The organism is Streptomyces millisiae (assembly GCF_031845425.1).
Classification (GTDB): Bacteria; Actinomycetota; Actinomycetes; order Streptomycetales; family Streptomycetaceae; genus Streptomyces; species Streptomyces millisiae.
The window spans coordinates 1-56,336 of the sequence record NZ_JAVREM010000003.1 but is presented as its reverse complement, the minus strand read 5'-3'; the positions used below and the strand labels follow the sequence as shown (position 1 = coordinate 56,336).

Annotated in this window: 50 protein-coding genes (1 of these 50 running past the window's edge); 27 read left to right on the top strand and 23 right to left on the bottom strand. The window is 74.3% G+C overall.

All coding sequences use genetic code 11. The annotated features are described in order from the left end of the window. Positions 1-918, top strand: the 3' portion of a protein-coding gene (locus tag RNC47_RS04425) for an aldo/keto reductase (RefSeq protein WP_311595688.1). The gene continues 99 nt to the left of window position 1, outside the view; only the last 918 of its 1,017 coding nucleotides appear in the window; its start codon lies beyond the left edge, outside the window; it ends in the stop codon at positions 916-918. Positions 919-988: 70 nt separating this feature from the next. On the opposite strand, the gene RNC47_RS04420 is transcribed toward RNC47_RS04425, so the two are convergent. Next, complete coding sequence (locus RNC47_RS04420) at positions 989-1,993, bottom strand: aldo/keto reductase family protein (protein ID WP_311595687.1); 1,005 nt, start codon at positions 1,991-1,993, stop codon at positions 989-991. Between the two features lie 113 nt (positions 1,994-2,106). Here RNC47_RS04420 and RNC47_RS04415 point away from each other — a divergent pair, with 113 nt between their 5' ends. Both RNC47_RS04415 and RNC47_RS04410 read left to right on the top strand, forming a co-directional pair. Further along, complete coding sequence (locus RNC47_RS04415; RefSeq protein ID WP_311595686.1) at positions 2,107-3,042, top strand: NADP-dependent oxidoreductase; 936 nt, start codon at positions 2,107-2,109, stop codon at positions 3,040-3,042. Positions 3,043-3,129: 87 nt separating this feature from the next. Further along, positions 3,130-3,705 (top strand): hypothetical protein, encoded by a 576-nt coding sequence (locus tag RNC47_RS04410; protein ID WP_311595685.1) that lies wholly within the window; start codon positions 3,130-3,132, stop codon positions 3,703-3,705. Here the strand turns inward: RNC47_RS04410 and RNC47_RS04405 are convergent. Further along, a complete protein-coding gene (locus RNC47_RS04405) occupies positions 3,702-4,328 on the bottom strand; it encodes a TetR/AcrR family transcriptional regulator (RefSeq protein WP_311595684.1) in 627 nt (208 codons plus the stop codon). The genes RNC47_RS04410 and RNC47_RS04405 overlap by 4 nt on opposite strands. Before the next feature lie 120 nt (positions 4,329-4,448). On the opposite strand from RNC47_RS04405, the gene RNC47_RS04400 reads away from it, so the two are divergent. The 3 genes from RNC47_RS04400 (at position 4,449) to RNC47_RS04390 (ending at position 6,481) form a co-directional block, all read left to right on the top strand. Next, positions 4,449-4,841, top strand: coding sequence for an ester cyclase (locus tag RNC47_RS04400; RefSeq protein ID WP_311595683.1), 393 nt, complete (start codon positions 4,449-4,451; stop codon positions 4,839-4,841). A 29-nt stretch (positions 4,842-4,870) separates the two neighbouring features. After that, positions 4,871-5,557 carry an SDR family NAD(P)-dependent oxidoreductase gene (locus RNC47_RS04395; RefSeq protein WP_311595681.1) on the top strand — a complete coding sequence of 229 codons (687 nt, stop codon included), beginning with the start codon at positions 4,871-4,873 and terminating at the stop codon, positions 5,555-5,557. A gap of 348 nt (positions 5,558-5,905) precedes the next feature. After that, complete coding sequence (locus RNC47_RS04390) at positions 5,906-6,481, top strand: phosphotransferase-like protein (RefSeq protein ID WP_311595679.1); 576 nt, start codon at positions 5,906-5,908, stop codon at positions 6,479-6,481. Here the strand turns inward: RNC47_RS04390 and RNC47_RS04385 are convergent. The 14 genes from RNC47_RS04385 to RNC47_RS04320 form a co-directional block, all read right to left on the bottom strand. Then, positions 6,459-7,550, bottom strand: a complete 1,092-nt coding sequence (locus tag RNC47_RS04385; RefSeq protein ID WP_311595677.1) for an NAD(P)-dependent alcohol dehydrogenase — start codon at positions 7,548-7,550, stop codon at positions 6,459-6,461. The genes RNC47_RS04390 and RNC47_RS04385 overlap by 23 nt on opposite strands. A 22-nt stretch (positions 7,551-7,572) precedes the next feature. Continuing rightward, positions 7,573-8,010 carry a DUF4334 domain-containing protein gene (locus tag RNC47_RS04380; RefSeq protein WP_387095021.1) on the bottom strand — a complete coding sequence of 146 codons (438 nt, stop codon included), beginning with the start codon at positions 8,008-8,010 and terminating at the stop codon, positions 7,573-7,575. Between the two features lie 159 nt (positions 8,011-8,169). Then, the gene (locus tag RNC47_RS04375) at positions 8,170-10,194 is read right to left on the bottom strand and encodes an enoyl-CoA hydratase-related protein (RefSeq protein ID WP_311595675.1); all 2,025 of its coding nucleotides are present in this window, start codon (positions 10,192-10,194) and stop codon (positions 8,170-8,172) included. Between the two features lie 32 nt (positions 10,195-10,226). After that, positions 10,227-11,441, bottom strand: coding sequence for an acetyl-CoA C-acetyltransferase (locus tag RNC47_RS04370; protein WP_311595674.1), 1,215 nt, complete (start codon positions 11,439-11,441; stop codon positions 10,227-10,229). 83 nt (positions 11,442-11,524) lie between these two features. Next, complete coding sequence (locus RNC47_RS04365) at positions 11,525-12,010, bottom strand: VOC family protein (RefSeq protein WP_311595673.1); 486 nt, start codon at positions 12,008-12,010, stop codon at positions 11,525-11,527. 86 nt (positions 12,011-12,096) lie between these two features. Next, positions 12,097-14,376 (bottom strand): molybdopterin-dependent oxidoreductase, encoded by a 2,280-nt coding sequence (locus RNC47_RS04360; RefSeq protein ID WP_311595672.1) that lies wholly within the window; start codon positions 14,374-14,376, stop codon positions 12,097-12,099. Then, complete coding sequence (locus tag RNC47_RS04355) at positions 14,373-15,386, bottom strand: peroxidase-related enzyme (RefSeq protein ID WP_311595670.1); 1,014 nt, start codon at positions 15,384-15,386, stop codon at positions 14,373-14,375. The genes RNC47_RS04360 and RNC47_RS04355 overlap by 4 nt, the downstream gene beginning before the upstream one ends. Before the next feature lie 12 nt (positions 15,387-15,398). Next, on the bottom strand, positions 15,399-17,354 hold the full coding sequence (locus RNC47_RS04350) for an ABC transporter ATP-binding protein (protein ID WP_311595669.1): 1,956 nt from the start codon (positions 17,352-17,354) through the stop codon (positions 15,399-15,401). A 21-nt stretch (positions 17,355-17,375) separates the two neighbouring features. Next, complete coding sequence (locus tag RNC47_RS04345) at positions 17,376-18,560, bottom strand: M24 family metallopeptidase (RefSeq protein WP_311595668.1); 1,185 nt, start codon at positions 18,558-18,560, stop codon at positions 17,376-17,378. Next, a complete protein-coding gene (locus RNC47_RS04340; RefSeq protein ID WP_311595666.1) occupies positions 18,560-19,414 on the bottom strand; it encodes an ABC transporter permease in 855 nt (284 codons plus the stop codon). Before RNC47_RS04340 ends, RNC47_RS04345 begins: the two co-directional genes overlap by 1 nt. A 3-nt stretch (positions 19,415-19,417) precedes the next feature. After that, entirely contained in the window at positions 19,418-20,347 is a 930-nt protein-coding gene (locus RNC47_RS04335) for an ABC transporter permease (protein ID WP_311595665.1), read from the bottom strand. Continuing rightward, a complete protein-coding gene (locus RNC47_RS04330; protein WP_311595664.1) occupies positions 20,347-21,924 on the bottom strand; it encodes an ABC transporter substrate-binding protein in 1,578 nt (525 codons plus the stop codon). The genes RNC47_RS04335 and RNC47_RS04330 overlap by 1 nt, the downstream gene beginning before the upstream one ends. Further along, positions 21,921-23,087: a C45 family peptidase gene (locus RNC47_RS04325; protein ID WP_311595662.1), complete on the bottom strand. Its 1,167-nt coding sequence runs from the start codon at positions 23,085-23,087 to the stop codon at positions 21,921-21,923. The genes RNC47_RS04330 and RNC47_RS04325 overlap by 4 nt, the downstream gene beginning before the upstream one ends. After that, positions 23,084-24,901 carry an FAD/NAD(P)-binding protein gene (locus tag RNC47_RS04320; RefSeq protein ID WP_311595660.1) on the bottom strand — a complete coding sequence of 606 codons (1,818 nt, stop codon included), beginning with the start codon at positions 24,899-24,901 and terminating at the stop codon, positions 23,084-23,086. Before RNC47_RS04320 ends, RNC47_RS04325 begins: the two co-directional genes overlap by 4 nt. Positions 24,902-25,238: 337 nt before the next feature. Between RNC47_RS04320 and RNC47_RS04315 the strand changes: the two genes are divergently transcribed. Then, entirely contained in the window at positions 25,239-25,994 is a 756-nt protein-coding gene (locus tag RNC47_RS04315; RefSeq protein WP_311595658.1) for a GntR family transcriptional regulator, read from the top strand. On the opposite strand, the gene RNC47_RS04310 is transcribed toward RNC47_RS04315, so the two are convergent. Next, positions 25,970-26,818 carry an alpha/beta fold hydrolase gene (locus RNC47_RS04310; RefSeq protein ID WP_311595656.1) on the bottom strand — a complete coding sequence of 283 codons (849 nt, stop codon included), beginning with the start codon at positions 26,816-26,818 and terminating at the stop codon, positions 25,970-25,972. The two genes, RNC47_RS04315 and RNC47_RS04310, sit on opposite strands and share 25 nt — an antisense overlap. A gap of 127 nt (positions 26,819-26,945) precedes the next feature. Between RNC47_RS04310 and RNC47_RS04305 the strand changes: the two genes are divergently transcribed. The 4 genes from RNC47_RS04305 to RNC47_RS04290 are packed head-to-tail and all read left to right on the top strand — an operon-like array spanning position 26,946 to position 30,175. Next, entirely contained in the window at positions 26,946-28,274 is a 1,329-nt protein-coding gene (locus tag RNC47_RS04305) for an aminotransferase-like domain-containing protein (protein WP_311595655.1), read from the top strand. A 44-nt stretch (positions 28,275-28,318) separates the two neighbouring features. Further along, positions 28,319-28,801 (top strand): NUDIX hydrolase, encoded by a 483-nt coding sequence (locus RNC47_RS04300; RefSeq protein ID WP_311595653.1) that lies wholly within the window; start codon positions 28,319-28,321, stop codon positions 28,799-28,801. A gap of 46 nt (positions 28,802-28,847) precedes the next feature. Beyond that, the gene (locus RNC47_RS04295; protein ID WP_311595652.1) at positions 28,848-29,129 is read left to right on the top strand and encodes a hypothetical protein; all 282 of its coding nucleotides are present in this window, start codon (positions 28,848-28,850) and stop codon (positions 29,127-29,129) included. Further along, a complete protein-coding gene (locus RNC47_RS04290; protein ID WP_311595650.1) occupies positions 29,126-30,175 on the top strand; it encodes a GNAT family N-acetyltransferase in 1,050 nt (349 codons plus the stop codon). Before RNC47_RS04295 ends, RNC47_RS04290 begins: the two co-directional genes overlap by 4 nt. A 21-nt stretch (positions 30,176-30,196) precedes the next feature. On the opposite strand, the gene RNC47_RS04285 is transcribed toward RNC47_RS04290, so the two are convergent. After that, positions 30,197-31,174 (bottom strand): Gfo/Idh/MocA family protein, encoded by a 978-nt coding sequence (locus RNC47_RS04285; protein ID WP_311595648.1) that lies wholly within the window; start codon positions 31,172-31,174, stop codon positions 30,197-30,199. Between the two features lie 214 nt (positions 31,175-31,388). Further along, complete coding sequence (gene mgrA, locus RNC47_RS04280; protein WP_311595646.1) at positions 31,389-32,384, bottom strand: L-glyceraldehyde 3-phosphate reductase; 996 nt, start codon at positions 32,382-32,384, stop codon at positions 31,389-31,391. 203 nt (positions 32,385-32,587) lie between these two features. On the opposite strand from mgrA, the gene fdh reads away from it, so the two are divergent. The 10 genes from fdh to RNC47_RS04230 all read left to right on the top strand — a co-directional run bounded on the left by fdh (position 32,588) and on the right by RNC47_RS04230 (position 46,314). Beyond that, positions 32,588-35,842 (top strand): formate dehydrogenase, encoded by a 3,255-nt coding sequence (fdh, locus tag RNC47_RS04275; protein WP_311595645.1) that lies wholly within the window; start codon positions 32,588-32,590, stop codon positions 35,840-35,842. Positions 35,843-35,845: 3 nt separating this feature from the next. Next, positions 35,846-36,802: a 4Fe-4S dicluster domain-containing protein gene (locus tag RNC47_RS04270; protein ID WP_311595644.1), complete on the top strand. Its 957-nt coding sequence runs from the start codon at positions 35,846-35,848 to the stop codon at positions 36,800-36,802. After that, a complete protein-coding gene (gene nrfD / locus RNC47_RS04265) occupies positions 36,799-37,887 on the top strand; it encodes an NrfD/PsrC family molybdoenzyme membrane anchor subunit (protein WP_311595642.1) in 1,089 nt (362 codons plus the stop codon). Before RNC47_RS04270 ends, nrfD begins: the two co-directional genes overlap by 4 nt. 47 nt (positions 37,888-37,934) lie before the next feature. After that, complete coding sequence (locus RNC47_RS04260) at positions 37,935-39,077, top strand: glutathione-independent formaldehyde dehydrogenase (protein WP_311595641.1); 1,143 nt, start codon at positions 37,935-37,937, stop codon at positions 39,075-39,077. A 22-nt stretch (positions 39,078-39,099) separates the two neighbouring features. After that, positions 39,100-39,600 carry a DUF5709 domain-containing protein gene (locus tag RNC47_RS04255; RefSeq protein ID WP_311595640.1) on the top strand — a complete coding sequence of 167 codons (501 nt, stop codon included), beginning with the start codon at positions 39,100-39,102 and terminating at the stop codon, positions 39,598-39,600. A 133-nt stretch (positions 39,601-39,733) separates the two neighbouring features. Continuing rightward, on the top strand, positions 39,734-40,864 hold the full coding sequence (locus RNC47_RS04250) for a cation diffusion facilitator family transporter (protein ID WP_394814701.1): 1,131 nt from the start codon (positions 39,734-39,736) through the stop codon (positions 40,862-40,864). A gap of 128 nt (positions 40,865-40,992) precedes the next feature. Further along, a complete protein-coding gene (locus tag RNC47_RS04245; protein ID WP_311595638.1) occupies positions 40,993-42,435 on the top strand; it encodes an amino acid permease in 1,443 nt (480 codons plus the stop codon). Between the two features lie 184 nt (positions 42,436-42,619). Further along, entirely contained in the window at positions 42,620-44,221 is a 1,602-nt protein-coding gene (locus RNC47_RS04240) for an amino acid adenylation domain-containing protein (RefSeq protein ID WP_311595636.1), read from the top strand. Next, a complete protein-coding gene (locus RNC47_RS04235) occupies positions 44,218-45,513 on the top strand; it encodes a ferredoxin reductase domain-containing protein (RefSeq protein WP_311595635.1) in 1,296 nt (431 codons plus the stop codon). Before RNC47_RS04240 ends, RNC47_RS04235 begins: the two co-directional genes overlap by 4 nt. Positions 45,514-45,540: 27 nt before the next feature. Then, positions 45,541-46,314, top strand: coding sequence for an enoyl-CoA hydratase (locus tag RNC47_RS04230; protein WP_311595633.1), 774 nt, complete (start codon positions 45,541-45,543; stop codon positions 46,312-46,314). Positions 46,315-46,364: 50 nt separating this feature from the next. Here the strand turns inward: RNC47_RS04230 and RNC47_RS04225 are convergent, their stop codons facing one another. Continuing rightward, positions 46,365-48,386: a glycoside hydrolase family 127 protein gene (locus RNC47_RS04225; RefSeq protein WP_311595631.1), complete on the bottom strand. Its 2,022-nt coding sequence runs from the start codon at positions 48,384-48,386 to the stop codon at positions 46,365-46,367. 262 nt (positions 48,387-48,648) lie between these two features. Here RNC47_RS04225 and RNC47_RS04220 point away from each other — a divergent pair, with 262 nt between their 5' ends. After that, on the top strand, positions 48,649-49,701 hold the full coding sequence (locus RNC47_RS04220) for a LacI family DNA-binding transcriptional regulator (RefSeq protein WP_311595629.1): 1,053 nt from the start codon (positions 48,649-48,651) through the stop codon (positions 49,699-49,701). A 124-nt stretch (positions 49,702-49,825) separates the two neighbouring features. Continuing rightward, on the top strand, positions 49,826-49,969 hold the full coding sequence (locus RNC47_RS04215; RefSeq protein ID WP_311595627.1) for a hypothetical protein: 144 nt from the start codon (positions 49,826-49,828) through the stop codon (positions 49,967-49,969). Positions 49,970-49,984: 15 nt separating this feature from the next. Here the strand turns inward: RNC47_RS04215 and RNC47_RS04210 are convergent, their stop codons facing one another. Continuing rightward, a complete protein-coding gene (locus RNC47_RS04210) occupies positions 49,985-50,227 on the bottom strand; it encodes a 4-oxalocrotonate tautomerase family protein (protein ID WP_311595626.1) in 243 nt (80 codons plus the stop codon). A 41-nt stretch (positions 50,228-50,268) separates the two neighbouring features. Continuing rightward, positions 50,269-51,036, bottom strand: a complete 768-nt coding sequence (locus tag RNC47_RS04205) for an SDR family oxidoreductase (RefSeq protein ID WP_311595625.1) — start codon at positions 51,034-51,036, stop codon at positions 50,269-50,271. A 162-nt stretch (positions 51,037-51,198) separates the two neighbouring features. Here RNC47_RS04205 and RNC47_RS04200 point away from each other — a divergent pair, with 162 nt between their 5' ends. Next, entirely contained in the window at positions 51,199-52,074 is an 876-nt protein-coding gene (locus tag RNC47_RS04200) for a helix-turn-helix transcriptional regulator (protein ID WP_311595624.1), read from the top strand. Between the two features lie 3 nt (positions 52,075-52,077). Here the strand turns inward: RNC47_RS04200 and RNC47_RS04195 are convergent, their stop codons facing one another. Beyond that, positions 52,078-52,521: an Lrp/AsnC family transcriptional regulator gene (locus RNC47_RS04195; protein WP_311595623.1), complete on the bottom strand. Its 444-nt coding sequence runs from the start codon at positions 52,519-52,521 to the stop codon at positions 52,078-52,080. A gap of 103 nt (positions 52,522-52,624) precedes the next feature. Between RNC47_RS04195 and RNC47_RS04190 the strand changes: the two genes are divergently transcribed. The 3 genes from RNC47_RS04190 to RNC47_RS04180 all read left to right on the top strand — a co-directional run bounded on the left by RNC47_RS04190 (position 52,625) and on the right by RNC47_RS04180 (position 56,315). Further along, the gene (locus RNC47_RS04190; RefSeq protein WP_311595621.1) at positions 52,625-53,167 is read left to right on the top strand and encodes an RBBP9/YdeN family alpha/beta hydrolase; all 543 of its coding nucleotides are present in this window, start codon (positions 52,625-52,627) and stop codon (positions 53,165-53,167) included. Between the two features lie 82 nt (positions 53,168-53,249). After that, a complete protein-coding gene (locus RNC47_RS04185) occupies positions 53,250-55,448 on the top strand; it encodes a protein kinase domain-containing protein (protein WP_311595620.1) in 2,199 nt (732 codons plus the stop codon). 66 nt (positions 55,449-55,514) lie between these two features. After that, on the top strand, positions 55,515-56,315 hold the full coding sequence (locus RNC47_RS04180; RefSeq protein WP_311595618.1) for a pentapeptide repeat-containing protein: 801 nt from the start codon (positions 55,515-55,517) through the stop codon (positions 56,313-56,315). Positions 56,316-56,336: the final 21 nt, after the last annotated feature.

Below are 56,336 nucleotides of genomic sequence, written 5' to 3'. Positions count from 1 at the left end.
GCGATGCTCGACGACTACGTCGAGGCCGGTGGCACCTTCCTGGACACCGCCAACTGCTACGCCTGGTGGAACGACCGGGGCAGCCACGGCGGGCACAGCGAGGAACTGCTGGGCCGCTGGTTCGCGCGCGGCGGCGGGCGGCGCGAGAAGGTGTTCCTGGCCACCAAGGGCGCCGCGCGGGTGCCCGACCTGTCACGGGTCTGGGGCGAGGGGGACGAGCCGATCTGGGAGGCCGCGCACGACGGCGGCTTCGAGGGCGCCGGGGCCGACACGCTGCGCCGGGCCGTGGACGACAGTCTGCGCCGCCTCGGCACCGACCACATCGACCTGTACTACGTGCACGTCGACGACCTGTCGACGCCGCTGGAGGAGACGCTGGAGGCGCTGGCCGGCATCGTGCGGGCCGGCAAGGTCCGGTACCTCGGCTGGTCCAACGTGCGGACCTGGCGCCTGGAGCGGATCAGGCAGCTGTGCGAGCGCCACGGCTGGCCGGCGCCGGTCGCCCTCCAGCAGCAGCACTCGTACCTGCGCCCCAAGGCCGGCCTGGACGCCGTCTCGATCACCGGCGGGGAGCAGCTGGACTACCTGCGCGCCCACCCCGACCTGGGGCTCGTCGCCTACTCCCCCATCCTCAAGGGGATCTACGGCGACCCGGCCAGGCGCCGCGACCACTGGCTGATGGCGTCCTACGCGGGTCCCGACGCGGACGCCAGGCTGGCGGTGCTGGACGAGGTGGCGGCGGAGGCCGGGGTGACGGGCAACCAGCTGGCGCTCGCCTGGCTGCTACACCAGACCGACCCGACGGTGATCCCGCTCGTCGGGCCCCGCACCACCGAGCACTACCGGGCCGCGCTGCCCGCCCTGGAGGTGAAGCTGAGCCAGGAGCAGCTGGCCAGGCTGGACGCGGCCGGAGCCTGAGCGCTCCGCCGGGCGGGCGGCACCCGGAACCACGTCCGGCGGGGGCGTCACCCCCGCCGGACGGCGGACGTCACGGCCGCTGAGCCGGCACGTTCTGGTAGGCCTTGATCCGGTCGGTCTCGGCGACCGGCAGGATCACCTCGTCGATCCGCTTCAGCAGGTCCGCGTCCAGCTTCACGCCGGCCGCCTTGGCGTTCTCGCCGACCTGCTCGGGACGCGAGGCGCCCACGATCGCCGCCGAGACGTTCGGGTTCTGCAGCACCCAGGCCACCGCGAGCTGCGCCAGCGAGAGGCCGGCCTCGTCCGCCAGCGGACGCAGCCGCTGCACGGCCTCCAGCACCTCGTCCCGCATGAAGCGGCTGATCATGTTGGCGCCGCCCTTGGTGTCGGTGGCGCGCGAGCCCTCCGGCGGCTGCTGGCCCGGCAGGTACTTGCCGGTCAGCACGCCCTGGGCGATCGGCGACCAGACGATCTGCCCGAGGCCCAGCTCCTCCGAGGTGGGGATGACGTCGCCCTCGATGACCCGCCACAGCATCGAGTACTGGGGCTGGCTGGACACCAGGGGGATGCGCAGCTCGGTGGCCAGCGCGTGGGCCCGACGGATCTGCTCGGCCGGCCACTCCGAGACGCCGATGTAGTGCGCCTTGCCGGAGTGGACGACGTCGGCGAACGCCGACATGGTCTCCTCCAGCGGGGTGAACCGGTCGTAGCGGTGCGCCTGGTACAGGTCGACGTAGTCCGTCTGCAGGCGGCGCAGCGAGTTGTCGATGGACTCCATGATGTGCTTGCGCGACAGGCCCCGGTCGTTCCGGCCGGGCCCGGTCGGCCAGTAGACCTTGGTGAAGATCTCCAGGCCCTCACGGCGCTCGCCCTTCAGCGCCCGGCCGAGCACCGACTCGGCACGGGTCTCGGCGTAGACGTCGGCGGTGTCGAAAGTGGTGATCCCGGCGTCGAGGGCCGCGCGGACACAGGCGGTGGCCGCCTCCTCCTCGACCTGGGAACCGTGGGTGAGCCAGTTGCCGTAGGCGATCTCGCTGATCAGCAGACCGCTGCGGCCAAGGTGTCGGTATTCCATGATTCCCAGACCCTATCTGCCCCGTCGGTTAATAGCTCGAATGGCTGGTCATCGTGGACGTGAACTGTGTGGTGCGGTGATGTCGCGGCGCCCTTCCCTTAGCCTCCACGACGATGCGCGCGCTGACGATGTACGAGATCCCCGGCGACCCGGTGGTGGCCGAACTGCCCGACCCGTCCCCGGCCGCCGGCGAACTGCTGGTACGGGTGGCCTCCTCCTCGGTCAACGGCTACGACGCCGCGGTGGCCGGCGGCCTGATCCCCCACCCGGACCCGGAGCTCCCCTTCGTGCTCGGCAAGGACTTCGCCGGCACGGTGGACGCCGTCGGCGAGCGGGTGGGCCGCTTCTCGGTGGGCGAGGCCGTCTTCGGGGTGGTGACCGGGGCGTTTCCCGGCACCGGCGCGCTGGCCGAGTACGTCACGGTCGCCGAGGAGTTCGGGGTGAGCCGGATCCCGGCCGGGGTCACCCCCACCGACGCCGGCGCGCTCGGCCTCGCCGGCACGGCCGCGCTCGACGCGATCTCCGCCATCGCCCCGGCACCAGGGGACGTCGTCCTGATCTCCGGCGCCACCGGCGGCGTGGGCGCGTTCGCGCTCCAGTACGCGCTGGCGGCCGGGGCCGACGTGATCGCCACGGCCCGCCCAGGACCACCGACCGAGTTCGTCCAGGGCCTCTCGGGCGACCGGGCCCGCATCGTCGACCACGCCGGCGACCTGCTGGCGCAGGTGCGCGCCATCGCCCCCGAGGGCGTCTCGGCGGCGCTGCACTTCGCCGGCAACGGCATGGAGCTGGCGGAGCTGGTCACGGCCGGCGGCCGGATGGCCTCCACGCTCGGCTTCGGACCGGAACAGGCCGCCGGCCGCGGCTTCGGCGTCACGGCGGTGACGGCCTCGCCCGACATCGCCACCCTCAACCGCCTCGCCGCCGACGTCGCCTCCGGCGCGATCCGCGTCCCCATCACCCGCACCTACTCGCTGGCCGACGCCACCGAGGCCCTGGCCGACTTCAACCGCGGCGCGGTGGGCAAACTGGCCGTGGCGCTCCCCTGACGGGCCGGCCTCGGCCAACTAGCATGAAGGGCAGGCGAGTTCGGCAGACGGTCAGGTTGCCGAACCAGCGTCTTCCGGGGGAGGCCGATGCTCGACGGCGACAGCACGGAGCCGCCGGCCCCCCTGCCCGGCCCGGGTGAGAGCGCGCAGCTCCGGCACCTGCGCTCGGAGGTCGAGAAGCTCATCGAGGAGGCCAGGATCGGCGCCCGCCGCGCCCAGCGCCGCGCCAAGCTGTGGAACGCCACCTACCTCGTCCTGGGCTTTCCCGCCGCCGTCCTGGCCGGCGTCTCCGGCGCGGCCGGGCTCGCCTCCCCCGACGCCCGCGTGCCCGCCGCGATCCTGGCCCTGCTCGCCGCCGGCTTCAGCGCCGGCTCCCAGTTCCTGCGCAGCTTCGAGCGGCAACGGGTGAACCTGATGCGCCGGTACGCCTGGCAGAACCTGGAGACCGACGCCCGGCTGGTGCTCGCCCGTGAGGCCTACCAGGGCGAGGAGCAGCTGTACCGGGCACTGGCCGCGCTCACCCGCCAGCGCAGGGCCGTGCCGTCCAGCGCCCTGGTCCTCGCCGACATGCAACCACCCCCGGTCGTCCCCGAGCCGCGCCTGCCCGCGGATCCGCTCCCCTCCCGGGAGCCACTGCCCCCCGCGCAACCACCGCTGGTCTAGCCGGGCGACGGGTTCTGCGGGAGCGGCCAGGTACGCAGGGCGGCGTCGACCATCCCCTGGAGTTCGTCGCGGCCGACACCGCTCGCGGCCTGCACAGCGATACCGAAGGCCAGGGTGGTGACGTAGCGGGCCAACAGCCCGGGATCGGTCTCCGGGGGCAGGTCGCCGTCGTCGACGGCGCGCTGGAACCGCTCTCGGACGCGGGAGTGGCTGTCGTTGCGCCAGGCGACGAGATGGTCGCGGACCTCCCGCCCCGAATCACTGGTGGTCAGGGCGCTCTGGACGCCCATGCACCCGTGCGGACGGGTCGGCCGGGTGGTGCTTCGGACGGCGCCGGCCAGGATCGCGGTGGCGACGTCGAGGGCGGTCGGCTCCTCAAGGGCCCGGGCCAGGTATCCGCCGGGGCCTTCGGTGTACCGCTCCAGGGCCTTGCGGAACAGCTCCTCCTTGTTGCCGAAGGCGGCGTACATGCTGGTGGTGGAGATGCCCATCGCCTTCGTCAGGCAGGCCAGGCTGGCCCCCTCGTAGCCGTGCTCCCAGAAGACCAGCACGGCGCGCTCGAGAGCCTCGTCGGCGTCGAATCCCCGTGGTCGCCCGATCGGGCCGCTCTGTTTCGTCTCCACTCCCGCAGCCTACCTCTTCCGCATCGATCGCTACAGAACTGCTATCGTTCGAGTTCTGCAGCGATCGATGCGGAAGTCGAAGCGGGCCGAGCCGGGCCCGCCCCACGGAAGGGCCATCAGATGTCCGACGGTGATCTGCGCGCGTTCTACCTGCGCTACATCGACCAGCTCAACGCCCACGAGTTCGACGCCATGGACGAGTTCATCGCCGACCGGCCCACGTTGAACGGCGAGCCGGCCACCCGGGACGACGTCATCGCGGTCCAGAAGGCCGACGTGGACGCGGTTCCCGACCTCCACTGGGAGCTCGAGGAACTGCTCTTCGACGGCGACCGGCTGGCCGCGCGACTGGTCAACACGGGCACTCCGGCGAAGGAGTGGCTCGGCGTAGCTCCCACCGGAGCGTCGTTCGAGATCGTCGAGTACGCCATCTACCAGGTGCGCGACGGGCGGTTCGTGCACATGACGGCCCTGCACGACGCCGGCGAACTGCTCCGGCAGTTGACCCGGTGACCGGAACACACACCTCGAAGGGGAACCGCATGACCATCACCCTGATCACCGGGGCCAACAAGGGCATCGGCTTCGAGACGGCGAGACAGCTCCTGGAGTTGGGCCACGTCGTCTACCTCGGCGCGCGGGACGTCGAGCGGGGCGAGAAGGCCGCGGCCGCACTCGGCGCGCGCTTCGTACAACTCGACGTCACCGACGACGCGTCGGTGAACAGCGCGCTGGCGAGGATCGACTCGGCCGAGGGCCGGCTCGACGTGCTGGTACACAACGCGGGCATCCTGACGACCGGCGCCGTCGACGGTCCCACGGCGCTCCGGGTCTTCGACACCAACGCGGTGGGCATCGTGCGCGTCACCGAGGCGGCACTCCCCCTGCTGCGCAGATCATCGAACCCCAACGTGGTCACCGTCTCGAGCAGCGCCGGCTCGTTCTGGGCCGTGAACAACCCCGACCGACCGGAGTTCCACCTGACGGCCACGCTCTACTCCGCGTCCAAGTCGGCGGCCACCATGCTCACCGTCCAGTACGCCAAGGCCCACCCGGGCATCAGGTTCAACGCACTCGAACCCGGCTTCACGGCCACCGACATGACCGCGGCCATGGAGGGCGGAAGGTCACCGGAGGAGAGCGCCAGGACCGTCGTGCGTCTGGCGACCCTCGACGCGGACGGCCCGACGGGCACGTTCCAGGACGAGACCGGGGAGTTGCCCTGGTAGGCGCGTAGCAGGAGGCTCCGCGAACGATGACGACACAGGGCGCCTGGCAGCCGCCGGTCCCCGCGTGTAGCGTCGCGCCATGACCGACGAGATCACGGCCAGGGCAGGCAGGGAGGCGGACCGTCGAGCTCGTCGCCGGTCCGCCCCAAGCCCCGGCGGCGCGACACACATGGCGCCACTCGGCCGGGGAATGGCAGCGGGCGCAGGGCCTGGAAGCCCTGCCGGAAGCGGTACGGGCGGGCATCGCGTCGGCCCGGGAGCACGGAGCCTGAGGGCCACGTGTTCCCCTGACAGCCTGGAAACCGCCGCCGACGGAACTTCCAACACATCGGGATGGTTTCCCCGATCATGAGCGCTCGCCAGAATCCGACCGACGCCCTCGCGTCCTCCGTCGTGCTTGTCACCGGCGTCATGGCGGCCGGGAAGTCGACCGTCGCGCAGGCGCTCGCCGAGCGGTTGCCGAGGGCGGCGCATGTGCGGGGGGACGTGTTCCGGCGGTGGATGGTGTCGGGGCGGGAGGAGCTGACGCCCGACGCCTCGCCCGAGGCGGAGGCCCAACTGCGCTTGCGCTACCGGCTGGCGGCGGCCGCCGCCGACGGGTACGCGGCGGCGGGCTGGACGGCGGTCGTGCAGGACGTGGTGCTGGGCGAGGACCTGGTCCACTACGTGGGGCTCGTCAGGACCCGGCCGCTGTACGTCGTGGTGCTGGCGCCGGGTCAGGAGGCCGTGGCACGGCGCGAGGCGGGGCGGGGGAAGAAGGGGTACGGCGCCTGGTCCGTGGCCGAGTTGGACCGGTCGCTGCGTGAGGAGACGCCGCGGCTCGGGCTGTGGCTCGACACCTCGGCGCAGACGCCGGAGGAGACCGTCGACGCGGTCCTCCGTCGGCTGGCCGAGGCGCGCGTCACCACACCAGGACCGGTTTGACCGTGCGGCCTGAACGCTGGTCGTCGACCGCCCGGTTGATCTCCGCGAAGGAGTAGGTGGTGATCAGCTCGTCGACCGGGAAGCGGCCCGCGGCGTGCAGGTCGAGCAGTTCGGGGATGAAGCGCTGCGGCACCGCGTCGCCCTCTATGCAGCCGCGCACCGTCTTGCCGTTGAGCATCAGGTCCTGGAGGTCCAGGGTGAGTTGGGCGTCGCCGAGGCCGACGACCACCAGGGTGCCGGTGGGGGCCAGGGCGCGGGCCGCGTCGGCGACGACGGACGGGATGCCGGTGGTGTCGAGCGCGTGGGTGGGGCCGCCGTCGGTGGCCTCGCGGACGGCGGCGACCACGTCGCCGGCCGCCGGGTCGACCACGGCCGTGGCGCCCAGGCGCGTGGCCAACGCCCGCCGCTCGGCGACGGGTTCGACCACCACCAGGCTCGCGGCGCCGGCGACCTTCGCGGCGAGCAGCGCGGAGAGGCCGACGCCGCCCGCGCCGTAGACCGCGAAGCCGGCGTCGGGGCCGGGGCGCAGCACGTTGAGGACCGCGCCGGCGCCGGTCTGGAAGCCGCAGCCGAGCGGCGCCACGGTGGTCAGGTCGGCGTCCGGGGCGACGACCACCACGTTGTCGGTCGACGCCAGGGCGTGCGTGGCGAAGCTCGACTGGCCGAAGAAGGAGCCGGCCACCGGCGCGCCGCCCTGCCGCATGGTGGCCGAACCGTCCACGCGGCGGCCCGAGTTGTTCAGCCGCATGCTGTCCTCGCAGTAGGCCGGGCGGCCGGCCAGGCACCGGCCGCACCGGCGGCAGCTGCGGTAGCTGAGGATGACCCGGTCCCCCGGGCTGACGCCGGCGACCGCGTCGCCGACCTCCTCGACCACGCCGGCGCCCTCGTGGCCGAGCACCACCGGGCCGTGTTCCGCGGTGATGGCCGATCTGATGGCGAGGTCGGTGTGGCAGAGTCCGCCGGCCGCGATCCGCACCAGGATCTCGTCCTCGCGCGGCGGATCGAGCTCCACCGTCTCGAGGGTGAAACCGGATTCCGTGGCCCTCGACACCGCGGCCGTTATCCGCATCGCGGACTCTCCTCAGGCAGCCTCAGACTCGTTCGAGCAGGAAGTAGAAGTGCTGGCCATTGTGCAGGACCAGCTCCGATTTGCCGTTCATGATGCCCATCAGGGTCGTGTCGTCGACCCGCTTGAAGTGGTCGAGATCGGGCCGGCCGTCGTACACCATGGTGGCCGTCACCTCGCCGCGGAACTCGATGTTCCACAGGCTGGCCTCGCCCCCGCCGAGCGCGACGTTGGAGAACAGCTCGCCGTTCTCGCCGTAGCAGATGAGGGGCTTCGCGTCGGTGACCGAGTTGAACGTCTTGCCGAACCAGCGGATGGCCGACAGCCGCTGGTAGAGGCCGTGTCCGGTGGCGAAGCCCTGCCCCTTCCAACGGCCCAGGATGTCCTTGGCCGGCACCGTGTCGAGACAGGACCAGATCCGGTCGAGCTCCACGCTCGACACCCCGTCGTTCCGCTTCCTCAAGTGGTGGAATCTCAGCCGGGCTTCCTCGATGTTCATCAGCGTCCCTTCCCCATGGGGGCCGGTAGCGGCGCCTTACGAACTCAACTGTTCTCGATCGCGACCGACCGTACGCCGGAGCCCGGGACCGAACAAGGTCGCCCGGGGAAGGGGCGGCGCGCTTCAGCCATCGGTGAAGACCGCGCCGCGTCCCGCCTTCGCCGCCAACAGCGGCGGCGGGGCGAACCGTTCGCCGTGGGCGGCGCTGAGCGCCGCGGCGCGGGCGGCGACGGCGGGCGGTCCGCCGGGGTGGCCGGTCGCGAACTGGAGGGCGCCGCCGGTCCAGCCGGGGAAGCCGACGCCGAGCAGTGAGGCGACGTTGGCCTCGGCCACCGAGGCGACCACCCCCTCCTCCAGGCAGCGCAACGCTTCGATCGCGGCGGCGAACAGCAACCGCTCGCCGAGCTCGGCCGGGTCGGCGGGGGCGGCCCCCGCGCTGGCGAAGTGTTCGCGCAGGCCCGGCCACAGGCGGGTGCGGCGGCCCTCCGCGTCGTAGTCGTGGAAGCCGGCGCCGGCGGCGCGGCCCGGGCGGTCGAAGGTGTCGAGCATCCGGTCGACCACGGCGTCCCCCGGGTGCGGGGCCGCGCCGCCGCGGGTGCGGCGGAACAGCGGCAGCGACACCTCGTCGAGCAGCGCCAGCGGCCCTGTCCCGAAGCCGGCCTGGGCGGCGGCCTGTTCGACGCTGGCGGGCGCGATCCCCTCGCCGACCATGGCGGCGCCCTCGGCGAGGTAGCGGCCGAGGACCCGGGAGACGAACGAGCCACCTGGTCCTTCGTGGACGACGATCGGGGTCCTGCCGAGCACCCTGGCCAGGTCGAGGGCGCGGGCGAGCGCGGCGTCGCCGGTGGCCGGTCCCCGCACGATCTCCACCAGCCGCGCCCGGTCGGCGGGGCCCGCGAAGCGCAGTCCGACGAGCTCGGCGCGCCCCGTCTGCTCGGCGAGCCGGGCGACGGGCACGGCCGGGCTCGTCGCGCACAGCAGGGTGTCGGGATCGAGCGCCGCCGCGACGTGCTCGAACGCCTTGTGGTCCGGGTCGGCCTCGTCGGGGGCGGCGACGACGACCACGTCGCGGCCGGCCAGCTCCTCGGTGGCCTCCGTGACCGCCGTGTCGAGGCCGGCGGCCGCGCAGGCGCGGGCGATCGCGCCGGCCTGCTCGCCGGCGCCCAGCACGGCGACGCGGCGGGTGGGCCGGGCGGGCCGGGCGGCGGCGTCGCGGCGGGCGGTGACCGCGCGCAGGTCGAAGAAGAGGCCCTGGATCATGTTCTTGGCGGTCTGGCCGGTGACCAGCTCGGTGAGGTAGCGGCCCTCGACGAGCAGCGCGGTCTCCAGGTCGACCTGGGCGCCCTCGACCGCGGTGGCCAGCAGCAGGCGCGGCGCCGGGAACGGGGCGCCGCGCAGCCGCTTCTCCAACTGGGCGGGGAGGGCGATGAGTCGGGGGGCGAGGGCGCGGTCGCCCGGGGTGCCGCCGGGGATCCGGTATCCCTCGGTGTCCCAGGGCTGCCCGGCATCCGGGTTCGCGCGGACGAAGGCGCGCGCCTTGGTCAGCAACTCCTCCGGGTCGGCGGCCAGTTCGTCGACGAGGCCGGCGGCCAGCGCCTCGCGCGGGGTGTGTCGGCGGCCTTCGAGCAGCACCGTGGGCAGCGCGCCGAGCAGGCCGAGCAGCCGGACGGTGCGGGTGACCCCGCCGCCGCCCGGGAGGAGGCCGAGGGTGACCTCGGGCAGCCCGATCTCCGATCCGGGCGCGTCCAGGGCGATCCGGTGGTGGCAGGCCAGGGCCAGCTCGTATCCGCCGCCGAGCGCGCTGCCGCCCAGGGCGGCGACCACCGGCCGGCCCAGGGTCTCCAGGCGGCGCAGGGTGCGCTTGACCGCCAGGTTGGCGGCGAGGAAGTCAGCGGCGCGCTCGCGGGGGACGGCGATCAGCTCGCGCAGGTCGGCGCCGGCGAGGAAGGACTTCTTGGCGGAGGTGACGACGACGCCGGTGAGGTCGTCGCGCTCCCGCTCCAGGCGGTCGACGGCCCGGTCGAGGGCGGCGGTGAAGGCGGCGTCGACGGTGTTGGCCGAGCGTCCCGGGGCGTCGAGGACGAGGGTGACGATCCCGTCGGCGTCCCGCTCCCAGCGGATGACGTCGTGGGCGGTGCTGCTGGTCATGGCGACGGCTCCTGCTCTCTCCCGGCGGGTGGTCAGACGCGTTCGACGACGGTGGCGATGCCCATGCCGCCGCCGACGCACAGGGTGACCAGGCCGCGCCGCAGGTCCCGCCGCTCCAGCTCGTCGAGGAGGGTGCCGAGGATCATGGCGCCGGTGGCGCCCAGCGGGTGGCCCAGGGCGATGGCGCCGCCGTTGACGTTGACCCGGTCGGGGGCGAGGCCGAACTCGCGCATGAAGCGGAGCACCACGGCGGCGAACGCCTCGTTGATCTCGACCAGGTCGATGTCGTCGATGGTGAGCCCGGCCCGCGCCAGCGCCTTGCGGGTGGCGGGGGCGGGGCCGGTGAGCATGATGGTGGGCTCGGAGCCGGAGACGGCGGCCGAGAGGACGCGGGCGCGGGGCGTGAGGCCGAAGCGCTCGCCGGCCGCCCGGCTGCCGATCAGGGTGAGGGCGGCGCCGTCCACGATGCCCGAGGAGTTGCCCGCGTGGTGGACGTGATCGATCCGCTCCAGCCAGTGGTACCTGCGCAGCGCCACGGCGTCGAAGCCGCCGGCCTCGCCGAGGGCGGCGAACGACGGCCTGAGGCCGGCCAGGCTGTCGGCCGTGGTGCCGGGGCGCAGGTGTTCGTCGCGCTCCAGGACGGGGACGCCGGCCCGGTCGAGTACGGGCACCACGGAGCGGTCGAAGCGGCCGTCCTTCCAGGCCGCGGCGGCCCTGGCCTGGGACTCGGCGGCGTACTCGTCGACGTCCCGGCGGGTGAAGCCCTCGACGGTGGCGATCAGGTCGGCGCCGACGCCCTGTGGGACGTAGCCGATGGTCATGCTGGTCATCGGGTCCTCGAACCAGGCGCCGCCGTCCGAGCCGATCGGCACCCGGGACATCGACTCGACGCCGCCGGCGATCACCAGCTCCTCCCAGCCGGCGCGGACCTTGGCGGCCGCCAGGTTGACCGCTTCGAGGCCCGAGGCGCAGAAGCGGTTCTCCTGGACGCCGGCCACGCTGTGCGGCAGCCCGGCGGCCAACGCGGCGACCCTGGCGATGTCCGAGCCCTGGTCGCCGACGGGGCTGACCACGCCGAGCACGATGTCGTCGACGGCCGCCGGGTCGAGCCCGGGGAGGCGGCGCAGCAGCTCGCCGATCAGCCCGGTGACCAGGTCGACCGGCTTGGTGCCGTGCAGCGCGCCGGTGGCCTTGCCGCGGCCACGCGGCGTGCGGATGGCCTCGTAGACATAGGCTTCGGTGGTCACGCTCCGGCCCTTCCCTCCACCCAAGTGACTGAACGGTAGTTAACTACCGACGGGAGGAACGCTAGAAGCCCCTCCCGGGGTGGTCAAGACGCGGACCGGCCCTCGTAGGCCGCCTCCAGGGCCGCGATGTCCAGCTTCTTCATGCCCATCATGGCCCGCATAGCGGCGGCGGCCCCGGCCCCGTCGGGCGAGGAGAACAGCTCCGTCGCCCGCCGGGGCACGATCTGCCAGGACAGCCCGTACTTGTCCTTGAGCCAGCCGCAGGGCCCCTCCTCCCCGCCGTCGGCCGTGAGCGTGGCCCACAGCTCGTCCACCTCGGCCTGGTCGGCGCAGTCGACCTGGAGCGAGATCGCCTCGTTGAAGGTGAACTGCGGGCCGCCGTTGAGGCCGACGAAGCTCCGGCCGGCGAGTTCGAAGGCCACGGTCAGCACCGAGCCGGGCTCGCCGGGGCCGGCGTCGGTGTAGCGGGTGATGTCCACCACCCGCGAGTCGGGGAAGACGGACGTGTAGAACGTGGCGGCCTCCTCGGCCTGGCCGTCGAACCACAGGCAGGTGGTGATCTTGTCCATCGTGAGCTCCTTCGCCGGTAGCTGTCCTGTCGTCGGGTAGACCGGCGGGCACGGCGGGACTCATCGGTGCCGGCGAGGGAGGTCTCTCACCGGCTCGCTATGGGCGGCGGCTGGTGGGCCCGCACCGGCGGTGGCGGCGCGGTCAGCCGCTCGACGGCCACCCGGGTGTGCTGTCCCGTGCAGCCCTGGGCCAGCCGTGAGGTGCCCACGTCGGCGGTGAGCGCGTTGGGGTTGCCGTGCACGCAGGTGGCCACCTCGGGGGCGGAGGGGTCGAACCAGGCGCCGGTGGCCAGTTGCAGCACGCCGGGCCGCAGCGCGTCGCTGAGCACCACGGCCGCCAGGCAGGAGCCGACGGCGCTGCGCAGCCTGACGACCTCGCCCTCGGTCAGGCCGAGGGCGGCGGCGTCCTCGGGGTGGACGCGCACCGGTTCGCGGCCGGCGACCTTGGCGGCGGCGCTGTGCGGGCCGTGGTCGAGCTGGCTGTGCAGCCGGGTGGCCGGGTTGTTGGCGACGAGCCACAGGGGGAACTCGGGGTCCGGCGCGGGCGGCGGCAGCCAGGCGGGGTGTCCCGGGCAGTCGTCGTAGCCGAAGGAGGCGACGGTCGCCGAGTACAGCTCGATCCGGCCCGAGGGGGTGGCCAGCGGGTGCCGCTTCGGGTCGGCGCGGAAGCGTTCGTAGAGGGTGTGCCGGGTGCGCCGGCCGGTCAGCGTGACGCGACCGGCGCGCCAGAACGCGTCGAAGTCCTCGGTGGGCCTGTGCTCGGGTGGCAGGTCGGCGCGCCAGCCCTCGTAGAGGTGGGCCAGCCACTGCCGGGCGGTCCTGCCCTCGGTGAACGCCTCGCCGACGCCGAGCTCGTGGGCCAGGTCGGCGAAGATGGCGTAGTCGTCGCGGGCCTGGCCGCGCGGTTCGGCGACGCGGTGCATGGCGATCAGCACCGGGTCCTGCCGGGCGGCGCCGAGGTCCTCGCGCTCCAGGGTGGTGGTGGCGGGCAGCACGAGGTCGGCGTGCCGGGCGGTCGCGGTCCAGAACGGCTCGTGGACGACCACGGTGTCGGGGCGGGTGAAGGCGCGGCGCAGCCGGGCGAGGTCCTGGTGGTGGTGGAACGGGTTGCCGCCGGTCCAGTAGACGAGCCGGGTGTCCGGGTAGGTGAGCCGCTGCCCGTCGTACTCGTAGCTCTCGCCGGGGCGCAGCAGCAGGTCGGCGATGCGGGCGACCGGGATGAAGTCGGGGACGGGGTTGGTGCCCTGCGGGAGGGTGGGCAGGCCGTACGGCAGCAGCCCGGCGCCGGTGCCGGCGGTGGCGCCGTAGCCGTGGCCGAAGCCACCGCCCGGCAGGCCGATCTGGCCGAGCAGGGCGGCCAGCGCGATGCCGGCCCAGATCGGCTGCTCGCCGCGGTGGGCGCGCTGCAGGGACCAGCTGAGCGAGACCAGGGTGCGGTGGGCGGCCATCTCGCGGGCCAGCGGGGCGATGCGGTCGGCGGGGACGCCGCAGACGGCGGCGGCCCAGGCGGGGGTCTTGGGCACGCCGTCCGCGCCGCCGAGGACGTAGTCGCGGAACACGTCGAAGCCTGTGACGTGCGTCGCGCAGAACGCGGCGTCATAGCGGCGCTCGACCAGCAGGACGTACGCGAGGGCCAGCAGCAGCGCGGTGTCGGTGCCGGGCAGCGGGGCGATCCACTCGGCGTCGAGATCGTCGGCCAAGTCGTCGCGCAACGGGCTGACCAGTACGAAGCGGGCGCCGCGGGCGCGGGCGGCGCGCAACTGGCCCGCGGCGGTGTGGCGGCTGACGCCGCCGGCGTTGACCTGGGAGTTCTTGGCGGGCATGCCGCCGAAGCAGACGAAGAGCTCGGTGTGCTCGGCCAGCACCAGGTAGGAGGTGGGCTCGACGATCGACCGGTCGTCGCCGACGACGTGGCTCAGCAGGTTCCGGGAGGCGCCCAGGCTGTAGGTGTTGACCGAGCGGGTGTAGCCGCCCAGGTGGTTGAGGAAGCGGTGCACCTGGCTCTGGGCGTGGTGGAAGCGGCCGGCGCTGCCCCAGCCGTAGGAGCCGCCGAAGATGGCGGAGTTGCCGTGGGTGGTGCGGACCCGGTCGAGTTCGCGGGCGAGCAGCGGGACGACCTCGTCCCACTCGACCGGCACGAACGCGTCCCGGCCGCGCTCGGGGTCGGGCCCGGGGCCCCGGGTCAGCCAGCCGCGCCTGACGTACGGCCGGTCGACCCTGGCCCTGCTGAACGCCGGCAGGTTGCGCAGCAGCGGCGAGGGTTCGGGGTCGCCGGGGTCGGGGCGGAGGCTGAGGCGGTCCTCGCCCGGGTGGTGGGCGGCGTGGAAGGCGCCGTAGTGCGAGCTGTGCGGGCGGTGCTCGGTCATGGCGTGGCCGGCTCGTGGTGGGTGCCGAGGCTGAGCATGAGCCGGTTGGCCCAGGCGAAGAAGGCGGCGCAGTGCACCAGGTCGACCAGTTCGAGGTCGGTCAGGCCGGCGTCCCTGAGGTCGGCCACGTCGGCGCCGGTGGCGGTGGTCGGCACCGGGGCGAGGCCGGCGGCCAGCCGCACCACCAGGCTGGCGCGGCGGCCGATGACGGCGTCCGAGCCGTGGGCGAGGAGCCGGGCCACGGCGGCCCGGTCGAGACCGTGGCGGGCGGCGAGCCTGGCGTGCACGGAGACACAGTAGACGCAGCCGTTGTGCAACGAGACGGCGGTCGCGGCGAGTTCGCGCTCGGCGCGGGGCAGACCGCCCTCGGAGGCGAAGGCCGCCAGGTCGATGGCGGTGCGTTCGGTGAGGATCGCGAGATCGTGGCCGAGGGTGCGGAAGTAGGGGGTGTCGGGCCGCTTTCCGGCCAGCGCCCGGTGGTGCTCCGCGCTCAGCTCCGCGACCGGGATGGGCCGCACGGTGGGGTGCCAGGTGAGCACCTCGGTGGTGAAGCGCGGGCCGCCGGCCACGGTGGGTGTCGGTCCTTCGGCGGGGCGCCCGGTGGCCAGCAGCCGCAGCCCGGCGGCGAGTTGCAGCTGCTGGTTGACGAAGGCGATCGCCTGGGAGAGCGTGACGATCTCCGCGTCGGCGAAGCCGGCCGCGTACAGGGCCTCGATGTCGGCGGCCGACGCGGTGCCCGGGGCGTGGGTCAGCAGCCTGGCGTGGGCGGCGGCCGCGGCCGCGCGCGGTCCCTCCTCCGGGCCGGCGGCGTAGTGCGCGAGCGCGGCGGGGTGCCGGTGGGCGGCGGCCACCGCCCGGGCGGCGACCCGCAGTTCGGGCAGCACCGCGGGACCGCCGCCGAACAGGACGTCATGCGCGCGCTGTTGGAGCCCCACCAGGCGCGGGCGCAGGGCCCGCAGCCGGGTGACCTCCGGCAGGTCCCCGGCGAGCCGGTCGATGACGTCGTACACGGCGCTACCTCCTCAGGCCGCTCGGCGGGCGGCGGGGTGGCCGGCGTCCAGCAGCGCCCGGGTGTAGTCGGACTCCGGGTGCTCCATGATCTGGTCGCGGTCGCCGGACTCGACGATCTCGCCGGCGCGGAGCACGGCGATCCGGCTGCTCATGTGGCGCACGACGGTGAGGTCGTGGGAGATGAACAGCATCGCCAGGCCGCGGCGGCGCTGGAGCTCGGTGAGGAGGTTGAGCACCTGCGCCTGAACGGAGACGTCGAGCGCCGAGACGGGCTCGTCGGCGACCAGCAGCCGCGGTTCGAGGGCCAGGGCCCTGGCGATGCCGACGCGCTGCCGCATGCCGCCGGAGAGCGCGTCCGGGTAGGCGGTGGCGAGATCCGGGTCCAGGCCGACCTCGGCCAGCAGGCCGGCGACCCGCGCACGCCGCTCGGCGCGGCCGAGGTCGGTGTGGAACGCGAGCCCCGCGCCCACGGTGTCGCCGATCCGGCGGTCGGGGTTGAGGGAGCCGTAGGGGTCCTGGAACACCATCTGCACCCGCGGCGCGAGGCGCCGCCGCGCGCGGCGGGAGGCGTGCGTGACGTCCTCGCCGTCCAGCGACACGGTCCCGGAGTCCGGCCGCCGGGGCCCGAGCAGCACCCGCGAGATGGTGCTCTTCCCGGACCCCGACTCGCCGACGAGCCCGAACGTCTCCCCCGCCGCGATCTCGAACGACACCCCCCGCACGGCGACCTGCCGCGGCCGGCCAAGCCGGCCGGGATAGGAAACGGTCAGATCCCTGACGACCAGCAACGGCGCCGCGTCCGCCTCCGGCGAGACGGCGGCAGCCGACCGGGCTTCGCCCGGGCTGGCCGACGCGGGCCCGGCCTTCGGCCGCGGCGCGGCCGTGGCGGCTCCGCCGCCGACGGTGGCTGACGCTGCCTCCGCCTCCGGCGAGGCGGCTTCACCACCGCCCGGCGCAAGGGCGTCCGAGCCGTCGGAGACGGCCGGCACCGCAGCGCCCCGCCCGGCCGCGCGGCCGGCGGAGCCGGCCGGCGCGGACGCGGCCCCTGCGGCTTCGCCGCCGGGCGCGGCGGTCTCCGCCGGAGGCGGGACGCGGAGGGTCGGGTCGGCGAGGGCCTCCTCGTCCAGTTCGCCGACCAGGGTGGCGACGACCTCGGGGACGGTGGGGAGGCGGGTGCCGGGTTCGTCGTCGGGGCGGGGGACGGAGGCGACCAGCGCGCGGGTGTAGGGGTGGGTGCCGGCGGTGAGGACGCGTTCGGTGGGGCCCTGTTCGACGAGCCGGCCGCGGTACATGACGGCCACGCGGTCGCAGACCTGTGCCACCACGCCGAAGTCGTGGGTGATGAGGACGACGCCGATGCCGGTCTCCCGCTGGAGGCGGACGAGTTGGCCGAGGACCTGGGCCTGGACCGTGGCGTCGAGGGCGGTCGTCGGCTCGTCGGCGATGAGCAGTTCCGGCTCGTTGACCAGGGCGAGCGCGATCATGACGCGCTGCCGCATGCCGCCGGAGAACTGGTGCGGGTACTGGCGGGCGCGCTCCTCCGGGCGGTCGATGCCGACGCGGGTCAGCAGTTCCACGGCCCGGGCGCGGGCCGTGGCGCGGTCGGCGTCGGCGTGGTGCAGCCGGTACGCCTCGGCGATCTGCTCACCCACCCGCCGGTAGGGGTTGAGCGCGTCGAGCGCGTCCTGGAAGATCATCGCGACCCGCCGGCCGCGTATCGCCCGCAGGGTCTTCTCGTCGGCGCCCACCAGTTCCCGCCCGTCGAGGGTGACGGAGCCGGTGACGGTGGTGGTGCGTGGGTCGTGCAGGCCGAGGACGGCGAGCCCGGTGGTGCTCTTGCCGGAGCCCGACTCGCCGACCAGGCCGACGATCTCGCCCGGGCGCACCTCGAAGGAGGCGTCCCGCACGGCGGGCCTGGCGGCGCCCGCGAAGGCGACCGTGAGGTTGGTGACGGACAGCAGTGACATGACGTGGCTCCCGGGCGCGGTTCAGACCTGGATCAGGTCACGGCGGGTGGTGGTGAGGTACTCGAAGCCGGTGTCCGTGATCACCACGCTGTCGGAGTGCTGGAGGCCGCCGAAGCTGGGGATGCGGAGGTTGGGTTCGATCGTCAGCACCATGCCGGGTGCCAGGACCAGGTCGTCGTGCGGGCCGAGGCTCGGCTGCTCGTGCGGGCCGAGCCCGAGGCCGTGGCCGATCCGGCCGGGCAGGTAGTCGCCGTAGCCGTGCCGCACATAGGAGGCGCGCGCCGCCTCGTACACCTCGGCGCAGCTGAGGCCGGGCCGCAGGTACGGCTTGACCTCCTCGTTGATCTCCAGCAGCGCCTCGAACGCGGCCTGTCGTTCGGCGTCGAGCCGGCCGACGGCGACGGAGCGCTCGTTCTCGGTGTGCATGCCGTCGATCGCGGTCCAGATGACGGTCCACTGGATCTCGCCGTCGACGGGGCGGCGGTCGGTGGGCGGGGCGGAGTTCATCGGGACCCGGTCGCCGACCAGGGAGTAGGCCCAGAGGGAGTTGAAGACGCCGCCCTCCAGGTTGCCGAAGTCGATCGCGATCCGGTCGGGGTGCCGGGTGGCCCACGTCTCCTGCATGGCGCGCATGGCGGCGGCCGAGACCTCGACCTCGCTGCGCCGCTCGGCGACGGCGGTCAGCACCGCGTCCATGCCGGCGTCGGCGACGGAGGCGGCGACCCGCAGCGACTCCAGTTCGGCCGCGTCCTTGACGTAGCGGGCCCGCATCAGGGCCTGGCCGGCGTCGACGAAGGTGGCCCCGGGCAGCGCCTCGGTGAACCTGGCGAGGTGGTTGTGCGGCAGGAACTCGCCCTCGATGCCGATCCGGCCGCCGGCCAGGCCGCGTTCGGCGAGCACGTCGGACAGCACCTGCCACCAGTGGTCGGGGCCGATCTCCCTGGCCCACCGGCCGTAGGGGCGGATGTCGGTGATCAGCGAGACGCGCCGCGAGGAGTGGGCGCGCAGCGCGTGCAGCACGAAGACGGGCTCGCCCTCGGCCGGCAGCACCACGAGGGCGGGGTGGGAGTAGATCACCGGGGTGTAGCCGGAGAGGTAGAACGTGTTCTGCGGCTTGAGGACGATCATCGCGTCGACGTCGGCGGCGCGCAGGTTCTCCTGGACGCGGGCCCAGCGGGCCCTGACGGTGGTGGTGTCGGGCAGCATCAGACGGTCCTCGTGGCGGTTGTCGGTACGTGGGGGGCGCCGCGGCGGCGGGAGAGGCGTTCGCCCAGCAGGTTGGCGGAGATCACCAGGGCGACCAGGCAGAGCCCGGGCAGCACGGCGATCCACCAGGAGCTGAGGAGCTGGCCCTGGCCCTCGGAGACCATCAGGCCCCAGTCGGCCTCGGGTGCCTGGGCGCCGAGGCCGAGGTAGCTGAGGCCGGCCTCCATGAGCACGGCCCGTGACAGGTCGAGGGTGGCGGTGACCGCGACCAGGCCGCGCACGCCGGGCAGCAGGTCGCGGACGGCGACCCGCCAGGCGGGGACGCCCTGGGTGAGGGACGCCTCGACGTACTCGCTGGTGCGCAGGGCGAGGACCCGGGAGCGGACCAGCCGGAAGTAGGTGGGCCAGCCGGTGAGGGCGATGACCAGCACCAGGACGGCGGTCGACCGGCCGCCGAAGGAGAGCACCAGCAGCGCCAGCAGGATGGAGGGCAGGGCGAGCTGGATGTCGGTGATCCGGGAGAGTATCTGGTCGAGCCAGCCGCGGGCGAAGCCGGCGGCCAGGCCGAGCGCGGTGCCGAAGACCCCGCCGCACAGCACCGCGAGCGCGCCGACCAGCAGCGGGGTGCGGGCGCCGTGCAGGAGCCGGCTGAGCAGGTCGCGGCCGAGCTGGTCGGTGCCGAGGAGGTAGCCGTGCTCGCCGGGGGCCGCGTTGGTGTGGGCCAGGTCCTGGGCGAGCGGGTCGTGCGGGGCGATGAGGGGGGCGAGCAGGGTGAGGGCGACGATCAGGACGAGGACGGCGGCGCCCACGGTGCCGCCGTTGACGCGTCCGCCGAGGAGGTGTCGGTTCTTCATCGGTCAGCTCCTCGCACTCGTGTGCCGCACCCGCGGGTCGAGCAGGCCGTACAGCAGGTCGACGATCAGGTTGACCAGCACGAACGCGGTGATCAGGAAGGTGAGGTCGGCCAGCACCAGCGGGTAGTCCTCGTTCTGCAGGGCGGTGATGACCAGCTGGCCGACGCCCGGCCAGGAGAAGACGCTCTCGACGATCACGGTGCCGCCGAGCAGGGCGCCGGCTTCCAGGCCGAGGATGGTGATGGTCGGGAGCATGGAGCCGTGGGCGGCGTGCCGCAGCACCCTGGCCCGCGACATGCCGAGCGCGATGCCGGTGCGGGTGTAGGGGCGGGCCAGCTCGCCGCGCAGGCTGTTGCGGAAGACGCGGGCGAGCGGCGGGGTGACGCCGCAGGCCAGGGTGAGCGCGGGCAGCAGCAGGGCGCCGGCGCCCTCGGAGCCCGAGGTGGGCAGCCAGCGGAGTTGGACGCCGAAGATCCACACCAGCAGGACGCCGATGTAGAAGCCGGGCACGGACTGGGCGAGGAAGACCAGCCACATGGGCCACTCGCGGCGGGCGCCGCCGCCCTCGCGGGAGCCCGACCACAGGCCGGCGGCCGCGGCGGCGACGCAGGCGATCAGCAGCGCGGTGACGGCCAGGGTGACGGTGGCGGGCAGCCGCTCCAGGACGACGTGGAGCGCGGACTGCTGGAAGGTGAGCGAGTCGGGGAAGTCGCCGCGGAGCACGTCGCCGAAGAAGGTGACGTACTGCTCGGCCAGCGGCCGGTCGTAGCCGAGGGCGTGGCTGAGCCGGGCGATCTGGTCCTCGTCGGCGCCGACCGGGGCCATCATCACGGCGGGGTCGCCGGAGGAGTGCAGGACCAGGAAGACGGCGGAGAGTGCGCCCCAGACGGCGACCAGGGTGAGGCCGAGGTGGCGCAGGACGAAGCGGAGCATCAGGCGTCCTCCTTCCAGGACATCTCGGCCGGGCGCACCCAGTCGTCGGGGCGGGCGCGCCAGTTCAGGTTCCGGGCGGCGGCGTGGATGCCGGGCTGTGGGAAGAGGAACAGCACGGGGGCCTGTTCGCGGGCCCGGCGGGCGGCGGTGGCGTAGAGCTCGTCGCGGCGCGCGGTGTCCTCGGTGGTGCGGGCCTCGGTGACGGCGGCGGTGAACTCGGCGTCGTCCCAGTAGGCGTAGGGGCTGTCGGAGACGAAGAGCCCGTAGAGGCCGCCGGCGGCCAGCGTCGGCCACGCCTGCGTGATGTACTGCATGTCCGACATGTCCTGGTCCACCAGGTACTTCTGCATGTAGACGGTGAACGGGATGCTGTTGATGTCGGCGCGGATCCCGACCTCGCTCAACTGCTGGGCCACGGCCTGCACGATGAGGTCGCCGGCGACGTACTGGCCGGTGGGCACGGTGAGTTCGACGTGCAGCCGCTCGCCGTCGCCGTAGCCGGCCTCGCGCAGCAGTTCCCTGGCCCGGTCCGGGTCGTGGGGGTAGCCGGTGAGTCCCTCGGGGTAGCCGGCGTAGTCGGAGGTGAGCAGCTGTCCCGGGCTGGGTTCCACGGTGCCCTTGAGCAGGCTCTCGGTGATGGACCGCTTGTCGACGGCGTAGTTGACGGCCTGCCGCACCCGCAGGTCCCGCATCGGGCCGGTGAGGGTGTTCAGCTTGATGAACGCCATGCGGGTGGTGTCGAGTTGGTGGACGGTCAGGTCACGGGCGGTGCGCAGCCGGTCGAGGTCCTGGGGGTCGAGCCCCGCGACGACGTCGAGTTCGCCGGAGAGCAGTCCGGAGACCCGGGCGGCGGCCGACGGGGTGATGCGGTAGGTGACCTGGCGGATGGCGGGGGCGCCACGCCAGTGGTCCGCGCGGGCGCGCAGTTCGACGATGCCGCCGGGGCTGTAGCGGGTGATCTCGTAGGGTCCCGAGCCCATGGTGGCGGTGGCCGGGTTGTTGGCCTCCGCCCAGGCGGGGCTGAGCAGGTAGAGGAAGGACAGCGCGCCGAGCAGGTCGGCGTCGGGCGCGCTGGTCACCAGGTCGACGGTGGTCGCGTCCACCTTCTCGGCGCCGCTCAGCAGCGGGAAGTTGGAGGTCATGCGCAGCGCGTTGTCGGCGTTCAGCAGCCGTTCGACGTTCCAGACGACGACGTCGGCGTCGAGCGGGGTGCCGTCGGCGAAGGTGGCGCGCTCGTCGAGGCGGAAGCGCCAGCGGGTGGGCTCGACGCGCTCCCAGGAGCTGGCGGCGTCGGGCCCGATGGACAGGTCGGGGCGGCGGGTGACCAGCGAGGAGTACACCGAGGACAGCACGGAGAGGTCGGTGCCGACCGAGGTGGTGTTCATCGGGTCGAGGGTGGTGACGGCGGCGGAGAGGCCGACGACCACCCGGGAGTCGCGGGCCCGGGAGCTCGCGGTGGTGGTGCCGAGGCCGCAGCCGGCGAGCGCGCCGGCCAGCAGCGCGCCGCCGCCGAGGCCGAGGAAGTTACGACGGGAGGGGGCACGACGGGAGGGGGCACGACGGTTCAGTGGGCTCATCGGGCGGCCTCTCCGAAGACGGCGCGGTCGGAGGCGCAGGGGTTGCCGAGGGTGACGTAGAAGGCGCCCTCGGGGAGGACGGCGATGGAGGCGTAGGTGGTCTCGGATCCCGCGCCCTCGACCTGGTGGCGGCAGAGGGAGTTCTGCGGGTAGCCGTCGTGGTCGGCGAGGAGCGCCGCGAGCTGCCCGGGGGTCATGTCCCGGGCCGCGTCCAGGGCCCGCCCGGCCACCTGGTCGCGGTGGTAGGTGGAGGCGTTCTCCCCGGGGGTGGGCGCGAGCGGCGCGGTGGCCGGGCAGACGTAGTGGTTGGTGAGCACGTGCCGGTCGGCCTCGTCGCGGACGAGCACGTCGTCCGCGGTGGCCTCCAGCGCCAGGCGGCCGCCGGCGGCGTCGGCCACGGCGAGGTTGAGGCCGCTGATCCTGGGCTGGGCGCGCAGCAGTTCGGCGAACTCGGCGGCGCTGGTGGCGCGGCGCAGCAGGTCGTGGGAGTTGATGAGGATCCAGCCGGCGCCCGAGGCGCGCCAGTCGACCTCGGTGCGGTGGCTCCACACGCCGGAGGTGGACATGGCGACGCCGGAGTCGTTGACGCCGCTGCCGGGCCACAGCACGCTGCCGGCGACGGTGACCTCGACGAGCCGCCGCCCGTCGGGGTAGCGGCGGCGGAGCACGACGTGCTCGACGAAATTGCCGGCCATGTCGCGGGTCTTGGCGAGCAGCGAGGTGCCGGGGGCGGCGTGCTCGCCGGCGACGATCAGCTGGCTGCACTCCTGCGGGAGCCAGCGCAGCACCATGTGGGCGGGGAGGTTGAGGGCGAGGACGTCGCGCAGCGGCGCGTCGGCGCCCTCGGCGACGCCGGCGAGCTCGGCGTACTGGTCGGGGTCCGAGGCGCGCACGAAGTCGGCGTTGGCGTCGAGGCAGCGCTCGTAGCGGGCGCGGGACTCCTCGTCGGCGCAGAGTTCGGCGATGTCGCGGCGGACGGCGGCGATGTTGGCGGCGATGGCGGCGCGGGCGGCGGCGCCATGCTGCCGGCCCTGTTCGGCCGGGGTGCCGGACAGGTCGAGGTAGCCGGCGGCGGGCTCGGCCCCGGTGGGCGTGGAGTGGTCGGCGAGGCCGAACTCCAGCCAGCGTCCTGGGTGCGCGGCGGGCGGGGTCACAGCGGTCACTGCGGGATCTCCTGGGGGGCGCGGGCGAGGTGGCCCCGCTGGCTCAGCGTGGCCAGTACCTCGGCGGCGACCTGGTCGGTCTCGTGGAAGAAGGCGGCGTCGGTGCCCGGTCGGGCGCCGATGGCGGTGGTCCAGCGCACCCCTTCGAGGGGCACTCCGACGGCGAACAGGCCGTGGTGGACACCGCCGCCGGGACATCGCAGCCGCCCGTCGCGCGCCCGCGCGTCCAGGGCGCCGGTGGGCAGGGGCGCGCCGCCCGGGGTGGCGGACGGCAGGGTGTGCGGCCGGCCGACGCCGTCCGCGATCAGGGCGCGGACGATGCCGGTCCCCTCGGTGGTGACGTCGACCGGGGGGATCCAGGCGTCGATGACGACCTCGGGGCGCACCGCGAGTCCGGGGGCCACGGTGGACGCCCAGGCTCCGTCGGGGGTGCGGGTGGCCGGGCCGAGGAGCCGGACGACGCCGGCGGCGTGCAGGGCGCGCAGTTCGCGCACCCGGCGGGCGGGCGGACCGGCGGAGAAGAAGTTCAGCAGGCCGTTGAGGTGGCCGAGTACGTCGCGGCGGTAGGACTCGCCGGTGAGGTTGCCGGCGGTGATCAGCCGGGTGAGGGCCGGCCGTGCCTGCCGCATGGCGACGGCGAGCGCGGCGGCCGGGGGCAGCGCGGGGTCGGTGGCGGCCGCCAGGTCGGCGTCGAGGTGGGCGGCGAACCAGCGTTGCAGCTGGTCGGGGTGGGCGAACCGGCGCCCTTCGAGCGGGGCGGCGAGCCGGTCGAGGACGAGCCGGTGGGAGGCGGGCGCGGCGGCGCGCAGGGCGGGCAGCTCGGCCGTCGCGAGCTCGGGGTGCTCCGCGAACACCCGCCGGTACCACGCGAGTTCGAGGTCGGCGTGGAGCAGCGGGAGGACGTCGGCGCGGAAGTCGAGCCGGGGGCGTGCGGCCAGTTCGTCGACGGTCTCCGGCGTCAGGTGGGCGACCGGGGCGCGTACCCCGGGGGTGTCGACGCGGGCGTGGAACGGCACGCCGCGCCGGCTGGTGATCCAGATCCTGGGTTCCCGGCCGCTGGGCCGGTATCCGGCGGCGGTGTGCCGGCCGCCGCGTCCCTCGGTCAGCAGGGCGAGCACGTCGTAGGCGTTGAGCCCGCCGCCGCGCAGCAGCACCTCGGCGCCGGGGGCCGTCGCCGCCAGGTCGTAGTCGGTGGGGTGGCCGCCGGGGAGCAGGGTCGGTCCTTCGGCGGCGGGCGGCGCCGGCGGTCCGTCGAGGTGGCCGGTGGCGAGGACCACGGCGGCGGCGGTGAGCCGGCCGCCGGAGGCCAGGCGCACGAGGTAACGGCCGTCGGCCGTGCCGGCTATGCCGGTGGCGGAATCGGCGAGCACCCGGAACGGAAGCCGCGCCCGCACGGCTTCCAGGGCCTCCGCGAGATATGCGCCGTAGACGCGGCGCGGCGCGTAGTCGCGTTCCCCGGAACTCCGCGCGAACGCCAGGCAACCGGGATCGGGATGTCCCTCGGCGGCTATCCGGCGCAGCCATTCGAGAAATGTGGGGCCGGTTTCCACGGGTGAGTCGAGCCGCACCGAGGCGTCGGGGAAGACGGTGTTGTCGGCGGTGGTGGTGTTCATCAGCAGCTCGGCCGGCTGACCCTGCCGCCACACCTTGCCGGCGCCCGCCGGATACGGCTCGACCAGCACGATCCGCAGTTCGGAGCCGCCGTCCTGCCGGACGCGCGCCGCGACGCGCTCCAGCAGGGAGAGCCCACGCGGCCCGCCGCCGACGACGACGAGATGGACTTCGTCGTCCGGGGAGGCTGCGTTATGGGTCATGGTGGTTCACATTCGGCGCGAGTGGTGAGCGGGACGGTCGGGCGGTCGGTCAATGGGGAAAGGCCGGACCGCCCGACCGGGTCTCGATGATCGGGAAATGTGCCCTGCCGCGCGGTCCGCAGTCAAGCCTGTTCCATTCACTGAACAAACGGGACGCCGCTTTCTTCCGAACGTACCGCGCGCCTTTTCCGGAACCTGTTGCATCAGCTTTCCGGAACGCGGGAATAGCGCGCGCCGACCGCGAGTTGGCCCTGTGCGGACGGCGCGCGCCTGTTGCATCAACTCGCGGACTGTGTCGTTCGTCACATCGGTCGACCGCGACGGGAGCCGCCGCACCATGCCTGAGACCCCGGCCTATCTGCGGGTGGCCGCCGAGCTGCGGCGCCGGATCGTCGAGGGGGAGCTGCCGCCCGGCGCCCGCCTGCCGTCCAGGGCGGCCCTGGCTGAGGCGCACGGCGTGGGCCCCAACGTGGCGATCTCGGCGGTGCGGCTGCTGATGGCGGAGGGCCTGGTGCACGGGCGGGCCGGCAGCGGGGTCTTCGTCCGGGAGCCGACCGCGCTGCGGGCCGTCGTGCGGTCCTGGCACGACGAGCGGCTCGGCGGCACCCTCTACGTGCCGGACGACGGCACGGGGCGGGCGGCGGACGGCAGCCGCGAGCGCGTCGCCACCGCCGTGCTGCCGGCGCCCGTCGAGATCGCCGAGCGGCTCGGCGTCGACCCGGAGGCGCCGGTGGTGCACAGCGAGTACACGTTCCTGGCCGACGGCGAGGCCGGCATGCTCTCCAGCAGCTGGGAGCCGCTGGCGTTGACCGAGGGCACGCCGGTGGCGCTGCCGGACGCCGGGCCGCTGGCCGGTCACGGGGTGGTGGCGCGGATGGCGCACATCGGGGTGACGGTGGACCGGGCCACCGAGTCGGTGACGGGCCGGGCCGCCACCCCGGAGGAGGCCGAGCGGCTCGGCCTCGCGGCCGGCGCGCAGGTCCAGGCCCTGCAGCGCACCTACTACGCCGGCGACCGGGCCGTGGAGACGGCGGACCTGGTCGTGCCGGCGAGCCGCTTCCGCCTCGTCTACGAGTTCCCGGTGGGCGGCTGAGCGGCGACCGCCGGGGCCGGGAGGCCGGCGAGCAGGTCGGCGAGGGCGGCGTCGACGTCGTCCGGGCGCTCCAGGTTGGGCAGGTGCCCGGCGCCCGGGACGACGACGAGCCGCGCCCCGGCCACCCGCCCCTGGATGTCCTGCGCGTCGATGACCGGCGTGAACTCGTCGTCGGCGCCCACCAGGACCAGCGTCGGCACCGTCACCCCGGCCAGGGTGGCGCGGTAGTCGGGGCGCAGCGCCCGGCCGCGCAGCGCGGCCGCCGCGCCCTCGGGGTGGGCGCCGCGCATCATCCGCAGCACGTGGGCGGCGACGGAGGGCAGCGCCTGGATGTTGTACGGCGCCATCATCCGGGGCAGCACCTCGTGGGCGTAGCCGTCCATGCCCTCGGCGAGCAGTCGGTCGGCCGTGGCGCGCCGCCGGGCCCGGCCGTCCTCCGTGTCGGCGGCGGCCGAGGTGTCGGCGAGCAGCAGGGCGGCGGCGCGCCCGGGGTACAGCCGCTGGAACTCCATGACGATCTGCCCGCCCATGGAGAGGCCGCCGAGCACGCAGCGCGGGACGTCGAGGGCGTCGAGCAGCGCGGCGAGGTCCCGCGCGTGGTCGGTGAGGGTGACCACGCCGGGCACCACGGTGGTCTCGCCGTAGCCGCGCAGGTCGGGGGCGATCACCCGGCGGCCGGTGGCGGCGAACGTCGCGAGCTGGGGCGCCCACATCGAGCGGTCGAAGGGATGACCGTGCACCAGCAGGAGCGGGGTGAGGTCCGGGCGGTCCCCGCCGGCGTCCTCGTATCCGACGGTGATGCCCTTGACGTTGACAGTGCTCATCGCGGCGTCCTTTCGTGCCGTGCGCCTTGACACCTCGATGCTATGCACCGCATTATCTCGGTGCAATACTCTGAAATGCTCTCGGAGCAATCTCGTTCGTTCCCCGACCAGGAGAGGGCGGTCTCCGATGGAGGACTACCGGCGCATCGCCGACCGGATCGCCGCCGACATCACCGCCGGCCGGCTTCGCCCGGGCGAACGGTTGCCACCGCAGCGGCGGTTCGCGCGGCAGCACGGCATCGCCGGCTCGACCGCGGCCCGGGTCTACGGCGAGCTGGTGCGGCGCGGCCTGGCCGTGGGCGAGGTCGGCCGGGGCACCTTCGTCAGGGCCGGCGCGCCGGCGGCCGAGCCCGCGCTGGCCGAGCCGGGCGCGGCCCGGGTCGACCTGGAGGTCAACTTCCCCGTGCTGCCAGGGCAGTCGGAGCGGCTGGCCGCCGGCCTGACGAGGATGGCGCGGCCCGACGTGCTGGACGCCGGGCTGCGGCCCACCACCGCGGCCGGCACCGCCCCGGCCCGGGAGGCGGCCGCGGCGCACCTGTCCCGCGCCGGCTGGGCCCCGGAGCCCGACCGCCTGCTGTTCGCCGGCAGCGGCCGCGCCGCCCTGGCCGCCGCGCTCGCCGCGCTCGTTCCCACCGGCGAACGGCTCGGGGTCGAGCGGTTCACCTACCCGCTGGTCAAGGGGATCGCGGCGCGGCTCGGCATCGCCCTGGTGCCACTCGCCATGGACGAGCACGGGCTGCGGCCCGACGCGCTGGCCACCGCTCCCCCGCTGCGCGCCGTCTACCTCCAGCCGACCGTGCACAACCCGCTCGGCGCCACCATGCCGCCCGAGCGCAGGTCCGAACTGGCGGCCGTCCTGCGGCACTCGGGCCTGACCGCCGTCGAGGACAGCGTCTACGGCTTCCTGCGCGCCGACCTCCCCCCGCTGGCCGCCCTCGCGCCGGAGCGGGTGGTGGTCGTCGACAGCCTCTCCAAGCGGCTGGCCCCCGGCCTGACCGTGGGCTTCCTGGTCGCCCCGCCGGGCGACGCGCCACGCTTCGCCGCCGCCCTGCGCTCCGGCGCCTGGTCCGCGGCCGGCTTCGCGCTCGCGGCGGCCACCCAGTGGCTGACGGACGGCACCGCGGCGGCCGTGGAGGCCGCCAAGCGGGCCGACGCGGCCGAGCGTCAACGGCTCGTGGCCGACCGCCTCGCCGGCTTCGCCGTCTCGGCCGACCCCGGCGCCTACCACTGCTGGTGGGAGCTGCCCGCCCCCTGGCGCGCCGAGACCTTCGTCGCCGCCGCGGCCCGGCACGGCATCGCCATGGCCCCCGGCGCGGCCTTCACCGTGGACCCGGCCCACGCCCCCAACGCGGTGCGGCTGGCGCTGGGTTCGCCCGCGCCCGGCGTGCTGTCCCGCGCCCTCGACACGTTGGCCGGCCTGGCGCGCGGCACGCCGGAGGACCTCACGCCGGAGTGACCGCCCCGGCCCGCCGCCGCCCGACCGGTTGGGAGGATGGGCGCATGCGGATCCCGAGAGAGGCGGCCAGGGTCGCCGTGCTGGCCCCCGACGGGGCGGTGTTCCTCTTCCGGTACGACAACGAGGAGGTCGGCGTGCACTGGGCGATGCCGGGCGGCGGCCTCGACCCCGGCGAGTCGCGCCTCCAGGCGGCCGCGCGCGAGCTCGTCGAGGAGACCGGCTGGGCCGACGTGCCGCTCGACGCCGACCGGGTGCTCTGCACGTGGACCCACGACTACACCCGGGCCGGCGTACCGGTGCGCCAGCACGAGGTCATCTTCCTGGCGCCCGGCCCTCGCCGGGACCCGCTCGGTGACCTGTCCGCGTCGCACGCGGGCGACGGCATCCTGGACTGGCGCTGGTGGTCGCCCGCCGACCTCGCCGACCCCAGGGCCGAGCCCGTGTGGCCCCCGCAGCTTCCCGTCCTCCTCGCCGACGCCCCGGGGCACGCCCCCGTCGACCTGGGCTACGTGCCGGTCGCCCCGTGACGGACACCCCTTGTGGGAAGTGGCCCCACTGGCGAGGATGTAGCCCGTGCAATCCATAGGTGACCCTTACATCATCCGCCCGGGGCGTCCGACCGACATCGACCGGTGCGCGGAGCTCAACGAGGCCGTGCACCCGTATCCCGGCATCGGATCCTGGACCCGCGACCTCTTCGAGGGCCATCCACGCGTGCGGCCCGACGACTTCCTGGTCGCCGAACGGGCCGACGGGACGGGGATCGCCGCCGCCCTGGTCGGGATCCGGCAGGGGGCACCTCCCGGACGAAGTCTGGGGGAGAGTGGACCCTCGGCGGCGTCCGGCTGCCGGTGACCCAGCCCGAGCTCGTCGGCACCGACCCCGGCCACCGCGGACGGCGGCTGGCCGGCCGCCTGCTCGACGAACTGCACGCCCGGTGTTCGCGCGACGGGACCGCGCTCCAGGTGATCGAGGGGATCCCCTACTTCTACCGCCGCTTCGGCTACGACTACGCGCTCCGCCCCGGGGACGCCCGGGACATCCCGGCGGGTGAGCTCGTCGAGCCACCGGCGTCGCACCACGCCGGGATCCTGATCCGCCCGGCCGTGCCCGCGGACGCCCCCGCCCTGGCGCGTGTCGACGAGACCGTGGCGGGTCGGGACGTCCTGGCCTGCCCCCGGGACGAGCGCGCCTGGGCCCACGAGATCTCCGGGCACCGGCCCGACTCCACGGTCCGGCGCGGGGTGATGGCGGTGCTCGACGCCTCCGGGGCGGTGGCCGGCTACCTGGTCCACGGCCTGCGCCTGGGCGCCGACGGCTCCCTGCCCGTGCTGGCCGCCGGCTGCGCCGACCAGGGGATGTGGCCGCTGGCCGTGCCCGGCATGCGGCGCCGGCTCGCCGCGGCCGGCGCCGCGGCGGCCAGCCCGCAGCGTCCCTTCATGTCGCTGCGGCTGCTGCTGCCCGCCGCCCACCCGCTCGCGCGCTCCGCCTCGCCCGGCGTCTTCCGGCGGCCGCGGGCCTGGTACGCGCGAACCGGCGATCCGGCCGCCCTGCTCGACCACTGGCTGCCCGTCGTCGCCCGGCGCTGGCGGGAGCAGGACCTGCGCTGGCCCGGCGAGACGATGGTGATCGACACCTACCGCCAGTGGATCACGCTGCGCTTCGCCGACGGCGTGCCGGTCTCGGCGCGCGCCGAGCCACGCGGCGGCGAGCGGCGGGACGCCGCGACGCCGCACGCCGCGGTCCCGCCCGCGGCCCTGCTCCACCTGCTGCTCGGCAACCGGGGTCTCGGGGAAGCGCTGGACCTCTGGCCGGACCTGATCGTGCACGACCCGGCCGCCGAGCCGTTCCTCGCGGCGGGGTTCCCGGCCGTTCCTCCGGAGATCTGGCCGGTGGCCTGAGCGCGCGGCCCCGGCCCGACCTCAGGGGACGGCCGGGTCGAGCTCCGCGATGTCGACAGGCAGGCCGGCCTCGAGGGACCGGACGGCGGCCGCGCCGATCGCCGCGGCGTTGAGGCCGGCCGTCACGTCGGCGACGCGCGGCACCGGCGGCTCGGTCTCCCATGGGCGGAACAGCGCGTGGAAGAGCCGGGCGTCGGCGTCGGTCGCCGGCTCGGCGATCGGCACCTCCCGAGCCTCCGCCGCGCCGTGGCGGCGCACGGTCAGCCGCTCCTCAGCCGCCAGTTCGGCGGTGCCCTCGGTGCCGTCTATCACCACCCGACGGGGTTCGTCCTCGGCACGGCGGGTGTAGTGCAGCGTGGCGCCGCCCCGGTAGGCGACGGTCACGGTGAGCGGCAGGTCGTCGCCCGCGGTGGCGGAGACCCTCGCCGGGACGTCGTCGAGCCACCAGTTGACGAGGTCGAAGTGGTGGGACGCCTGGGCGAGCAGCGGGTCACGCCCCGAGGGCCACTCCGCCCGCACGGCGGTGATCCGGCCGACCCCGCCGGCCGAGAGCAGCTCGCGCAGGGCGGTGTTGGCCGGGGCGTGGCGCTGGTTGAAGGCGACCACGACCTCGCGGCCGCTGGCCTCGATGGCCGAGGCGATCCGCCGGGCGCCGGCGTCGTCCATGGTCAGCGGGGGTTCCACGATCACGTCCGCGCCGGCGAGCAGGGAGCGGCAGGTGAGGTCGGCGTGGGTGGCGTCGGGCGTGGTGAGGATGACCCGGTCGATCTTCTGCTCGTCGATCATCCGCTCCAGGCCGCCGGCGCCGTAGCGCACCGGTGATCTGCCGTCCGCGGCGAGGCCACGGATGTAGTCCTCGAAGCGGTCCAGGTGGACGGGGACGGCGTCGAGCAGCGCGATCAGCTCGGCCGGCTCGCGGTGCTCGTGGAGCAGGGCGCGCACGTAGGCACGCGCCCGGTCGCCGGTGCCGATCAACGCGTACCGGGTCCTCCTCGTCACTGTGCGCCCCCTGGTCGGTGTGGTCGAACGGGTCGAGCTGACCGTGTGCGGATGCTCACGGTGCGGACGGCTCCCACCACTCTAGGCAACTTCGATAGCTTAGTGAAGTAACTCCCGGGGAAAATATGCAACGTTGGAAAAGAGCGGCCGGCCCCACCGCGTAGCTGGTGGCGGTTTGCCCGCTTGGCACCGGCCGCACGGCGGGGCAGGCTTGCTACTCCGCCAGCGTCGCCTCGATCGCGGCCAGCTCCTCCTCGGTGAAGTCGAGGTTCCGCACCGCCGCCACGTTGTCCTCCAGTTGGGCCACGCTGCTCGCCCCGACCAGCGCCGAGGTGACCCGGCCGCCCCGCAGCACCCACGCGATGGCCAGCTGGGCCAGGCTCTGGCCGCGCGCGCCGGCGATCTCGTCGAGCTTCTTGGCCTTGGCCAGGTACTCGGGGGTGATCCCGGCGCGGGACAGGAAGGGGCTCTCGCCCGCGGCGCGCGAGCCCTCGGGGACGCCACCCAGGTAGCGGTCGGTCAGCAGGCCCTGGGCCAGCGGCGAGAAGACGATGGAGCCGGCGCCGACCTCGTCCAGCGCGTCCAGCAGGCCGTCCTCCTCCACCCAGCGGTTGAGCATCGAGTAGGAGGGCTGGTGGATCAGCAGCGGGGTGCCGAGCTCGCGCAGGATGCGGGCGGCCTCCCGGGTCTGGGCCGCCGAGTAGTTGGAGATCCCGACGTAGAGCGCCTTGCCCTGCCGGACGGCGGCGTCCAGCGCGCCCATGGTCTCCTCGAGCGGGGTGTCCGGGTCGGGCCGGTGGGAGTAGAAGACGTCCACGTACTCCAGGCCGAGCCGCCCCAGGCTCTGGTCGAGGCTGGCCAGCAGGTTCTTGCGGGAGCCCCATTCGCCGTAGGGCCCGGACCACATGTGGTACCCGGCCTTGCTCGAGACGATGATCTCGTCCCGGTAGCGCCGGAGGTCGGCCGCGAAGATCCGGCCGAAGTTGCGCTCCGCGGCGCCGGGCGGCGGGCCGTAGTTGTTGGCCAGGTCGAAGTGGGTGACCCCGAGGTCGAACGCCCGCAGCAGGATGGCGCGCTGCGTCTCCAGCGGGTTGCCGTCCCCGAAGTTGTGCCAGAGACCGAGGGACACGGCGGGCAGCCGCAGCCCCGACCTGCCGCTCCGCCGGTAGGGCATGTCCTCGTAGCGGGCCTCGGCGGCGACGTGGGTCACGGACGCTCCAGGGTCGAGTGGCGATCGAATCGCGGCATCCTGTCATACGCCGTGTCAGCAACACAACCGGTCACGGAACCCGCGCGACACCCCCTCGGCGCCCCCGCCTCGATGACGCAATCGGGTGGATATCCGATACAAGTCGGTAAATATGCCCGGAACGGGAAACTGACCCTGAGACACCCGAAGGGAAGGGACCTGAGATGGGCACGCGCCGCTGGATCCAGGAGTGGCCGGTGTACCGGCAACTGACGGGCGGTGACCCGCTCGGCCGCGGCGCCGCCGCGAAGTCCCGGGCCACCGAGCGGCTGCGACCCCGGACCGCGACGGCCGACCGGGTGGTGTCCTCCGTCTGCCCCTACTGCGCGGTGGGCTGCGGCCAGCAGGTCTACGTCAAGGACGACCGGGTCACCCAGATCGAGGGCGACCCGAACTCCCCGGTCAGCCGCGGCCGGCTCTGCCCCAAGGGCGCGGCCACCCTCCAGCTCGTCACCGGCGAGGCCCGCCGCCACCAGGTGCTCCACCGCCGCCCGGGCGCCACCGACTGGGAGCCGCTCGACCTGGACACCGCCATGGACATGGTGGCCGACCGGGTGATCAGGACCCGCCGCGAGACCTGGCGGTGGGAGGAGAACGGCGACCGGGTGGCACGCACCCTCGGCATCGCCAGCCTGGGCGGCGCGGTGCTGGACAACGAGGAGAACTACCTGATCAAGAAGCTCCTCACCGGCCTCGGCGTGGTGCAGATCGAGAACCAGGCCCGGGTCTGCCACAGCGCCACCGTCGCGGGCCTCGGCACCTCCTTCGGCCGGGGTGGCGCCACCACCTTCATGCAGGACCTGCAGAACTCCGACTGCGTGGTGATCCAGGGCTCCAACTTCGCCGAGTGCCACCCGGTCGGCTTCCAGTGGGTGATGGAGGCCAAGGCGCGCGGCGCCACCATCATCCACGTCGACCCCAGGTTCACCAGGACCAGCGCCCTGGCCGACCTGCACGTGCCGATCAGGGCCGGCAGCGACATCGCCTTCCTCGGCGGGCTGATCAACCACGTGCTGACCGAGGGCAAGGACTTCCGCGAGTACGTGCTCGCGTACACCAACGCCGCGACGATCGTCGGCGAGGAGTTCCAGGACACCGAGGACCTGGCCGGCGTCTTCTCCGGGCTCGACGAGGAGCGCCGGCACTACGACCCCGCCAGCTGGCGCTACGCGGGCGACACGGTGCGGGCGCCGGCCGGCAGCCAGCAGGCCCAGCCCGGCGACGCCTCGGAGCTGGCCGCCCAGCAGCGCGCCGGCGGCGCCGAGTCGCACGGCTCGGGCGGCGCCCGGGTGCAGCCGCACGTGCGGCGGGACGAGACGCTCACCGACCCGCGCTGCGTCTACCAGATCCTCAAGCGGCACTACGCCCGCTACACCCCGGAGATGGTGGAGCGGGTCTGCGGCGTGGACCCCGCCACCTTCGCGCGGGTCTGCGACGCCCTCACCGGAAACTCCGGCCCGGACCGCACCAGCGCCTTCGCCTACGCCGTCGGCTGGACCCAGCACTCGGTCGGCGCCCAGTACATCAGGGCGGCCTGCGTGCTCCAGCTGCTGCTCGGCAACATCGGGCGTCCCGGCGGCGGCATCCAGGCGCTGCGCGGGCACGCCAGCATCCAGGGGTCGAGCGACATCCCGACCCTGTTCAACCTGCTGCCCGGCTACATCCCGATGCCGCAGGCGCACCGCCACCAGGACCTGGACTCCTTCGTGGACACGGTGCGCACCCGCAAGGGCTTCTGGGCCGAGGCGCGGTCCTACGTGGTGAGCCTGCTGAAGTCCTACTACGGCGCGGCGGCCACCGCCGAGAACGACTACTGCTTCGACCACCTGCCGCGGATCACCGGCTCGCACAGCACCTACGACACGGTGATGGCGCAGCTGGACGGCGTCTGCAAGGGCTACTTCCTGTTCGGCGAGAACCCGGCGGTCGGCTCCGCCAACAGCAGGCTGCAGCGCCTCGGCATGGCCGCGCTCGACTGGCTGGTGGTCAGGGACTTCTCGCTGATCGAGTCGGCGACCTGGTGGCGGGACGGTCCCGAGATCGAGAACGGCGAGCTGCGCACCGAGGACATCGCCACCGAGGTGTTCTTCTTCCCGGCGGCCGCGCACACCGAGAAGTCCGGCTCGTTCACCAACACCAACCGCTGGCTGCAGTGGCACCACAAGGCGGTCGAGCCGGCGGGCGACGCGCGCAGCGACCTGTGGTTCGCCTACCACCTGGGCCGGCGGATCAGGGAGAAGCTGGCCGGCTCGACCGACCCGGCCGACCGGCTCTTCCTCGACCTGGCCTGGGACTACCCGACCGACGGGCCGACCGCGGAGCCGATCGCCGACGCGGTGCTGGCCGAGATCAACGGGCGCGGCCCGGACGGCGCGCCGCTGTCCTCGTACACCGAGCTGCGCGACGACGGCTCGACCTCCTGCGGCTGCTGGATCTACTGCGGGGTGTACGCGGACGGCGTCAACCAGGCGGCGCGGCGCCGCCCCGGCGACGAGCAGGACTGGGTGGCGGCCGAGTGGGCCTGGGCCTGGCCAGCCAACCGCCGGGTGCTGTACAACCGCGCCTCGGCGGCCCCGGACGGCCGGCCGTGGAGCGAGCGCAAGGCGTACGTGTGGTGGGACCCGGCGGCCGGCCGGTGGACGGGGCACGACGTGCCGGACTTCCCCGAGGGCCTGGCCCCCGACCACGTGCCGGCCGAGGACGCCGCGGGTGTGGCGGCGCTGCGCGGCGACGACGCGTTCATCATGCAGGGCGACGGCAAGGGCTGGCTCTTCGCGCCGGCCGGGCTCGCCGACGGTCCGCTGCCGACGCACTACGAGCCGCAGGACTCGCCGTTCGCCAACCCGCTGCACCCCGAGCACGACCGCTCGCCGGTGCGGCTGACGTTCCCACGCGAGGGCAACGAGTACCACCCGGCACCCGACGAGCCGGGCGCCGGGGTCTTCCCCTACGTGGTGACCACCTACCGGCTCACCGAGCACTTCACGGCCGGCGGGATGACCCGCTGGTCGCCCTACCTGGTGGAGCTGCAGCCGGAGATGTTCTGCGAGGTCTCCCCCGAGCTGGCGGCCGAGCGGGGGCTCGCGCACGGCGGCTGGGCGACCGTGGTCACCGCGCGCGGCGCGATCGAGGCCCGGGTGCACGTCACGGCCAGGATGGGGCCGCTGCGCGCCGACGGCAGGACGGTGTACCAGATCGGGCTGCCCTACCACTGGGGGTCCAACGGGCTCAGCCGCGGCGACGCCGCCAACGAGCTGACCTCGATCGTGCTGGACCCCAACGTCCACATCCAGGAGGTGAAGGCGCTGACCGCGGACATCCGGCCCGGGCGGCGCCCGCGCGGCCCCGAGCTCCGCGCCCTGCTCGACGACTACCGGCGGCGCGCCCGCGTCTCCCCGCGAACCGGACTGGAGGTCTGACCCATGACGACGGCCGAACGCGAGGGCCGGTGGCGGCGGTTGCTGTCCGGGCCCGAGCCCGAGGTGGCGGCCGACGCCGGGCACACCGAGGCGCCGCCGCGCGTCGGGTTCTTCACCGACACGTCGGTGTGCATCGGCTGCAAGGCGTGCGAGGTGGCCTGCAAGGAGTGGAACGCCGTCCCGGCGGACGGCGGGCCGCTGACCGGGATGAGCTACGACAACACCGGCGGGCTCGGCGCCTCGACCTGGCGGCATGTGGCGTTCGTCGAGCAGACCAGGCCGCTCGGCGGCCAGCGGTCCGCGGTCGAGCACCCGGACCTCGACGTGCTGGCGCTGGCCGCCGAGGGCTCCGCGGGGGACGGGGACGGCGGCCTGCGCTGGCTGATGGCCTCGGACGTGTGCAAGCACTGCACGCACGCCGCCTGCCTCGACGTGTGCCCCACCGGCTCGCTGTTCCGCACCGAGTTCGGCACGGTGGTGGTGCAGGAGGACATCTGCAACGGCTGCGGCTACTGCGTGCCGGCCTGCCCGTACGGGGTGATCGAGCAGCGCGAGGGCGACGGCCGAGCCTGGAAGTGCACGCTCTGCTACGACCGGCTCGGCGCGGGGCAGGAGCCGGCCTGCGCCAAGGCCTGCCCCACCGACTCCATCCAGTTCGGCCCGCTCGACGAGCTGCGGGAGCGGGCGGCGGCCAGGGTGACGCGGCTGCGGGAGACCGGCGTGCCGGACGCCAGGCTCTACGGGGCCGACCCGGCGGACGGGGTGGGCGGCGACGGCGCCTTCTTCCTGCTGCTGGACGAGCCCGAGGTGTACGGGCTGCCGCCGGACCCGGTGGTGACCACCCGGGACCTGCCGGTGATGTGGCGCCACGCGGGGACGGCGGCGCTGGCCCTGCTGGGCGGCCTGGCGGCCGTCTTCGCGGGTCAAAGGAGCCGGACGTCGGGAAGGAGCGGTCGATGAGCGAGGCGGAGGTCAGGCGCGAGGGCCTTGCCGGGGTACGTCCCGGGCGGGAGGCGCTGTTCGCGCCGGGCGTCGACGGGGAGCGCCGGCGACGGAAGCAGGGGGACCGGCCGGTGCCGGCGGAGTCCTACTACGGTCGCCCGGTGATCAAGGCTCCCGCGTGGGAGCCCCGGGACATCGCCGGCTACCTGTTCCTCGGCGGGCTCGCCGGCGCGGGCTCGGTGCTGGCGGCCGGGGCCCAGCTGACCGGCAGGGCGGCCACCGCGCGGGCGATGAAGCTGAGCTCGCTCAGCGCTGTCTCCCTCTCGGTGGCGGCGCTGGTCAACGACCTGGGCCGTCCTGCGCGGTTCGGCAACATGCTGCGGGTGGTGAAGCCGACCTCGCCGATGAGCGTCGGTTCCTGGCTGCTGGCCGGCTACGGGCCGCTGGCCGGCGCGGCGGCCGTGAGCGAGCTGACCGGCCGGGCGCCCCGCGCCGGCCGGGCGGCGACCGCGGGCGCCGCCTGCCTGGGCCCGGCGGTGGCGGCCTACACCGGGGTGTTGATCGCGGACACCGCGGTGCCGGCCTGGCACACGGCCCACCGTGAGCTGCCGTATGTGTTCGTGGGCTCGGCGGCGGCGGCCGCGGCCGGGATGGCGCTGCTCGCCGGGCCGCGCGCCGAGAACCGGCCCGCCAGGCGGGCCGCGGTGCTCGGCACGGTGACCGAGCTGGCGGCGCTGGGGGCCGCCCGGCGGCGCGCCGGCGTGGTGGCGGAGACCTACGAGGGCGGCCCGGCCGGCCGGCTGCTCGCCGCCGCGCGGCGGTTGGGTGTGGCGGGCGCGGCGGCCGGCTGGCTGCTCGGCGGGCGGAGCAGGACCGTGGCGGCGGTGTCGGGGGCGGCGCTGCTCGCGTCCTCGGCGTGCACCAGGTTCGGGATCTTCCACGCCGGCCTGGCCTCGGCCCGTGACCCGAAGTACACGGTGCTGCCGCAGCGTGAGCGGCTGGCGGCCAGGTCAGGACTGGCCGAGCAGGCGGCCGGGGTGCGGGCCGTCCTGGACGACGGCACGGCCGGCGGCGAGGTCGCCGGCCCGCCCCCGGACGCATAAAATAGAACAAAGTGCTTATATCGAACCCCACGCCGGGGAGGTAGCTGATGAAGGCGGTCGTTTACCACGAGCCCTACTCCGTGTCGGTCGACGAGGTGGCGGACGCGCGGATCGAGGCGCCGACCGATGTCGTCATCCGCATCACCACCAGCGCGATCTGCGGCTCCGACCTGCACATGTACGAGGGCAGAACGGGCGCGGAGTCGGGCATCGTCTTCGGCCACGAGAACATGGGGGTGGTCGAGGAGGTCGGCTCGGGCGTGGCCACGGTGCGGAAGGGCGACCGCGTGGTCCTGCCGTTCAACGTGGCGTGCGGGTTCTGCAGGAACTGCCTGGCCGGGCGGACCGGCTTCTGCCTGACCGTCAACCAGGGCTTCGCCGGCGGCGCCTACGGCTATGTCTCGATGGGGCCCTACCGGGGCGGCCAGGCCGAGTACCTGCGGGTGCCGTTCGCGGACTTCAACTGCCTCCAGCTGCCCAGGGGCAACGAGCACGAGGACGACTTCGCGCTGCTCGCGGACATCTTCCCCACCGGCTACCACGCCACCGAGCTGGCCGACGTCAGCCCCGGCGACTCGGTCTGTGTCTTCGGCGCCGGGCCCGTCGGCCTGATGGCGGCGTACTCGGCGCTGCTGCGCGGCGCCTCCCGGGTGTTCGTCGTGGACCGGCAGCGGGACCGGCTGCGACTCGCCGAGCAGATCGGCGCCACCCCGGTCGACTACACGCGCGGCGACGCGGCGGAGCAGATCAAGGAGCACACCGGCGGCGAGGGCACCGACAAGGGCATCGACGCGGTGGGCTACCAGGCCACGGTGCGGGAGGGCGAGGAGCAGCCGGCGATGGTGCTCAACACCCTGGTCGAGGCCGTCAGGCCGACCGGGATGCTGGGCGTGGTCGGGCTCTACGTGCCGTCCGACCCGGGCGGTCCGAGCGAGAGCGCCAAGCACGGCGAACTGCTGTTCGCGATGGGCCGCTTCTTCGAGAAGGGGCTGCGGATGGGCACCGGGCAGGCGAACGTCAAGGCGTACAACCGGCAGCTGCGGGACCTGATCATCGCCGGTCGGGCGACCCCGAGCTTCGTGGTCTCCCACCGACTACCGCTCGATCAGGCGCCGTTGGCGTACGACCGGTTCGACAAGCGGGTGGACGGCTGGACGAAGGTCCTGCTGAAACCGGGCCTGCACGGCTGAACCCGCCCCGGGAGGAGGCGAAATGTCGACCACGCCGGAGGAGGAAATGGGCGACGAGGTCTACCAGCCGCCACGAGCCGACGACGACCAGGACGACAACCCCGTGGACGTCGACCTGGACAACGCGCTCGACGAGCCGCGGCAGGACGAGACGCTGGACCAGGGCTACTCGCCACCGGAACGGCCGTTCGCGGTGAGCCGCCACGGCACGACGGCCAGGGAGCAGCACGACCGGGAGTCCCTCGACCAACGCCTGGACGAGGAGGTGCCCGAGGTCGCCGAGCCCGAGGGCGACGGCATCGGCGACCAGCCGGGGATGGCGGGCGAGCCGGTGGACGACGAGGTCGGCGACGCGCGCGCGGGACGCCTCGTCAAGGTGGACGAGCGGTACCCGCTGCGCGGCGGCGACGGCCCCTCGGCCCAGGACATGGGCATCGACGGCGGCGCCGCCTCGGCGGAGGAGGCGGCCGTCCACGTCATCGCGGAGCTCGGCCCCGAGGAGCCACGCGAGGAGGGCGAGTAGCGCGGCGAGGCTCTCGCGACTGCGAACGATGCGCAGCTAATAGATGCATGCGTGCGCTCATATGCACATAATGGGTGGGGGCACGCCCCGTGCCCACTCCGCCGAGCACGGCGGCGCGTCGAAAGGGCTCGTTGTGAGCGCATCGCACACCCATGACCACGGACCAGAGCACGCCACCCACTCGCACGACGAGCAGGACCACGGACACCACGGCCACGGACACGAGGACCACGCGCACGAGGGCCACGCGCACGATCACGACCACGGCGGCGGGCGGCTGGCCCGGCTGCGGCATGAGCTGACCCACCTGGTCAAACCGCACTCCCACGAGTCGTCCGACAAGATCGACAACGCCCTGGAGTCCTCGACCCGCGGCATGCGCGCGCTGTGGATCTCACTGGTCGTACTCGGCGTCACCGCGATCTTCCAGGTCGTCATCGTCGTCATCTCCGGCTCGGTCGCGCTGCTCGGCGACACCATCCACAACTTCGCCGACGCGCTCACCGCCGTGCCGCTGGGCATCGCCTTCCTCCTGGGCCGCCGCGCCGTCACCCGCCGCTTCACCTACGGCTACGGCCGCGCCGAGGACCTGGCCGGCATCGTCATCGTGCTGACCATCACCGCCTCCGCCGCGCTCGCCGCCTGGACCGCCATCGACCGGCTCGTCAACCCCCAGGACATGACCCACATCCCGGCCGTCGCCGCGGCCGCCGTGGTCGGCTTCGTCGGCAACGAGTGGGTGGCCCGCTACCGCATCCGGATCGGCCGCGAGATCGGCTCCGCGGCGCTGGTCGCCGACGGACTGCACGCCCGTACCGACGGCTTCACCTCGCTCGCCGTGCTGCTGAGCGCCGGCGGCGCCGCGATCGGCTGGCAGCTCGCCGACCCGATCGTCGGCCTGCTGATCACCGTGGCCATCCTGATGGTGCTGCGCGACGCCGCCCGCGAGGTGTTCCGCCGCGTCATGGACGCCGTCGACCCGGAACTCGTCGACGCCGCCGAGAGCGCGCTCACCGAGGTGCCCGGCGTCGTCGAGGTCGGCGAACTCCGGATGCGCTGGATCGGCCACAGGCTCCGCGCCGAGGTGGCCGTCGTGGTCGACGGCCGGCTCAGCGTCCGCGCGGCGCACGACGTCACCGTAGCGGCCGAGCACGCCCTGCTCCACGCCGTCCCCAAACTCACCGCCGCCCTCGTCCACGCCGACCCCGCTCCCGCCCCGGGCGCCCCCGACCCGCACGCGGAGCTGGCGCACCACGCCGGGTAGACGCCCCCTCCCGGTCCGGCACACCCGCCGGAAAGCCTGCCGAATAGTAGGCTTTCCGGTGGAAAGCCGCATCTCCGGCATTCGCGTCTGCGACGCATGCGGGGAGTCGACCTGGAGAGACGTCGCCTATGACGACACACGAGAATCAGCCGGGCGCCGCGGGCGCCCGCGCGGCCACCGAGGAGGGCTACCACCGCGGCCTCGGGAGCCGTCAGGTGCAGATGATCGCCATCGGCGGCGCCATCGGCGTCGGCCTCTTCATGGGGGCCGGGGCCAACATCGCCAAGGCGGGGCCGAGCCTCGTCCTGATGTACGCGCTGGCCGGCTGCGTGGTCTTCGTGATCATGCGGGCGCTGGGCGAGCTGCTGCTGTACCGGCCGGTCTCCGGCAGCTTCGCCGAGTACGCCAGGGAGTTCCTCGGCCCGTTCTTCGGCTACGCCACGGGCTGGACGTACTGGCTGCTGTGGGTGGTCACCGGCATGGCCGAGCTGACGGCCGCGGCCATCTACGTCCACTACTGGTTCCCCGAGATCCCGCAGTGGGTGAGCGCCCTGGTCTTCCTGGTGCTGCTCTTCGGGGCCAACCTGCTCTCGGTGCGGCTCTTCGGCGAGATCGAGTTCTGGTTCTCGATGGTGAAGGTCACCGCGATCATCGGCATGATCGTCATCGGCCTCGGGGTGCTCACCTTCGGCTTCTCGCAGGCCGGGGAGACCGCCACGGTCTCCAACCTCTGGTCGCACGACGGCTTCTTCCCCAACGGCATCGGCTCCAGCCTGCTGACGCTGCAGGGCGTGATGTTCGCCTACATCGCCATCGAGCTGGTGGGGGTCACCGCGGGTGAGAGCGCCGATCCCGAGCGCTCACTGCCGCGCGCGATCAACACGCTGCCCTGGCGGATCGCGCTGTTCTACGTGGGCTCCCTCACGGTCATCCTGGCCGTGGTGCGGTGGACCGAGTTCGACGCCGGGGTCAGTCCGTTCGTCGCCGCGTTCGCCGCGATCGGGCTGCCGTTCGGCGCCGCCGTGGTCAACTTCGTGGTTCTCACCGCGGCCCTCTCCTCCTGCAACTCCGGCATGTACTCGACCGGCCGGATGCTGCGCGACCTGTCCTCCAACGGCGAGGCGCCGGCCCGGTTCGGCCGGCTCAACGGTCGCCAGTCCCCCGCGTTCGGGATCACCGTCTCGGTCGCGCTGATGGGCATCGGCGTGGTGCTCAACTACCTGGTGCCGGAGAAGGCCTTCGGCTATGTCACCTCGGTGGCCACCGCCTGCGGGCTGTGGACCTGGTCGATGATCCTGGTCAGCCACCTGCGCTACCGGCGCGGCGTGCTCGCCGGCCGGCTGCCCGCCTCGTCGTTCCCGGCCCCGGGCGGCGCGGCGGCGAGCGTGGTCGCGCTGCTGGCGCTGCTGCTGGTGGGCGTGCTGATGGGCGTCGACGAGGACGCCAGGATCTCGCTCTATGTGGGCGCGGTCTGGGCGGCCTGCCTGCTGCTCGGCTGGGGTGTCATGCGCCGGGGCCGGCACCTGCCGACCGCCGGCGGCCCGCCCCAGGCCGAACTGGCGGCGCGCTAGGGGAAGTTGGGGCCCGGGAACGGCGTAGTTCCAATTTTGACGAAAGTCTGAGACCGTTCAGAGCGAGCCATGAGGTTACCCATGGGGCTGGGTGGATCTGTGTGATCTACGGCGGAGGGAAGCCCTTCCCGCCGGTGCGTTTCGGGTTGTTTCACGTTGTGACACCAGAAAGGCATTCCCCATCATGGACCATTCCCCCGTGCCCGAGATCCGGGCCCTGTCACACGCGCTGCGTCGGCTCGACGGCCACGACCGCCGGCTGTTCAGGGCCTTCGGCCAGGGCCCGCTGCGGCCCGTGCCCCACACCCACATCCACCACGCCTTCGAGGAACAGGCGGCCCGGCGCCCGCTCGCCATCGCCGCCGAACACCAGGGCGCGACCATCAGCTACGGAGAGCTCAACCGGCAGGCCGAGCGGCTCGCCGCCCTGCTCGCCGGGCACGGCGTCGGCCCCGGCGACCGGGTCTGCCTCTTCCTGCGCCGCTCGATACCGATGCTGGTCGGGCTGCTCGCCACGCTGAAGGCCGGCGCCGCCTATGTGCCGCAGGACGTCGGCACCGCCCCGGCCGCCCAGCTGGACCACGTGCGGCGGGCCACCAGGGCCCGGGTGGTGCTGACCGAGTCCCGCCACCGCGACCTGGTGCCCGCCGGGGGCGATCACGCGGTCCTCGCCGTCGACGAGGTCATGGCCGACGTCGTCTGCCTCGACTTACCGACCCGGCCGGCCGCCGATCCCGACGAGGGCTGCTACGTGCTCTTCACCTCGGGGACCACGGGCCGGCCCAACGGCGTGACCGTCACCCACCGCAACGTCTGCAACCTGCTGCTCACCCAGCCGGGCGACCTCGGCATCCGGCCCGGCGACCGGGTGGCGCAGATCCTCAACATCGCCTTCGACATGGCCGCCTGGGAGATCCTGGGGGCGCTCAGCCACGGCGCCACCCTGGTCATCAGGGGCCGGGAGATCGCCCGGGCCGTCCGGGACTGCCACGTCGTCATCGCCACCCCCACCATCCTCAGCGCCCTCGACCCCGACCGGTGCCGGCGGATCAGGACCGTGGCGGTGGCCGGCGAGCCGTGCCCCCGGGCGCTCGCCGACCGCTGGGCGCGGAGCTGTGCCTTCTACAACGGCTGCGGACCCACCGAGACCACCATCGTCAACACGATGCAGTTGCACCGGCCCTCGGCCGCCCGGCTCACCATCGGCCGGCCGACCCCGAACAACACCGTGTACGTGCTGGACGAGCGGCGCCGGCCCTGCCCGATCGGCGAGGTGGGCGAGATGTGGGCCGGCGGCGCCGGGGTGTCCGCCGGCTACCTGGACAACCCCGAGCTCACCGGCGAGCGTTACGCCCCCGACCCATTCCTCGGCGCCGGGCGGCTGATGTTCCGCACCCGGGACCTGGGCCGTTGGACCCCCGACGGCGAGCTGGAACACCTGGGCAGGACCGACGACCAGGTGAAGGTCCGCGGCTTCCGGGTGGAGCTCGACTCGGTCTCCGCGGTGCTCGAGTCGCTGCCGGGCTGCGCCAGGGCCGCCACCGTCAAGCTGGACGACCGCACCCTGGTCTCCTTCGTCTCCCCGGGCGGCCTCTCCCCCGCCACGGCCCGCCGCGCCGTCGCGGCGGCGCTGCCCTACTACTGCGTGCCGGCCGCCGTGTACGCGCTGGACGCCCTGCCGAGGACCTCCCGCGGCAAGATCGACAAGCCGGCGCTGCTGCGGCTGGCCGCCCGCCTCGCCGAGCCGGCCGCGCACGCCACCGAGCTGCACGGGGCGGCGTCGTGACGGCCCCGGTGCGCGACGCCGCCGTCGCGCCGCTGCCACCGCTCCTCCCCTGGCCCCGCCGGGTGCTCAAGCACCCGCGGCTGATGCACCACAACCGGCTGGTCGCGCTGGTCTGGGCGGTCAACCTGGCCGCGCTCGGCCAGGGTCTCGCGGACGGCGAAGGACTCTCGGCCCGCTCGATCTCCTACGCGGCGCTGGCCAACCTCACGCTGGCCGTGGTGGTGCGCCAGCAGTACGTCATCAACGCGCTGTTCGGGCTCGCCACCCGGGCCCCGGTGACCTGGCCGCTCAGGATCCGCTGGACGCTGGCGAAGGTCTACCACTTCGGCGGGCTGCACGTCGGCGGCACCACGGCCGGCACCGCGTGGTTCCTCGCCCTGCCGCCGGTGCTGGTCGTCGACGGCGCGCCGGCGGCCACCGTGGCGGTGTCGGTCGCGCTCGGCGTGCTGCTGGTGCTGCTGGTGGCCACCGCGCTGCCGCCGTTCCGCGCCCGCCACCACGACCACTTCGAGCGGATCCACCGGTTCGGCGGCTGGTCCGTGCTGCTGCTGTTCTGGGTCCAGACCGCGCTGGTCCTGCGGGAGCGCGGTGGATCGCCGCTGGCGGCGCCCGAACTCTGGGCACTGGCGCTGGTCACGGCCAGCGTCGCGCTGCCCTGGCTTCGGCTGCGCCGGGTGCCGGTGACGGTCGAGCGGCCCTCGAACCACGTGGTGCTGGCCCACTTCGACCACGGGGTGACGCCGTTCGCCGGCTCGTCGACCGCGATCAGCCGCCGCCCGCTGCTGGAGTGGCACTCGTTCGCCAACGTGCCGTCGCCCGGGCGCAGCGGGTTCCGGCTGACCATCTCCCGGGCCGGCGACTGGACGGGCGCCTTCATCGACGACCGGCCGGACCACGTGTGGGTGAAGGGCATCACCACGGCCGGGGTCGCCAACATCGAGACGCTGTTCACCCGGGTCGTCTACGTGGCCACCGGCAGCGGCATCGGGCCCTGCCTGCCGCACCTGCTGGCCCGCGAGGTGCCGTCGCTGCTGGTCTGGGCCACCCGCACCCCCCGGCTGACCTACGGCGACGCGCTGGTGGACGAGATCCTGGCCGTCCAGCCGGACGCCCGCATCTGGGACACCACCGAGCACGGCAAGCCCGACATGGTGGCCCTGGCTTACGCCGCCTACCGCGACTTCGGCGCGGAGGCGGTCATCTGCATCTCCAACAAGAGCCTCACCTGGCGCGTCGTGCACGGCCTGGAACGGCGCGGCATCCCGGCCTACGGCGCGATCTGGGACTCCTGACCGCACTCCCCACCGGAGGTAACCCCCATGCACCTCGACCACCTGAAGGTGGAACGGGACGAGCGCGTCGTCACCGTCCGCCTGCACCGCCCCGCGGTGCTCAACGCGCTCAACAGCGAGCTGATGACCGAACTCACCACCCTGCTCGCCTCCCTGGACGACGACCCGGACGTCGGCTGCTTCCTGCTCACCGGCTCCGAGCGCGTCTTCGCGGCCGGCGCCGACATCCGGGAGATGGCGGAGCGCACCGCGCCCGAGATGGCCGCCGACGACTACTTCGCCGGCTGGGAACGGCTCGCCGCGCTGCGCACCCCGAAGGTGGCGGCCGTCGCCGGCTACGCGCTGGGCGGCGGCTGCGAGCTGGCCATGCTGTGCGACACGGTGATCGCCGCCGACACCGCGGTGTTCGGGCAGCCGGAGATCAGGCTCGGCGTGATCCCGGGCATCGGCGGCACCCAGCGGCTGACCCGCCTGGTCGGCAAGGCGAAGGCCATGGACCTGATCCTCACCGGCCGCACCATGGACGCCGCGGAGGCCGAACGCTCGGGCCTGGTCGCCCGGGTGGTGCCGGCCGACCGGCTGCTGGCGGAGGCGTTCGCGGTGGCCCGCACCATCGCCTCCCACAGTCGGCCGGCGGTGCGCGCCGCCCGGGAGGCCGTGGACCGGGCACTCGAACTGGGACTCGCCGAGGGCGTCCGCTACGAACGCCGGGTGTTCCACGCGCTGTTCGCGACCGAGGACCAGAAGGAGGGGATGCGGGCCTTCCTGGAGAAGCGCCCGCCGGAGTTCACCGGCCGCTGAGCGGCCCGTCGGCCGGGCGCGGCAACCCGCCCGGCCGACGCCACCGCCGGCTATTCGGCGATGGGCAGGAAGACCCGCATGGCGCCGTTGTCGCGGTTGGCCCAGGCGTAGTAGGGGATCGCGGTGAGGGTGACGGGGTCGCCGGCCGGCGCCGGGGTGCCGGCGGTGGCGGGCCGGTAGGGCCACCAGGGCGCGGACGCGCCGGTGTCCGGGCGGGGGCGGCGGCGGGCGGTGGCGGTCACGGTGGTGACGCCGCCGAGGAGTTCGGGTCGGTCGACGGTGCCGAGTCCGGCGGCGAGGTCGACGGCCAGGTCGTCGAGGCCGCTGCCCGCCGGCGGCGCGGGCTGGTCGAGAGCCTCGACGCAGTGGACGAGGGGCCCGCGTTCGATGGCGGCGCAGCCGCGGACGGCGTCCACCCGGGGGTCGGCCAGGGTGAACCTGGGTGCCAGGTCGAGGTCGAGGACGACGGTGTCGCCCTCCGTCCAGGCCCGGTCGAGACGCAGCCAGCCGTCCGCGAACTCCGCCACGCCGGCGGCGGGTTCGGCGCCGTTCACGGTGACGGTCCAGGCGTCGGCCGACCAGTGCGGGACGCGCAGCGTCAGGGTCCAGGGCTCCTCGCCGGTACCGGTGACGGTGAGGGCGATCCGGCCCTGCCGCGGGTAGTCGGTCTCGACGCGCAGCGCGACCTCGCCGCCGGCCAGCGGAGCGGCGACGGTACCGGTGGCGTACTGGTGGACCTGGAGCGCGCCGCCGTCGGCCGAGGCGGTGGCCAGGTAGTGGGGCAGCGAGGCGAGCAGCCGCATCAGGTTGGGCGGGCAGCAGGCGCAGCGGAACCAGGGCACCCGGCGGGGCTTGTCGCCCTCCTGGTCGGCGTGGCCGTCGCGGACGTGCAGCGGGTTGTCGTAGAGGTAGCGGTCGCCGGAGAGCGAGACCCCGCACAACACGCCGTTGTAGAGGGTGCGTTCGACGAGGTCGGAGTACTTGGCCTCGCCGGTGAGCAGGGCGAGCCGCCAGGCGAACTGGACGGAGGCGATGGCGGCGCAGGTCTCGCAGTAGGAGCGGTCGGCGGGCAGCTCGTAGGGCTGGCCGAACGCCTCGTCGGAGTGGTGGGCGCCGACGCCGCCGGTGAGGTAGGTCTGGCGCGCCACCATCTCGGTCCACAGCCGCTCGACGGCGGCTCGCAGGGCGGGGTCGCCGGTCTCGGTGGCCACGTCGGCGGCGCCGGCCAGCAGGTAGAGCTGGCGGACGGCGTGGCCGGTGACCGCCTCGGCCTCGCGCACCGGCATGTGGTCCTGGAAGTAGCCGGGGCGGTCGAATCCCTTGTCGCCGGTCAGGCCGAGGGCGCCGCCGTGCCGGTCGACGAAGTACGCCGCCAGCTCGGTGTAGCGGGACTCGCCGGTCTCCCGGGCGAGTTCGACCAGGGCGGTCTCGATCTCGGGGTGGCCGTCGACCGAGTCGTGCGGCCTGCCGGAGCCCTCGGGGCCGAAGCTCTCGCCGATGTGGTCGGCGAACCGGACGGCGATGTCCAGGAGTTCACGGCTTCCGGTGGTCCGGTGGTGGGCGACGGCGGCCTGGATGAGGTGTCCCGCGGTGTAGAGCTCGTGGCCCCACTTCAGCTCGGTGAAGTGCGGCACCTCGGGCTTGGCCACCTGGTAGTAGGTGTTGAGGTAGCCGGAGTCCTCCTGGGCGTCGGCCAGCAGCCCGGCGAACTCGGTGATGCGGCTGGTGAGTTCGTCCCTGCTTTCGGTGTCCGTCGCCGGGTCACCGAGCTGCCAGGCGGCGGCCTCCAGCCACTTGTGGACGTCCGAGTCCTGGAACGGGAAGGCGCCCTGGAAGCCCTCGGTGGCCCGCGCGGCGGCCAGCCGGAAGTTCTCCAGGTTGCCGGCCTCGGCGAGGCGCTGCGGGCCCTGGGGGATGCTGACCTCCGCGTTGACCCGGCGGCGTTCCGCCCAGAAGCCGGCGGTCACGGTGGCACGCGCGGTGGCGCGCAGCGCGGCGTGCGCGGCCGGGCCCGGGTGGACCGGGCCCGCGGGGCTGGGTGCTGGGGTCTTGGCGGACGGGACGGCTGTCATGCGTGACTCCGATTACGGGACGGGAACTGACGTCAGTGGAGCTTGCGGGTCGCGTCGAACGCCGGGGAAGGCGCTGGGAAACCCTTTTCCCAGCCGCAGACGCTAGGAGCCGCGGGAGAGGAGCGTCAAGACGTCGGACCGGATCGGTTTACCCGGCTTCCCACCCCTGTTGCCACGGTCGAAGACGTGGCATGATGACGCGCCCGGGGGCGGCCACGGCCGCTGGAGTGGACCAGGTCCGAGAAGGGGCAAAGGGTTTCCCATGACCGTGACGCCACGCCGAGAGGCCGGGGCACGGGCCGTCACCATCAGCGACGTCGCCGCGCTCGCCGGGGTCTCCCCCGGCACCGCCTCCAAGGCGCTCAACGGGCGCGGCCGGCTGCGCCCCGAGACCAGGGAGCGGGTGCTCGACGCCGCCCGCAAGCTCGACTTCCGGCCCAACGCGATGGCGCAGGGCCTGCTGTCGGGGCGCAGCTTCACGGTCGGGCTGATCACCACCGACAGCGTGGGCCGGTTCAGCCTGCCGGTGCTGCTCGGCGCCGAGGACGCGCTCGGCGCCGGCCGGATGTCGGTGTTCCTGTGCGACACCCGGGGCGACCGGATCCGTGAACAGCACTATGTGCGCACCCTGTTGGAGCGCCGGATCGACGGCCTGATCGTCACGGGCCGGCGCACCGACCCGCGCCCGCCGCTCGTGCTGCCGGCCCCGGTGCCCGTGGTCTACGCGCTCGGGCCCTCGACCGACCCGGCGGACGTGTCGCTGGTCCCGGACGACGCGGGCGGCGCCCGGCTCGTCGTCGACCACCTGCTGGCCACCGGCCGGCGCCGCGTCGCGCACCTCACGGGCCCGGCCCACCACGCGGCGGCGGCCGTGCGGGCCGAGCACACCACGCTCGCGCTCCGCGCGGCCGGAGCCGAACTCTCCGGCGGCCGCGTCTACTTCGGCGAGTGGAGCGAGGCGTGGGGCCGGCAGGCGGCGCTGATCGCGCTGCGCGCCGACCCCGAGGTGGACGCGCTGTTCTGCGGCAGCGACCAGATCGCCAGGGGCGCGGCCGACGCGCTGCGCGAGGCCGGGCGCCGGGTGCCGGCGGAGGTGGCGATCGCCGGCTACGACAACTGGGAGGTCATGGCGGAGGCATCCCGCCCGCCGCTCACCACCGTCGACATGAACCTCACCGAGCTGGGGCGGACGGCGGCGCTGCGCCTGATGGACGCCATCGACGGCCGCCCGGCCAGCGGCCTCGAAGCGCTGCCCTGCCGGCTGGTGGTCCGCGAGTCGACGGGCGCCCCCGAGGGGGACGGGAGGCCACGGTGAACCCCGACGCGCCGCTGGCCCGTAGCGACGACGGGCCGCTGCCGTTGCCGCGCAACGCCGTGCTGCTGGCGGCCGGCAACCCGCGCTGACCCGGGCGGTCTGGGCGACGCTGGCCGTCGCCGCCGTGCTGTCCCTCATGGCGCCGCCGGCGCTCCCGCTGCTCGCCGCCCTGGCCGCGGCGGCCACCGCCCGGCTGGCCCGGCGCGCCGTCGCGCGCGCGGAGCGGGCCGCCGTCCCGCCCGCCACGGCGCGGCCGGCGCGCGCCTGAGGCGGCCGACCGGGGTCAGGCCGGCCCAGGTTCCTCCGGCGCGGTCGGCCCGGTCGGCTGCCGGATCATGGCCAGGGTCAGGACGTCGCCGCCGATCCCCCAGCCGCCGTCGGTCACCTCCTCGACCAGGACCAGGGTGGTGGCGCGGGCCCGCTCCCCGTAGAGCTCGACGTACAGCTCGGTGGTGCGGGCGACGATCCGCGCCTTCTGCCTCTCGTCCAGGCTTCCGGCCGGGACCTTGAAGTTCGCGAACGGCATGGTGGTGCTCCTCGTGGTTGGTGAACTCGTGCCGGCGGCCGTCAGATGACGCCGCCGTTGGCGCGGACGACCTGGCCGTTGACCCAGTGGCCGGCCGGGGAGGCCAGGAAGGCGACGGCCGCGGCGATGTCGGCCGGGGTCCCGAGGCGTTCCAGCGGGGCCATCGCCGCGAGCCGGTCGACGGTCTCCTGGTCCTTGCCTTCGAGAAACATGTCGGTGGCGGTGGGCCCGGGGGCCACGGTGTTGACGTTGACGTCCCGGCCCCGCAGCTCGCGGGCGAGGACCATGGTCATGCCCTCGACCGCGGCCTTGCTGGCGATGTAGGCGCCGTAGGTGGGGAAGGCCAGGCCCACCTGGGAGGTGGAGAACGTGACGATCGCCCCGCCGGACCGCACACGGCGGGCGGCCTGCTGGGCGACGACGAAGGTGCCGCGGATGTTGACGCGGTGCAGCGCGTCGAGCTCCGTCAGGTCGACCTCGGCGATGGTGGACAGGGTCATCCGGCCGGCCGCGTGCACGACCACGTCGACGCCGCCGAACTCCGACTCGGCCGCGTCGAACAGGTCGGCCACCTGCCGCTCGTCGGCGACGTCGGCCCGGACGGCGACCGCCCGGCCGCCGGCGGCGACGGCCTCCGCCACCGCGGCCTCGGCCTGCTCGCGGTTGCCCGCGTAGCCGACCACCACGGCGTACCCGTCGGCGGCCAGCCGGCCCACCGTCGCGCGACCGATGCCGCGCGAGCCGCCGGTGACGACGGCGACGCGGGGCCGGTCGGTGGTGGGCTCGGACGTTGCTCCCCGCTGGGACATGCGCACTCCTCATGGTCTTCGGACGTACCGGCACCGCGGTTCCGCCTCGGCGCCCGGTTCGCGTCCAGCCTGGACCGGCGCCCCCGGGGCAGCCACGGCTCTCCGTACCCTGGGGTCGGCAACCCCTGGATCGGCCCGGCGCCGCGCGCGACCATGGGAGGCGTGAACCATTCGGAGCTCGCCGCGTTCCTGAAGTCCCGGCGCGATCGCGTCCGCCCCGCGGACGTCGGCCTGCCCACCGGCCCCCGGCGCCGGGTGCCCGGCCTGCGGCGCGAGGAGGTCGCCCAGTTGGCCGGCCTCTCCGCCGACTACTACACGGAGCTGGAGCGGGGGCGCGGCGCCCAGCCGTCGGCGCAGGTGCTGGCCGCCCTGGCCCGGGCGCTGCGGCTGGACGGCGACGAGCGGGACCACCTCTTCCTGCTCGCCGACCGTCCGCTTCCGCCGGCGGCCCACGCGCCCTCCACCCACGCCCAGCCGGCCCTGCTCGGGCTGCTCGACCGGCTCGACACCACCCCCGCCCGGATCATCACCGACCTGCACCAGACGCTGGCCCAGAACGCGCTGGCCGAGGCGCTTCTCGGCCCGCCGCTCGTGGGGCGCGGCCCGGCCGCGTCGTTCGTCTTCCGCTGGTTCACCGACCCCGCCGTCCGCGCGCTCCACCCGGTCGAGGACCACCCGCACCACTCCCGGGTCTTCGCCGCCGACCTGCGCGCGGTCGCCGCCCGGCGCGGCGACGACCCCGAGGTGGGCCGGCTGGTGGCCACGCTGCGCCGGCGCAGCCCGGAGTTCGCCGCCCTCTGGGAGACCGGCGACGTCGCGCTCCGGCGCACCGACCACAAGCGCGTCGTCCATCCCGCGCTGGGCGTCATCGAGCTGGACTGCCACCGGGTGTCGAGCGAGGACGGCCGCCAGCGGCTGATGTGGTTCACCGCGCCGCCCGGCACCGAGGGCGCCGCCCAGCTGGAGCTGCTGTCCGTCATCGGCACGCAGGACCTGACGGTCACCCGCGGTCGGTCCGGACCGCTCCCGACGTCGTGACGGCTACCGCCCCGTCGGGAGCGGCTTGGGCGGATAGCCGCGCAGCACGAGGGAGGTCATGACCGGGCCGTGGCGGGCCATGGTGTCGACGACCCGTTCGAGGCGGGCGGCGTCGGCGCAGTGGACGTCGAGCAACAGACAGTCCTCGCCGGTCACCCGGAGCACCGAGGTCACCTCGGGGAGCTCCGCGGCGAGCCGCAGCGCGTCCGGCAGCCGGGCGTGGGTGGTGCGCAGCCGCAGCACGGCGTGGATGTTCAGCCCGAGGGCGGCCGGGTCGACGACGGCCCGGTAGCCGGTGATGACGCCGCTCTTCTCCAGGCGTTGGATGCGGGCGCCGGCCGCCGGTTGGGAGAGGCCGACCCGGCGGCCGACCTCCGCCCCGGTCAGGCGGCCCTCCAACTGCAGCAGCTCCACGATCCGGCGGTCGATCTCGTCGAGTGAATCCATCGTTCCGAGCCCCACCTTCCTTGAGATCACTCGGCGGGCGGGCCCGCGACCACCGCCCGCCCCAACAATCGCATGGGCATCACGAAAGAGAGGTGGCGCGGTCATGGTCGCGTACGTCATCGTCCCCGGGCTCGACGGCTCGGACGAGAACCACTGGCAGACCCGGTGGGAGCGCCGTTGGGGTGCTGCGGCGCGCAGGATCCGTCCGGGTTCCTGGGCGGACCCCGAGCTGTCCGACTGGCTCGACGCGGTCGACCGGGCCCACGCCGAGGCGTCCGCCCAGGCCGACCGCGTGGTGTTCGTCGCGCACAGCCTCGGCTGCTGGGCCGTCGCCGAGTGGGCGCGGGAGACGCGACCGACCGCCGTCGCGTCGTTCCTGGTGGCGCCGCCCGATCCCGACGCGCCCGGCTTCCCCGTGCCGTCCTTCCGGGAGCTGGCCGCCCACCCCGTCCCGGGGCCGGCGCTGGTGGTGGCGAGCGACGACGATCCCTACTGCGCGGCCGACAGGTCCCGGGACCTGGCCACCGGATGGGGGGCGCGCCTGCGGCTCGTCGAGGGCCACGGGCACATCAACTCCGACAGCGGGCTGGGCTACTGGCCGGCGGGCCGGGAGCTGTTGGGCACGCTGGAGACCGGCCCCGCTTGACGGGGCGGGGTGCTTCGCCGGGGCCCCGGGCTACGATGCGCCCGCTGACCGAAAACCACGCGTGGTCGGGGGACTTGGGACCGTGGAAGAGCACATACTCGCCGACCGCTACCGACTGGTGCGGCCGCTCGGGCAGGGCGGCATGGGAGAGGTCTGGGAGGCGCGCGACGAGAGCCTGCGCCGGCCGGTCGCGGTCAAGGTGGTGTCGGTGCTCGCGGGCGGCGGCAGCCGGGCCGCGGAGGCGCGCGCCCGCTTCCTGCGCGAGGCGCGGATCACCGCCGCCCTCCAGCATCCGAACATCGTCACCGTCCACGACCTCGGCGAGGCCGTCACGCCGGAGGGCACCACGCCGTTCCTGGTGATGGAGCTGCTGCGGGGCCAGGGCCTCGACGCCGTCGTCCGCCGCGGCCCCGTCGACGGCACCGACGCCGCGCGGTGGGGCACGGGGATCTGCGAGGCCCTCGCCGAGGCGCACGAAGCCGGCGTCCTGCACCGGGACATCAAGCCGGCGAACGTGTTCGTCACCGCCTCCGGCGGCGTGAAGGTGCTGGACTTCGGCATCGCCCGCGCCGCCGACCCGTCGGCCACCGGGGACCGGCTGACCCAGACCGGGTTCCTGGTCGGCACGGCCGCCTACATGGCGCCCGAGCAGGCCCGCGGGCACCCGGAGCGGCGCAGCGACCTGTACGCGCTGGGCTGCGTCCTGTTCGAACTGCTCACCGGCCGGCCCCCGTTCACCGCCCCGGACACCGTCGGGTACCTCACCGCGCACCTGCAGGACACCCCGCCGGCGCCGAGCGCCGTGGCGGCCGGCCTCTCCCCCGCCTGGGACCGACTGGTGCTCCGGCTGCTGGCGAAGGAGCCGGAGCAGCGGTACGGCTCGGCCGCCGAACTCGCCGACGAGCTGCGCCAGCTGGGCGACCCGGCCCAGGCCACGCGCCCGGCACCACCCGGCGCCGCGACCGTCGCGGCGCCGGGCCGGCCGGCACCGGACGCGACCACCGAGGCGTTGGCCGGACCGGCGGGCAGAAGGGACGTCAACCGACGCGATCTGCTGCTCGGTGGCGCCGGCCTCGCCGTGCTCGCCGCAGGCGGCGGCTCGGCGGCGCTGTACCTGACCGGCGCCCCGAGGCGGGGCCCGGTCGCCTGGTCGCGGAACATCGGCGGCGCGGAAACCGCCCTCGTGGCCGACGGGCGGTGCCACGTGGCCGGCGTCGACTCCGACTCCGCCGTGCTTCACGGCCTCGACCTGGCCAGCGGCGAACCCCTGTGGAGCGCCGCCCTCGACGGGCCCTGGGTCACGGGGACCCACCTCGCGGTCGTCGACGGCACCGTCCTCACCCTGACCGCACTGGCCGACTATTCCAGCAACGTGGTGCGGGCCTTCGACGCGGCCAGCGGGGACCAGCTGTGGCAGCGACCGGTCGCCCTCGGCACCACAAGAGTGGACGTGCACCGGCCCAGTGGCCTGCTGATCATGGGCGAGGACACGTCGGTGGCCGGGTTCGACTCGCGCACCGGCGACAGCCGGTGGGGGGTCGACGCCTCCCCCTTCGGTGGGTACGTGCTGGCCGGCGATCTGGTGCTGTTCGACGGCATGGGCATGGCGGTGCTCGCCGCGACGGGCGACACGCGGTGGGAACGCACCGACATGTATCCGAGGGGCGACCTGGGGCACGCCCTCGACACAGGCATCCTCTGCTACGAGGTCGGCGAGGCGCCCGTCGACCTCGTCTTCCGCGATGCGCGCACGGGCGCCGTCGAGTGGCGAACCCCGTTTCAGCGGGAGGAGCCGGAGCCGTATGTCGGCGCCTTCCGGCCCATCGAGTCGCTGGTGTCCGGGACCACCGTCCTCCTGCCACCGGTCGAGGGGGACCGCGAGCGACCGACCGCCCTCGACGGACTCACCGGCGAGCCGAAGTGGACCCACGACGGCCCCTACCACCCGGACGAACCGGCGAGGAGCGTGGCGGGCGGGTTCGTCCTGCCCGCCCCGGAGGGAAGGGTGTGCCTGGCCGCCGACGACGGCACGGAACGCTGGCTCGACGAGGCCGAGGACACCGACGCGGTGTGGGCCACCGGCGATCGGGCCCTGCTCTACCGGACCAGGCGGGAACGGCTGTTCCGGCGCTGGACCACCGTGCGGATTCTCGACGCCGAGGACGGACGAGAGGCATGGAGCGGGGCGTTCGACAACCACCACGTCAGCCCTCCGGCGTCCGACGGCGATCTGGTGGTCGTCGTCGACGGCGGCGGAACGGTCTGGGCCCTGCGCGTGTGACCGGTCGCCGACCTGGGACCATGGGGGCGTCGGTGAAGTCGTTCTCAAGCCTCGGGGGATCACGACGTGGACCTGGTCGCACTGCGCGCGGACTGCGGCAGCTGCTTCGGGCTGTGCTGCGTGGCGCTGCCGTTCACCGCGTCGGCGGACTTCGCCGTCAGCAAGGCGGCCGGTACCCCCTGCGGCAACCTGGACGCGGACTTCCGCTGCGGCATCCACGCCGGTCTGCGGGAGCGCGGGTTCACCGGCTGCACGGTCTTCGACTGCTTCGGCGCCGGGCAGCGGGTCTCCCAGGTGACCTTCGGCGGGCGCGACTGGCGCTCGGCGCCGGAGACCGCCGGGGCGATGTTCGCGGCGTTCCCGGTGGTCCGGCAGTTGCACGAGCTGCTGTGGTACCTGGGTGAGGCGACCGCGCGGCCGGCGGCCCGCTCCGTTCTGGGCGAGCTGCGGGAGCTCGCCGGGCGGGTCGAGGGGCTGGCCGGCGGCGCCCCCGAGGAGCTGGCGACCGTCGACGTGGGGGCGCTGCGGGCCCAGGTCGGTGAGCTGCTGGGGCGGGTGAGCGAGCTGGTGCGGGCCCGGGTGCCGGGCCGACGGCGGGACCGCCGGGGCGCCGACCTGGCCGGGGCCCGGCTGCGCGGCGCCGACCTGCGGGGCGCCTCACTGCGGGGCGCGCTGCTGATCGCGGCCGACCTGACCCGCGCCGATCTGCGGTCGGCCGACCTGCTGGGCACCGACCTCCGGAACGCCGCCCTCGCCGGCGCGGACCTGCGGGACGCGCTCTTCCTCACCCAGGCGCAGGTCAACGCGGCGCGGGGCGACGCCTCGACGAGGCTCCCTGCGGGGCTCGACCGCCCACCGCACTGGTAGCCGCGCGGCTCCCCCACCCAC

Coding starts and splice junctions, on each gene's coding strand:
- RNC47_RS04415 (WP_311595686.1), top strand. CDS start 2,107: ATGCGCGCGCTGACGATGTACGAGATCCCCGGCGACCCGGTGGTGGCC.
- RNC47_RS04395 (WP_311595681.1), top strand. CDS start 4,871: ATGACCATCACCCTGATCACCGGGGCCAACAAGGGCATCGGCTTCGAG.
- RNC47_RS04260 (WP_311595641.1), top strand. CDS start 37,935: ATGAAGGCGGTCGTTTACCACGAGCCCTACTCCGTGTCGGTCGACGAG.
- RNC47_RS04245 (WP_311595638.1), top strand. CDS start 40,993: ATGACGACACACGAGAATCAGCCGGGCGCCGCGGGCGCCCGCGCGGCC.
- RNC47_RS04420 (WP_311595687.1), bottom strand. CDS start 1,993: ATGGAATACCGACACCTTGGCCGCAGCGGTCTGCTGATCAGCGAGATC.
- RNC47_RS04205 (WP_311595625.1), bottom strand. CDS start 51,036: ATGTCCCAGCGGGGAGCAACGTCCGAGCCCACCACCGACCGGCCCCGC.
- RNC47_RS04410 (WP_311595685.1), top strand. CDS start 3,130: ATGCTCGACGGCGACAGCACGGAGCCGCCGGCCCCCCTGCCCGGCCCG.
- RNC47_RS04400 (WP_311595683.1), top strand. CDS start 4,449: ATGTCCGACGGTGATCTGCGCGCGTTCTACCTGCGCTACATCGACCAG.
- RNC47_RS04390 (WP_311595679.1), top strand. CDS start 5,906: ATGAGCGCTCGCCAGAATCCGACCGACGCCCTCGCGTCCTCCGTCGTG.
- RNC47_RS04340 (WP_311595666.1), bottom strand. CDS start 19,414: ATGAAGAACCGACACCTCCTCGGCGGACGCGTCAACGGCGGCACCGTG.
- RNC47_RS04345 (WP_311595668.1), bottom strand. CDS start 18,560: ATGCTGCCCGACACCACCACCGTCAGGGCCCGCTGGGCCCGCGTCCAG.
- RNC47_RS04225 (WP_311595631.1), bottom strand. CDS start 48,386: ATGACAGCCGTCCCGTCCGCCAAGACCCCAGCACCCAGCCCCGCGGGC.
- RNC47_RS04385 (WP_311595677.1), bottom strand. CDS start 7,550: ATGCGGATAACGGCCGCGGTGTCGAGGGCCACGGAATCCGGTTTCACC.
- RNC47_RS04220 (WP_311595629.1), top strand. CDS start 48,649: ATGACCGTGACGCCACGCCGAGAGGCCGGGGCACGGGCCGTCACCATC.
- RNC47_RS04300 (WP_311595653.1), top strand. CDS start 28,319: ATGCGGATCCCGAGAGAGGCGGCCAGGGTCGCCGTGCTGGCCCCCGAC.
- RNC47_RS04230 (WP_311595633.1), top strand. CDS start 45,541: ATGCACCTCGACCACCTGAAGGTGGAACGGGACGAGCGCGTCGTCACC.
- RNC47_RS04255 (WP_311595640.1), top strand. CDS start 39,100: ATGTCGACCACGCCGGAGGAGGAAATGGGCGACGAGGTCTACCAGCCG.
- RNC47_RS04310 (WP_311595656.1), bottom strand. CDS start 26,818: ATGAGCACTGTCAACGTCAAGGGCATCACCGTCGGATACGAGGACGCC.
- RNC47_RS04330 (WP_311595664.1), bottom strand. CDS start 21,924: ATGAGCCCACTGAACCGTCGTGCCCCCTCCCGTCGTGCCCCCTCCCGT.
- RNC47_RS04335 (WP_311595665.1), bottom strand. CDS start 20,347: ATGCTCCGCTTCGTCCTGCGCCACCTCGGCCTCACCCTGGTCGCCGTC.
- RNC47_RS04320 (WP_311595660.1), bottom strand. CDS start 24,901: ATGACCCATAACGCAGCCTCCCCGGACGACGAAGTCCATCTCGTCGTC.
- RNC47_RS04315 (WP_311595658.1), top strand. CDS start 25,239: ATGCCTGAGACCCCGGCCTATCTGCGGGTGGCCGCCGAGCTGCGGCGC.
- RNC47_RS04190 (WP_311595621.1), top strand. CDS start 52,625: ATGGTCGCGTACGTCATCGTCCCCGGGCTCGACGGCTCGGACGAGAAC.
- nrfD (WP_311595642.1), top strand. CDS start 36,799: ATGAGCGAGGCGGAGGTCAGGCGCGAGGGCCTTGCCGGGGTACGTCCC.
- RNC47_RS04240 (WP_311595636.1), top strand. CDS start 42,620: ATGGACCATTCCCCCGTGCCCGAGATCCGGGCCCTGTCACACGCGCTG.
- RNC47_RS04210 (WP_311595626.1), bottom strand. CDS start 50,227: ATGCCGTTCGCGAACTTCAAGGTCCCGGCCGGAAGCCTGGACGAGAGG.
- RNC47_RS04195 (WP_311595623.1), bottom strand. CDS start 52,521: ATGGATTCACTCGACGAGATCGACCGCCGGATCGTGGAGCTGCTGCAG.
- RNC47_RS04375 (WP_311595675.1), bottom strand. CDS start 10,194: ATGACCAGCAGCACCGCCCACGACGTCATCCGCTGGGAGCGGGACGCC.
- RNC47_RS04365 (WP_311595673.1), bottom strand. CDS start 12,010: ATGGACAAGATCACCACCTGCCTGTGGTTCGACGGCCAGGCCGAGGAG.
- RNC47_RS04270 (WP_311595644.1), top strand. CDS start 35,846: ATGACGACGGCCGAACGCGAGGGCCGGTGGCGGCGGTTGCTGTCCGGG.
- RNC47_RS04305 (WP_311595655.1), top strand. CDS start 26,946: ATGGAGGACTACCGGCGCATCGCCGACCGGATCGCCGCCGACATCACC.
- RNC47_RS04350 (WP_311595669.1), bottom strand. CDS start 17,354: ATGTCACTGCTGTCCGTCACCAACCTCACGGTCGCCTTCGCGGGCGCC.
- fdh (WP_311595645.1), top strand. CDS start 32,588: ATGGGCACGCGCCGCTGGATCCAGGAGTGGCCGGTGTACCGGCAACTG.
- RNC47_RS04360 (WP_311595672.1), bottom strand. CDS start 14,376: ATGACCGAGCACCGCCCGCACAGCTCGCACTACGGCGCCTTCCACGCC.